Origin of the sequence: Streptomyces sp. NPDC044984 (assembly GCF_040646935.1) — a bacterium.
Taxonomy (GTDB): domain Bacteria; phylum Actinomycetota; class Actinomycetes; order Streptomycetales; family Streptomycetaceae; genus Streptomyces.
Genome location: NZ_JBEZBE010000016.1, coordinates 109498 through 164961, shown reverse-complemented (window position 1 = coordinate 164961; position 55464 = coordinate 109498). Strand labels below are relative to the sequence as shown.

54 protein-coding genes and 1 pseudogene (1 of these 55 only partly in view) are annotated in these 55464 nt (G+C 73.3%); 30 read left to right on the top strand and 25 right to left on the bottom strand.

Annotated features, from left to right (window positions below; translation table 11 throughout):
- Positions 1-360 carry the 3' end of an acyl-CoA thioesterase II gene (locus AB0A94_RS19565; RefSeq protein ID WP_361745851.1) on the top strand. 507 nt of this gene lie to the left of the window's left edge, so the window shows 360 of its 867 coding nt (coding positions 508-867); its start codon lies beyond the left edge, outside the window; its stop codon occupies positions 358-360.
- Position 361: 1 nt separating this feature from the next.
- Here the strand turns inward: AB0A94_RS19565 and AB0A94_RS19560 are convergent, their stop codons facing one another.
- The 3 genes and pseudogenes from AB0A94_RS19560 to AB0A94_RS19550 all read right to left on the bottom strand — a co-directional run.
- The gene (locus AB0A94_RS19560; protein ID WP_361745849.1) at positions 362-1282 is read right to left on the bottom strand and encodes a DUF6397 family protein; all 921 of its coding nucleotides are present in this window, start codon (positions 1280-1282) and stop codon (positions 362-364) included.
- Positions 1283-1409: 127 nt separating this feature from the next.
- The gene (locus AB0A94_RS19555; protein ID WP_361745847.1) at positions 1410-1817 is read right to left on the bottom strand and encodes a roadblock/LC7 domain-containing protein; all 408 of its coding nucleotides are present in this window, start codon (positions 1815-1817) and stop codon (positions 1410-1412) included.
- A gap of 172 nt (positions 1818-1989) precedes the next feature.
- Positions 1990-2570 (bottom strand): annotated as a pseudogene (locus AB0A94_RS19550) (ATP/GTP-binding protein); the annotation flags it as partial.
- A 62-nt stretch (positions 2571-2632) separates the two neighbouring features.
- Here AB0A94_RS19550 and AB0A94_RS19545 point away from each other — a divergent pair.
- A complete protein-coding gene (locus tag AB0A94_RS19545; RefSeq protein ID WP_361745845.1) occupies positions 2633-3232 on the top strand; it encodes a class I SAM-dependent methyltransferase in 600 nt (199 codons plus the stop codon).
- Between the two features lie 24 nt (positions 3233-3256).
- On the opposite strand, the gene AB0A94_RS19540 is transcribed toward AB0A94_RS19545, so the two are convergent.
- Positions 3257-4138 carry an oxygenase MpaB family protein gene (locus tag AB0A94_RS19540; RefSeq protein WP_361745843.1) on the bottom strand — a complete coding sequence of 294 codons (882 nt, stop codon included), beginning with the start codon at positions 4136-4138 and terminating at the stop codon, positions 3257-3259.
- A 100-nt stretch (positions 4139-4238) separates the two neighbouring features.
- Between AB0A94_RS19540 and AB0A94_RS19535 the strand changes: the two genes are divergently transcribed.
- The 3 genes from AB0A94_RS19535 (at position 4239) to AB0A94_RS19525 (ending at position 7113) form a co-directional block, all read left to right on the top strand.
- The gene (locus tag AB0A94_RS19535; RefSeq protein WP_361745841.1) at positions 4239-4535 is read left to right on the top strand and encodes a hypothetical protein; all 297 of its coding nucleotides are present in this window, start codon (positions 4239-4241) and stop codon (positions 4533-4535) included.
- 138 nt (positions 4536-4673) lie between these two features.
- Positions 4674-5546 (top strand): hypothetical protein, encoded by an 873-nt coding sequence (locus AB0A94_RS19530; protein ID WP_361745839.1) that lies wholly within the window; start codon positions 4674-4676, stop codon positions 5544-5546.
- A 181-nt stretch (positions 5547-5727) separates the two neighbouring features.
- The gene (locus AB0A94_RS19525) at positions 5728-7113 is read left to right on the top strand and encodes a tannase/feruloyl esterase family alpha/beta hydrolase (protein WP_361745837.1); all 1386 of its coding nucleotides are present in this window, start codon (positions 5728-5730) and stop codon (positions 7111-7113) included.
- Positions 7114-7117: 4 nt separating this feature from the next.
- Here AB0A94_RS19525 and AB0A94_RS19520 read toward each other — a convergent pair whose 3' ends face one another.
- Entirely contained in the window at positions 7118-7300 is a 183-nt protein-coding gene (locus AB0A94_RS19520; RefSeq protein ID WP_361745835.1) for a hypothetical protein, read from the bottom strand.
- A 332-nt stretch (positions 7301-7632) separates the two neighbouring features.
- On the opposite strand from AB0A94_RS19520, the gene AB0A94_RS19515 reads away from it, so the two are divergent.
- Positions 7633-10449 (top strand): SNF2-related protein, encoded by a 2817-nt coding sequence (locus tag AB0A94_RS19515; RefSeq protein ID WP_361745889.1) that lies wholly within the window; start codon positions 7633-7635, stop codon positions 10447-10449.
- Entirely contained in the window at positions 10446-11717 is a 1272-nt protein-coding gene (locus AB0A94_RS19510) for an SWF or SNF family helicase (RefSeq protein ID WP_361745833.1), read from the top strand. The genes AB0A94_RS19515 and AB0A94_RS19510 overlap by 4 nt, the downstream gene beginning before the upstream one ends.
- A gap of 144 nt (positions 11718-11861) precedes the next feature.
- On the opposite strand, the gene AB0A94_RS19505 is transcribed toward AB0A94_RS19510, so the two are convergent.
- Both AB0A94_RS19505 and xylA read right to left on the bottom strand, forming a co-directional pair.
- The gene (locus AB0A94_RS19505) at positions 11862-12266 is read right to left on the bottom strand and encodes a hypothetical protein (protein WP_361745831.1); all 405 of its coding nucleotides are present in this window, start codon (positions 12264-12266) and stop codon (positions 11862-11864) included.
- Between the two features lie 339 nt (positions 12267-12605).
- Entirely contained in the window at positions 12606-13772 is a 1167-nt protein-coding gene (xylA, locus tag AB0A94_RS19500) for a xylose isomerase (RefSeq protein WP_361745829.1), read from the bottom strand.
- 128 nt (positions 13773-13900) lie between these two features.
- Here xylA and xylB point away from each other — a divergent pair, with 128 nt between their 5' ends.
- Positions 13901-15346 carry a xylulokinase gene (gene xylB / locus AB0A94_RS19495; RefSeq protein ID WP_361745828.1) on the top strand — a complete coding sequence of 482 codons (1446 nt, stop codon included), beginning with the start codon at positions 13901-13903 and terminating at the stop codon, positions 15344-15346.
- Between the two features lie 155 nt (positions 15347-15501).
- The gene (locus AB0A94_RS19490) at positions 15502-16710 is read left to right on the top strand and encodes an ROK family transcriptional regulator (protein WP_361745826.1); all 1209 of its coding nucleotides are present in this window, start codon (positions 15502-15504) and stop codon (positions 16708-16710) included.
- 21 nt (positions 16711-16731) lie between these two features.
- On the opposite strand, the gene AB0A94_RS19485 is transcribed toward AB0A94_RS19490, so the two are convergent.
- The gene (locus tag AB0A94_RS19485; RefSeq protein WP_361745824.1) at positions 16732-17103 is read right to left on the bottom strand and encodes a DUF4180 domain-containing protein; all 372 of its coding nucleotides are present in this window, start codon (positions 17101-17103) and stop codon (positions 16732-16734) included.
- Between the two features lie 115 nt (positions 17104-17218).
- On the opposite strand from AB0A94_RS19485, the gene AB0A94_RS19480 reads away from it, so the two are divergent.
- On the top strand, positions 17219-17614 hold the full coding sequence (locus tag AB0A94_RS19480) for a luciferase family protein (protein WP_217135341.1): 396 nt from the start codon (positions 17219-17221) through the stop codon (positions 17612-17614).
- A gap of 21 nt (positions 17615-17635) precedes the next feature.
- Here AB0A94_RS19480 and AB0A94_RS19475 read toward each other — a convergent pair whose 3' ends face one another.
- The 6 genes from AB0A94_RS19475 to AB0A94_RS19450 form a co-directional block, all read right to left on the bottom strand.
- Complete coding sequence (locus tag AB0A94_RS19475) at positions 17636-17830, bottom strand: hypothetical protein (RefSeq protein ID WP_073934709.1); 195 nt, start codon at positions 17828-17830, stop codon at positions 17636-17638.
- Positions 17831-17932: 102 nt separating this feature from the next.
- Complete coding sequence (locus AB0A94_RS19470) at positions 17933-18796, bottom strand: phosphatidylinositol-specific phospholipase C/glycerophosphodiester phosphodiesterase family protein (RefSeq protein WP_361745821.1); 864 nt, start codon at positions 18794-18796, stop codon at positions 17933-17935.
- Positions 18797-18973: 177 nt separating this feature from the next.
- Positions 18974-20056, bottom strand: a complete 1083-nt coding sequence (locus AB0A94_RS19465; RefSeq protein WP_361745819.1) for an acyl-CoA dehydrogenase family protein — start codon at positions 20054-20056, stop codon at positions 18974-18976.
- Positions 20053-21234 carry an acyl-CoA dehydrogenase family protein gene (locus tag AB0A94_RS19460; RefSeq protein WP_361745817.1) on the bottom strand — a complete coding sequence of 394 codons (1182 nt, stop codon included), beginning with the start codon at positions 21232-21234 and terminating at the stop codon, positions 20053-20055. The genes AB0A94_RS19465 and AB0A94_RS19460 overlap by 4 nt, the downstream gene beginning before the upstream one ends.
- A complete protein-coding gene (locus tag AB0A94_RS19455; protein WP_361745815.1) occupies positions 21231-22208 on the bottom strand; it encodes an NADPH:quinone oxidoreductase family protein in 978 nt (325 codons plus the stop codon). Before AB0A94_RS19455 ends, AB0A94_RS19460 begins: the two co-directional genes overlap by 4 nt.
- Before the next feature lie 137 nt (positions 22209-22345).
- A complete protein-coding gene (locus AB0A94_RS19450; protein WP_361745813.1) occupies positions 22346-22921 on the bottom strand; it encodes an XRE family transcriptional regulator in 576 nt (191 codons plus the stop codon).
- A gap of 77 nt (positions 22922-22998) precedes the next feature.
- On the opposite strand from AB0A94_RS19450, the gene AB0A94_RS19445 reads away from it, so the two are divergent.
- The 5 genes from AB0A94_RS19445 (at position 22999) to AB0A94_RS19425 (ending at position 27718) form a co-directional block, all read left to right on the top strand.
- Entirely contained in the window at positions 22999-23943 is a 945-nt protein-coding gene (locus AB0A94_RS19445; protein ID WP_361745811.1) for an NAD(P)/FAD-dependent oxidoreductase, read from the top strand.
- A 51-nt stretch (positions 23944-23994) separates the two neighbouring features.
- Positions 23995-25533: an ATP-dependent DNA ligase gene (locus AB0A94_RS19440; protein WP_361745809.1), complete on the top strand. Its 1539-nt coding sequence runs from the start codon at positions 23995-23997 to the stop codon at positions 25531-25533.
- Entirely contained in the window at positions 25530-25994 is a 465-nt protein-coding gene (locus AB0A94_RS19435; RefSeq protein WP_361745807.1) for an NUDIX domain-containing protein, read from the top strand. Before AB0A94_RS19440 ends, AB0A94_RS19435 begins: the two co-directional genes overlap by 4 nt.
- A gap of 76 nt (positions 25995-26070) precedes the next feature.
- The gene (locus AB0A94_RS19430) at positions 26071-27456 is read left to right on the top strand and encodes an NADP-dependent succinic semialdehyde dehydrogenase (protein ID WP_361745805.1); all 1386 of its coding nucleotides are present in this window, start codon (positions 26071-26073) and stop codon (positions 27454-27456) included.
- Between the two features lie 25 nt (positions 27457-27481).
- Positions 27482-27718 carry a DUF6213 family protein gene (locus tag AB0A94_RS19425; RefSeq protein ID WP_004991175.1) on the top strand — a complete coding sequence of 79 codons (237 nt, stop codon included), beginning with the start codon at positions 27482-27484 and terminating at the stop codon, positions 27716-27718.
- 10 nt (positions 27719-27728) lie between these two features.
- On the opposite strand, the gene AB0A94_RS19420 is transcribed toward AB0A94_RS19425, so the two are convergent.
- On the bottom strand, positions 27729-28436 hold the full coding sequence (locus AB0A94_RS19420) for a transcriptional regulator (RefSeq protein ID WP_361745887.1): 708 nt from the start codon (positions 28434-28436) through the stop codon (positions 27729-27731).
- A 102-nt stretch (positions 28437-28538) separates the two neighbouring features.
- Positions 28539-29765, bottom strand: a complete 1227-nt coding sequence (locus AB0A94_RS19415) for an acyl-CoA dehydrogenase family protein (protein WP_361745803.1) — start codon at positions 29763-29765, stop codon at positions 28539-28541.
- A gap of 170 nt (positions 29766-29935) precedes the next feature.
- Between AB0A94_RS19415 and AB0A94_RS19410 the strand changes: the two genes are divergently transcribed.
- Entirely contained in the window at positions 29936-30577 is a 642-nt protein-coding gene (locus tag AB0A94_RS19410; protein ID WP_217135360.1) for a TetR family transcriptional regulator, read from the top strand.
- 89 nt (positions 30578-30666) lie between these two features.
- Here AB0A94_RS19410 and def read toward each other — a convergent pair whose 3' ends face one another.
- Positions 30667-31212: a peptide deformylase gene (gene def / locus AB0A94_RS19405; RefSeq protein WP_361745801.1), complete on the bottom strand. Its 546-nt coding sequence runs from the start codon at positions 31210-31212 to the stop codon at positions 30667-30669.
- Between the two features lie 146 nt (positions 31213-31358).
- On the opposite strand from def, the gene AB0A94_RS19400 reads away from it, so the two are divergent.
- From AB0A94_RS19400 to AB0A94_RS19370, 7 genes are all read left to right on the top strand, one after another.
- Entirely contained in the window at positions 31359-32597 is a 1239-nt protein-coding gene (locus AB0A94_RS19400; protein WP_217135364.1) for a MurT ligase domain-containing protein, read from the top strand.
- A gap of 25 nt (positions 32598-32622) precedes the next feature.
- Positions 32623-33351 (top strand): glutamine amidotransferase, encoded by a 729-nt coding sequence (locus AB0A94_RS19395; protein WP_217135366.1) that lies wholly within the window; start codon positions 32623-32625, stop codon positions 33349-33351.
- A gap of 199 nt (positions 33352-33550) precedes the next feature.
- Positions 33551-34576, top strand: coding sequence for a 6-phosphofructokinase (locus tag AB0A94_RS19390; RefSeq protein ID WP_361745799.1), 1026 nt, complete (start codon positions 33551-33553; stop codon positions 34574-34576).
- Positions 34577-34789: 213 nt separating this feature from the next.
- Positions 34790-35740: a cytochrome c oxidase assembly protein gene (locus tag AB0A94_RS19385; RefSeq protein WP_361745797.1), complete on the top strand. Its 951-nt coding sequence runs from the start codon at positions 34790-34792 to the stop codon at positions 35738-35740.
- Between the two features lie 203 nt (positions 35741-35943).
- On the top strand, positions 35944-37305 hold the full coding sequence (locus AB0A94_RS19380; protein ID WP_361745886.1) for a PASTA domain-containing protein: 1362 nt from the start codon (positions 35944-35946) through the stop codon (positions 37303-37305).
- A 4-nt stretch (positions 37306-37309) separates the two neighbouring features.
- Positions 37310-39115: a protein kinase gene (locus tag AB0A94_RS19375; protein WP_361745795.1), complete on the top strand. Its 1806-nt coding sequence runs from the start codon at positions 37310-37312 to the stop codon at positions 39113-39115.
- Positions 39116-39128: 13 nt separating this feature from the next.
- Positions 39129-39305, top strand: a complete 177-nt coding sequence (locus AB0A94_RS19370) for a membrane protein (protein WP_030865508.1) — start codon at positions 39129-39131, stop codon at positions 39303-39305.
- Between the two features lie 21 nt (positions 39306-39326).
- On the opposite strand, the gene AB0A94_RS19365 is transcribed toward AB0A94_RS19370, so the two are convergent.
- Genes AB0A94_RS19365 through AB0A94_RS19350 form a run of 4 tightly spaced genes read right to left on the bottom strand, consistent with a single transcriptional unit; the run spans position 39327 to position 43409 of the window.
- Positions 39327-40532, bottom strand: a complete 1206-nt coding sequence (locus AB0A94_RS19365; RefSeq protein WP_361745793.1) for a histidine kinase — start codon at positions 40530-40532, stop codon at positions 39327-39329.
- Positions 40529-42241 carry a cation acetate symporter gene (locus AB0A94_RS19360; protein WP_361745791.1) on the bottom strand — a complete coding sequence of 571 codons (1713 nt, stop codon included), beginning with the start codon at positions 42239-42241 and terminating at the stop codon, positions 40529-40531. The genes AB0A94_RS19365 and AB0A94_RS19360 overlap by 4 nt, the downstream gene beginning before the upstream one ends.
- Before the next feature lie 19 nt (positions 42242-42260).
- Entirely contained in the window at positions 42261-42620 is a 360-nt protein-coding gene (locus AB0A94_RS19355) for a hypothetical protein (RefSeq protein ID WP_361745789.1), read from the bottom strand.
- A gap of 15 nt (positions 42621-42635) precedes the next feature.
- Positions 42636-43409: a LytTR family DNA-binding domain-containing protein gene (locus tag AB0A94_RS19350; RefSeq protein ID WP_361745787.1), complete on the bottom strand. Its 774-nt coding sequence runs from the start codon at positions 43407-43409 to the stop codon at positions 42636-42638.
- Positions 43410-43486: 77 nt separating this feature from the next.
- On the opposite strand from AB0A94_RS19350, the gene AB0A94_RS19345 reads away from it, so the two are divergent.
- From AB0A94_RS19345 to AB0A94_RS19325, 5 genes are all read left to right on the top strand, one after another.
- Positions 43487-43990 (top strand): Lrp/AsnC family transcriptional regulator, encoded by a 504-nt coding sequence (locus AB0A94_RS19345; RefSeq protein ID WP_361745785.1) that lies wholly within the window; start codon positions 43487-43489, stop codon positions 43988-43990.
- 124 nt (positions 43991-44114) lie between these two features.
- A complete protein-coding gene (gene ddaH / locus AB0A94_RS19340) occupies positions 44115-44927 on the top strand; it encodes a dimethylargininase (RefSeq protein ID WP_361745783.1) in 813 nt (270 codons plus the stop codon).
- Positions 44924-46150 carry an ornithine--oxo-acid transaminase gene (gene rocD / locus AB0A94_RS19335; protein ID WP_361745781.1) on the top strand — a complete coding sequence of 409 codons (1227 nt, stop codon included), beginning with the start codon at positions 44924-44926 and terminating at the stop codon, positions 46148-46150. The genes ddaH and rocD overlap by 4 nt, the downstream gene beginning before the upstream one ends.
- 137 nt (positions 46151-46287) lie before the next feature.
- Positions 46288-48738 carry a SpoIIE family protein phosphatase gene (locus AB0A94_RS19330; RefSeq protein WP_361745779.1) on the top strand — a complete coding sequence of 817 codons (2451 nt, stop codon included), beginning with the start codon at positions 46288-46290 and terminating at the stop codon, positions 48736-48738.
- Between the two features lie 11 nt (positions 48739-48749).
- Positions 48750-49979, top strand: coding sequence for a SpoIIE family protein phosphatase (locus AB0A94_RS19325; protein ID WP_361745777.1), 1230 nt, complete (start codon positions 48750-48752; stop codon positions 49977-49979).
- An 8-nt stretch (positions 49980-49987) separates the two neighbouring features.
- Here the strand turns inward: AB0A94_RS19325 and AB0A94_RS19320 are convergent, their stop codons facing one another.
- On the bottom strand, positions 49988-50443 hold the full coding sequence (locus AB0A94_RS19320; RefSeq protein WP_361745775.1) for an RpiB/LacA/LacB family sugar-phosphate isomerase: 456 nt from the start codon (positions 50441-50443) through the stop codon (positions 49988-49990).
- A gap of 187 nt (positions 50444-50630) precedes the next feature.
- Between AB0A94_RS19320 and AB0A94_RS19315 the strand changes: the two genes are divergently transcribed.
- Positions 50631-51356, top strand: coding sequence for a lysophospholipid acyltransferase family protein (locus AB0A94_RS19315; protein ID WP_361745774.1), 726 nt, complete (start codon positions 50631-50633; stop codon positions 51354-51356).
- A gap of 70 nt (positions 51357-51426) precedes the next feature.
- Here AB0A94_RS19315 and AB0A94_RS19310 read toward each other — a convergent pair whose 3' ends face one another.
- Together AB0A94_RS19310 and AB0A94_RS19305 are read right to left on the bottom strand one after the other, a co-directional pair.
- The gene (locus AB0A94_RS19310; protein WP_361745772.1) at positions 51427-53028 is read right to left on the bottom strand and encodes an alpha/beta hydrolase; all 1602 of its coding nucleotides are present in this window, start codon (positions 53026-53028) and stop codon (positions 51427-51429) included.
- A gap of 261 nt (positions 53029-53289) precedes the next feature.
- Positions 53290-53919 (bottom strand): TetR/AcrR family transcriptional regulator, encoded by a 630-nt coding sequence (locus tag AB0A94_RS19305; protein WP_361745770.1) that lies wholly within the window; start codon positions 53917-53919, stop codon positions 53290-53292.
- Between the two features lie 107 nt (positions 53920-54026).
- Between AB0A94_RS19305 and AB0A94_RS19300 the strand changes: the two genes are divergently transcribed.
- Entirely contained in the window at positions 54027-55028 is a 1002-nt protein-coding gene (locus AB0A94_RS19300; RefSeq protein ID WP_361745768.1) for an ABC transporter permease, read from the top strand.
- 90 nt (positions 55029-55118) lie between these two features.
- Here AB0A94_RS19300 and AB0A94_RS19295 read toward each other — a convergent pair whose 3' ends face one another.
- A complete protein-coding gene (locus AB0A94_RS19295) occupies positions 55119-55406 on the bottom strand; it encodes a type II toxin-antitoxin system Phd/YefM family antitoxin (RefSeq protein ID WP_361745766.1) in 288 nt (95 codons plus the stop codon).
- Positions 55407-55464 lie beyond the last annotated feature (58 nt).

The window sequence follows — 55464 nt, the reverse complement described above, 5'->3', positions numbered from 1 at the left end:
GACGCCGGCGACATCAAGGACGCCGAGCCGCGCAGCGCGGTGTGGATGCGCGCGGTCGGCCCGCTCGGCGACGATCCGCTGGTGCACACCTGTGCCCTGACGTACGCCAGTGACATGACCCTCCTGGACGCCGTGCGGATCCCGGTGGAGCCGCTGTGGGGGCCGCGCGGCTTCGACATGGCGTCGCTGGACCACGCCATGTGGTTCCACCGTCCGTTCCGCGCCGACGAGTGGTTCCTGTACGACCAGGAGTCGCCGATCGCCACGGGCGGGCGGGGTCTGGCCCGCGGCCGGATCTACGATCTGGAGGGCCGGATGCTGGTGTCCGTCGTCCAGGAGGGGCTGTTCCGGGCCCTGTAGGTCACCGGTTTCCGCGCCACCACCGGCCCAGCAGGCCGCGGGACGTTCCGCGTACCGGCTTCACGGCTTCCCGCGTCCGCCGAGCCGGTCCGGGGCGGTGGGGAGCGGGACGGGGCGCCGGCCGGTGTGCCCGCGCCTCCTCCGTCAGCCGGGTCAGGTCGGTCTGCAGCCAGGCGATCTCGTCCGGGTCCCGGGCGGTCATGAGCTCTTCCGCCGGCTCCGCGGCCGGTGAGCCGGGCGCGCCGTGGAACGGTGGCCGCCGGCGGAACCGGTCGAGGTAGGAGCGGTCGTGGGCGTCCGGGACGGCCTCCGACACGTGCAGCGGGTCGAGCAGCGACGCCACGGCCCCGGCGCGCGCCCAGGGGTCGTCGGCCCGGCGGAGCATGAAGCCCAGCTGCCGGGCGCGCCAGTTCCGCGGGCGCAGGTCGATGCCGGTGTCGAGCAGGCTTCTGAGGCTCTCGGGCGTGCGCCCCGCCAGCAGGGGTGTGTTCCTGTCGTCGGCCGCGAACAGGCTTAGTTCCTCGGCCAGATAGAGCCAGACCACGGCGCGGTAGCGGTTCAGGTAGAACTTCACGGGCACCAGCAGTCCCAGCCTCGCGAGGCGGGTGAAACGGGTCTTCGTCACGTCGATGAGGGCGGCGCCCTCCGCGGTTCCCACGGCCTGCACGCTCCGGCGCAGGGCCTCCGGGAACCCGGGCCCGGCGCGGAGCCGCTCGATCTCGGCCCGGTCGACCCGCAGGCCCCCTCCGCCGTCGTCGGGGGTCGCACGGATCCGCCCGAGCTGCACGGCGAGGTCGAACTCGGTGCCCTTGAGACCGAGTTCGCGTGCCGCGCGGCCCGGTCCGACCCGGACCTCCCGTGCCGCCGTGGTCCGCTCGGCGGTGGCGGTGGTGTCATGCGCGACGGTGTGCTGTCCGGACATGTTCGTCCTCCCCCGTGGAGTGTGGGCGGCCGGCGCCGGGTGCGCCCGCCCGGAAAAACCGTAGCCGCTTTGTCACTCTCCGTGGTAAGCCTGTGGATAACTCCGCAGCGGAGGACGAACGCGCAGGTCAGACGTCTGTGCCGGGTTCCGGCTGGCGGGCGTCCACGTCCAGGTGCTCGCCGACCCGGTTGACCAGCAAGGTCATCTCGTACGCGATCTGGCCGATGTCGGCCTCCGCTCCGCTGAGTACGCACAGACAGCTGCCGGTGCCCGCCGCGGTGACGAAGAGCACCGCGTCGTCGAACTCGATCATCGTCTGGCGTACCCCGCCCGCGCCGAAGTGCCGTCCCGAACCCTTGGCGAGGCTGTGCAGTCCGGACGAGACGGCGGCGAGGTGCTCCGCGTCCTCGCGTCGCAGCCCCGTGCTCGCGCCCGTCACCAGCCCGTCGTTGGACAGGACCAGCGCGTGCCGTACGTGTTCGACGCGTTGGGTCAGGTCGTCCAGCAGCCAGCCGAGTCCCTGGTTCTGCGCCATGTCGTGTGTCTCCCCCTGGTCTTCCCCGTGGTCTTCCCCGTGTGCTGTTCCCTCCTGGCGGGAGGGCCCTCGCGCCAGCCTTCCCCACGACCGGGCGCCGGGCAAGGAGGACGGGGGCCGAGGGGCGGAAGATGACCGAGGAACAGTGGCGCGAGCCCGGATCCCGAGGTCGTCCCACCGGGTCGAGCGGCCGGGCGGTGTGCACGCGTCCGGCGTACTCGACGAGCCGGACCAGCACCTCCTTCCCCGAGTCGCGCTCGCGTGCGCCGCACAGCACGACGGGTGTTCCGCCGTCCGGGGCGAGCGCGCGGCAGACGGCCCCCGTGCCGGGGCGCCGGGCTCCCGCGAAGCAGTGACCGCGACGGCGAACGGGATCCGCCGGTGCTCGAAGTGGTCCACGGCGGGGAAGCAGTCCTCCAGGCGCCGGGTGTCCGCGAGGACCACCGCGCCCATGGCGCCCTGCACCGGCTCGTCCCACAGGAACCGGAAACGGTCCTGTCCCGGGGTGCCGAAGAGATACGGGGAGAGTCCCGAGCGGAAGGTGACGCTCCCGAAGTCCATGGCGACGGCCGCGGTGACCTTCTGGTCCACGGCGCAGGCCGTGGTGCCCTTCTGGTCCACGCCGTCGGTGTCGTCCACCGACCGACCGGCCTCGCCGGGCGGTTCCTCGGTGCGCGGCGGCCGGATCCCGCCGACCGCGCCCACCGGGGTGGTCCTGCCCACGCCGAATCCGCCTGCGCCCGGTGTCTTCAGCGCCGGCGCTGCCGTCTCGTGGCCGGGGGCGTCTCCCTTTCCGGTGGGGGATCATGCGGAGCATGAGCGACGACCACACACACGTCCAGGAGTTCTTCACCGCGCGTGCCGCCGACTGGGACCGCCGCTTCCCCGACGACGGTCCGGCCTACGCCGCCGCGGTCGCCGGGCTCGGGCTGCGCGAGGGGGACCGGGTGCTCGACGCGGGCTGCGGCACCGGGCGCGCCCTGCCTCCGCTGCGTGCGGCCGTGGGGCCCTCGGGCGTGGTCCTCGGCGCGGACCTGACGCCGGCCATGCTGCGGGAGGCGGCACGGGCCGGACGGGACCGCGACGGGGCACTGCTGCTGACCGACGTCGCCGCGCTGCCGCTGCGTCCGTCCGCGCTGGACGCCGTGTTCGCGGCGGGTCTGATCGCCCACCTGCCCGATCCGGCCGGCAACCTCCGGGAGATCGCGCGGGTGGTGCGGCCGGGCGGCGTGCTCGCGCTGTTCCACCCGATCGGCCGGGCGGCGCTCGCCGCCCGGCAGGGCCGCACGCTCACCCCGGACGACCTCCGCGCGGAGCCGAATCTCCGCGTGCTGCTGTCCCGTTCGGGGTGGCGCATGACGTCGTACGCCGACGAGGACACGCGCTTCCTGGCGTTGGCCGTCCGTGCGGACTGAGCGCTCGGCCACGCGGCCGGGCGCTCAGTCCGGGTGCCGCACCGGGCAGCCCCGCAGTCCCGGCACGGGGCTGGTGCCCAGGTCGGCCAACCGGTAGCCGTTCGGGTAGCTCTTGATCTCCCGGTTCTGCCGGGCGAAGTGCGGGGCGCACCGCGGCGGCAGCAGCCGGACGGCGCGGCCCCGCAGCCGTACCGCGCGGCGCACCCACGCACGGGTGGCCGCGCTCGGCGGGGTGTAGCGGAAGGCGTGCAGAAGGGGTTCGTCGAGCAGCGCGAGCGTGGCGGTACGCAGTACGGGGGCGAGCGGGCGCGGATACCAGGAGGTCATGAGGTCGAGCGTGGCGTCCGAGACCCGCCGCGCGCCCTCGTCCCAGTCGAAGTGGGCCTCTTCGTAGGCGTCCAGGCAGCTTTCGAACTCCTCGTAGGACCCGGGGATCTCCTTGATGCCCATGTACCGTCCCAGCGTCCGGTAGTGGACGGCACTGGCGACGGTCTCGTGCCGCGACAGCCTGCGCCATCCGTAGGAGTCGATCCACCGCTTGGGCATCACCACGAACGTGCACAGGACGTACCGCATGTCGTCGTCGGGGATGTCGTAGGCGTGGTGCATCCGGTTGATGCGGCGGATCGCGGTCCTGCCCCGGGCACTGCCGAATCCGTGCTCGACAACGGCGTCCAGGAGGAGAGAGGTGTCGTCGTAGCGCTTCTGGGACCGGTCGGTGAGCTCCGCGGTCTCGGCGAGCAGGCGGCCGATCCGGGGAACGGCGTAGGTGCGGTAGAGGGCCAGTTCCAGGGCCCGGGTGAAGTCCCAGGGGAACTCGTACGCCGCGCTGAGCCGGTAGATTTCCGTGGCCTCCCGGTAGGGGTCCATCCGCCGGATCCGTTCCAGCCGTTCGAAGCGTCGCACCGTACTGCCCCCTTCTCCCGTCGAGACCGCAACCCTACGTTGAGTGGCAGGAGATGGACGGTCGGCGACGGCAACCGCACCAGGGGAAGGGGTGGACCGCATGTGGGGACGGGTTCGGGAGATCGGGAGCAGGATGACCGGCGTCCGGCGCGCGGAGGAGCGGGCCGGACGGGAGGAGCGTCCGCGCAATCTGTTCGAGGCCGCCGCGGCGTACGTCTCGGCCTGCGCGGAGGACGATCAGGACCGGATCGACGAGGCGGCCGGCTGGGTGTCGCCGGAGGCGCTGTCGTTCGGGGTGAACGAGCTGGCGTGCCGGGCCGTGACCGCGCTCGCGCGGGAGCGGGGAGAGTCCCCGGGGACGGTCGCGCGGGCGCTGCTGGGGCTTCCGGCCGCCTGAACCGCCCGCCGGAGCGTGGTCGTTTCGTCCCGTCCGGCCGGAAACCTGCAGCTCCGGGCATGGCCGCGGGGGTCGTGACAAGCGGCTCGGCGTCGGCATAGGGTGCGCGCCGGTGGACGAACCGATGGGGAGGCTGGGATGGCCGGGACGGACGAGGAAGCCGTCGCCGCCGCGGACGACGCGCTCTATGTGCTCACGGCGGCGCTGCTGACGCCGGCGAAGTTCCCGAGCGTACTGGGCGACGACTATCCGGAGGCGTGCGCGGCGCTCGGCCTTCCGCCACTCGCCGACGGGTACGGGCTGGTGCTCGGTCAGGACGGCGAGGGTGCCCGGTGGACCGTCGTCGTGGACGACGTCTCGCTGGTCGCCGTCGCGATCGCGTCCTGGGACTGCGGGATGGAGCACGATCTGTCGCCGGACGAGCGCACGGTCGTCGCCGCGCTGCCCGGCTGGCCCCTCGCGGTGGCCGTCGCGGCGCCGCACGTGCCCGCGCCGCACGATCCCGGTCCGGACGCCGGGGCCGGGCCCCCGCTGACCCCGCCGGACACCGAGGCCTGGGGACCGGCCCAGCGCCGGCTGGGTGCCGACGAGATCGCGCTGCAGTGGGCGGTCTGGCGGGAGCGGGTCGACGACGCGGCGTTCCCGGCACCGGGCGGCTCGGCCCGGGCTGCCGACGGCGCGGAGGGGCCCGCGGAGGAGGGCCGGACGGAGGAAGCGAACGACCGGACGGACGGGCGGCCGGGGCACAGCGGGATCCGGCGGGTGCTGGCGGAGGCACGCGCGTACGTCGACTCGCCGCCGCCGCTCGGCCGGGTCCGCTCGTCCTTCGCCCCGGGCGGCGCGCGCACCCTGCGTGCCGACGGCCCCGGCTGGTCGCTGGTGGCCCGGACGGACGACATCGCGTTCGTCCTGCTCGACGACGAACCCGGCGAGGTCCTGCCGGTGGGCCGGGGCCCGGAGCTGCCGGGCCTGCTCGAAGCGCTCGACCGGATGGCCGTACGGCCGCTCTGAGTGCACGCGGCTTCGAAAAGGCCGGAGTGAAGGACGTTAGCGTGTGTTGAAACCCCACGTGTGGGCGCCGTTCCATAGGGCGCCAACCCATCGATGACGGCGAGGGCGGGCCTCCACCATGGGGCAGTTCCGCGATCGACCCCATGTCTCCCTTCCGCTGTCCGTCCTTTCGGAGGCCGTCATGCGCCCCTTCCGTGGCGTTCCGTTGCTCGCCGCCGTCCTCGCCGCGGCCGCCCTCACCGCTCCGTCCCCGGCCGGCGCGGCCGGGGACGGTCACTGCGCGCGCCAGGAACGCGTGCGCGTGCCGGGCGCGGCCCATCAGCGCAGTGCCTGCCTCGCCGATCTGACCACGGCGGGGCTGGCCGGTACGCCGTACACCGACATGGCCGACCAGGCGGGGCTGACCGCCGCGGCCACCCGGTCGCCGTCCGGCGTGCCCGGGGTGCAGATCGACGGCTACTTCCCGGACTCGTCCCGCTTCAACAACACCCACGGCTGGCGGCACGACGCCCAGTTCGTGATCCGGCTGCCCGACCGCTGGAACGGCGGACTGGTCGTCACCGGCGCACCCGGCAACCGCAAGCAGTACGCGACCGACAAGGCGATCTCCGACCAGGTGCTGGCGCGGGGCTACGCCTATGCGGCGACCGACAAGGGCAACAGCGGTGTCGACTTCCACCGCGACGGGAAGCGGCCCGGTGACGCCGTCGCCGAGTGGAACGCGCGCACCACACAGCTCACCCGCGCCGTCCGGCGCGCGGTGGCCCAGCGCTACGGGCACGCCCCGCGCCGTACGTACATGACCGGCGTCTCCAACGGCGGCTACCTCACCCGCTGGCAGTTGGAGAACCGCCCGGAGCTGTACGACGGCGGGGTGGACTGGGAGGGCACCCTGTGGGCCGCCGAGGGGCGCCACCCGCTGCTCTCCCTTCCGGTGGCGGTGGCCCGGACGTACGGCAGGGCGACCGACGAGGACATGTACGCGGCGGGCTTCGCACGCGGCTCCGAGTTCCTGTGGCCGTACCACGAGAAGGCCTACTGGGGGCTCACGCAGAAGATCTACCGCGCCGAGTTCGACCCGGACCACGACCCGGGCTGCCCCGGTCCCTCCGCCGGGTCGACGACGGAGCAGATCCTCGCGCCGTGCCCGTCCGACGCCGCCTACGACTACGCCTCGCGCCCCGCGTCCGTGCACCGTGCCGTGGAGCGTGTGGCGCTCACCGGGCGGATCGGGCGGCCGATGATCACCCTGCACGGCGATCTGGACGCGCTGCTGCCCAAGTCCGTCGACTCCGATGTGTACGCCGGCATGGTCGAGGCGAGCGGGCGCGGGCGGATGCACCGCTACTACACGGTGCAGGACGGCACGCACGTCGACGGGCTGTACGACACCCATCCGGACCGGCTGCGGCCGATCCTGCCCTGCTACCGCTCGGCGTTCGACGCCCTGGTCGCATGGGTGGAGCGCGGAGTCGCGCCGCCCGCGGACCGGACGGTCGGCAGGCCCGCGGACGGCGATGTGGTCGACTCCTGCGCGCTGGACTCCGGTGAGGCGGTGACGCCGTAGCGCCTCAGCGGCCCAGCTCCTTGCGCGAGACGCGGCGCAGCCTGCGCCGCTGTGCGGGGTCCAGGGCGAGGTACGCGGCGGCCGGAACTCCCAGGACTATCAGAAGCGCGGCCCACCAGGGCAGCCAGAAGAGCAGGACCAGTCCGGCCGCCACACCCCCCGCGGCGATCTTGGCGTTCTTCGACATGAGTGTCGCCTCCTTCGCGGCCACTGCCGCTCTCTCTGCCGTGAAAACGGGCCCGCGCCCGCGGCAGTTCCGGACCGCGACCCTGAGACGTCCCTGAGGTGCGCCCCTAAGGTCTTCGAGAGCCCGTCGTGGGCCTCCCGCCCGGGAAGGCCCACGACGGGCTTCCATGGTGACTCGACTCACAGCTCGGGCATACCCGGTCGGCACCGCTCGTGCTGTACCCTCGGCGACTCCGGCTTCACTAGTCAAGTTTGAGGACTCCTGTCATCGTTGCGCAGACGACTCCCCCGGCACCCTCCTCCGCACACTCCGCGCACCCTGCACACTCCGCACTGACCGGCTGTCCGGCCGTATTCGTACCGGGTGACCCCGCCCGCACCGGCCGGGTCGCGTTCTGGCGGCCCGACGGCTCGCCTCCCCCGGCCGTGGACGCGGCGTCGGCCGGGGACCTGACCGTCGTGGTGCCCGGCGACGACGGGATCGAGGCGGTGCGTGTGCCCGCCACCGTGCTGCCGGTGCGCGACGCGCTCCCGTTCCTCACGCGTGCGCGTGCCGGTGGCGCCGGGCACCGGGCCACCCGCTTCTGGGGAGCCGCCACCGTGCACGCCCTGCACCTGGTGGCGCGCGGTCTGCTGCTGCCCGGCCTCTCCCCCGCCGACCACGACGCCTGGCGCGTCGGCCCGCTGGACGCGCAGGACGTCGAGGCGATCCGCCGGCTCGCCGCCGCGATGCCGCCGGAGGCACACGCGACACCGCTGGACGGCACCGGGCCGCCTCGGCTGCCCGACCCCGAACGGCTGCTGCGCGCCTTCCTCGACGCGGTCGCCGACACCCTCCCCCGCTCCCCCGCCGCCCGCCTCGCGACCGGCACCGCCGCCTTCTCGGTACCGGAACCGCAACGGCTGCCCGGGCTGCGGGCCTGGGCCGCCGGCATCGCCGCCGGCCACGACGCCGGCGTACGGCTGTCGCTGCGGATCGAGGTGCGCGGGCTCACGGACGCGGCCGGCACCCCGGACGTGTCGTTCCGGGCCGTCCTCCAGATGCACGGCGTGAACGACCCCGCACTCGTCGCGGACGCCGGCGAGGTGTGGACCGGGGCGCGTGACGCGGCCTTCGACTCCCGCGCGCGCATGGACGCCCTGCTCGCGCTCCGCCGCGCGGCGCGGGCCTGGGCGCCGCTCACCCCCTTGCTGTCGGCGGCCGTGCCGGACGCGGTGGACCTCGCGGAGGAGGAGATCGCCGAACTCCTCGGCGACGGCGGCCGGGCACTCGCCGGTGCGGGCGTCGACGTGCACTGGCCCAAGAAGCTGGTCCGCGAACTCACCACCCGCGCGGAGGTCGGTCCCGGAGACGACGGACCGGGTCCCGGAAGGGCCGGGTCCGCGGACGGACCGTCGTTCCTGTCCGCCGACGCGCTGCTCGCCTTCGACTGGTGGTTCGCCCTGGGCGACCGGAGGCTCACGCGTGAGGAACTGGACCGGCTGGCCGAGGCGAACCGTCCCCTCGTGCGGCTGCGCGACCAGTGGGTCCTGATCGACCCGCGGGAACTGGCCCGAGCCCGTGCGCGCCAGGACCGCAAGATCACGCCGGTCGACGCGCTCGGTGCGGCCCTGACGGGCTCCGTGGAGGTCGACGGCGGCCGCGTCGAGGTCCGGCCCACCGGGTGGCTGGCGGCCCTGCGGGACCGGCTCGCGGACCCCGAGGCGCAGGAGCCCGTCGAGCAGCCCGCCGCGCTCGCCGCGACGCTGCGGGACTACCAGCGGCGCGGCCTGAACTGGCTGGCCCGGACGACCTCCCTGGGCCTGGGCTGCTGTCTCGCCGACGACATGGGGCTCGGCAAGACCGTCACCCTGATCGCCCTGCACCTGCACCGCCAGACCGATCCGGATTCCGCGGGCCCCACTCTCGTGGTCTGCCCGACCTCCCTGATGGGCAACTGGCAGCGGGAGATCGAGCGGTTCGCGCCCGGCACCCCGGTGCGCCGCTTCCACGGCGCGCGGCGGGCGCTGGACGACCTGGCCGACGGCGAGGTGGTGCTCACCACGTACGGCACCATGCGGCTGGACGCCTCCCGGCTCGCCGGGGTCCCCTGGGGCATGGTCGTCGCCGACGAGGCCCAGCACGTGAAGAACCCGTACTCCTCGACGGCCCGCCGGCTGCGTTCCATCGGCGCACGCGCGCGCGTGGCGCTCACCGGCACGCCGGTGGAGAACAACCTGTCGGAACTGTGGGCGATCCTCGACTGGACGACTCCCGGCCTGCTGGGCCGGCTCGGCACCTTCCGGCGGCGGTACGCGGACGCCGTCGAGGGCGGGCGGGATCCCGCCGCGGCGGAGAGGCTGGCCCGTCTGGTACGGCCGTTCCTGCTGCGCCGCCGCAAGTCGGACCCCGGGATCGCACCCGAGCTGCCGCCCAAGACGGAGACCGATCACGCCGTGTCGCTCACCCAGGAGCAGACGGCGCTGTACGAGGCCGTGGTGCGCGAGGCGATGGCCGAGATCGCCGGCGCCGGCAGCATGGCGCGGCGCGGACTGATCGTGAAGCTGCTGACCGGCCTGAAGCAGATCTGCAACCACCCGGCGCAGTTCCTCAAGGAGGAACGGCCGGTGCTCGCGGGGCGGTCGGGGAAACTGGAGCTGCTGGACGAACTCCTCGACACGGTCCTCGCCGAGCGGGCCGGTGTCCTGGTGTTCACGCAGTACGTGCGGATGGCCCGGCTGCTGGAACGGCACCTGGCCGCGCGGGGCGTGCCGACGCAGTTCCTGCACGGCGGCACGCCGGTCGCCGAGCGCGAGGCGATGGTGCGCCGCTTCCAGGACGGCGAGGTACCGGTCTTCCTGCTGTCGCTGAAGGCGGCGGGCACGGGGCTGAACCTCACCCGCGCGGAGCACGTCGTGCACTACGACCGCTGGTGGAACCCCGCCGTCGAGGCGCAGGCGACGGACCGCGCGTACCGCATCGGCCAGACCCGGCCGGTGCAGGTGCACCGCATCATCGCCGAGGGGACCGTCGAGGACCGCATCGCCGGGCTGCTGGAGCGCAAGCGCGAGCTGGCCGACGCGGTGCTCGGCTCCGGCGAGGCGGCGCTCACCGAACTGACCGACGCCGAGCTGGCGGAGCTGGTCGAACTGCGAGGGGGACTGCGATGACCCGGTACGACGGTGACGAGGCCGGCGTGGAGCGCGTCTTCGCCGCGCTGCCGCCCGCGCGGGGGCGTGGTTTCGCGGGGACCTGGTGGGGCCGGGCCTGGCTGACGGCGCTGGAGGGTACGGCGCTGGACTCCCGGCAGCTCAAGGCGGGCCGCGGGCTCGCCCGCGCGGGCGCGGTCGGCGCGGTGTCCGTACGGCCGGGGCGCATCACCGCGGTCGTACAGGACCGGGACCGTACGGCCCACCGCGCGGACGTGCTGCTGCAGGAGCTGTCCGAGGAGCAGTGGGACCGTTTCCTGGCCATGACCGTGGAGCGGGCCGGGCATGTCGCGGCGCTGCTCGACCGCGAGATGCCCACGCACCTGGTCGAGGACGCGGAGCTGGCCGGCGTCGAACTGCTGCCGGGCCCGGGCGATCTGGAACCGGAGTGCGACTGCGGGGCCTGGGACCACTGCGGTCACACGGCGGCGCTGTGCTACCAGGTGGCCCGGCTGCTGGACCAGGACCCGTTCGTCCTGCTGCTGATGCGGGGACGGGGCGAACGCGCCCTGCTGGACGCGCTCCGGACGCGCGGTGACGCGTCCGCCGGGCGGCCCGCGCGGGATGCGGAGGGCGTGGACGCGGCCGAGGCGTACGCGGCCGGGGACATCCTGCCGTCGCTTCCCGACGCCCCGGTCCTCCTCGCGGAGCCGGGTGTTCCGCCGTCGCTGGACACGGAGGCGGAGCCCGCGGCCGGGATCGATCCGCCCGCGCTGGAGTTCCTGGCCGCCCGGACCGCCGTACGGGCCCACCGGCTGCTGGCGGAAGCGCTCCGGGACGGGCACGAACGGCAGCCCGTGGAACCGGAACCGGCCGTCGCGCGGGACGCGGTGCGGTTGGCCGCCGGGGAGCCCGGCCGCACCGTGACGGAGCGGCTCGCCGAGGGGTCCGGGCGCGGCCGGGAAGGGCTGGCCGTGGCCGTACGGGCCTGGCGGCACGGCGGTACGGCGGCCCTGGCCGTGCTCGACGAGGAGTGGACCGTGGACGGCGAACGGCTGGCACGCGCGCGTGCCGCCCTCGACTCGGCGTGGGACGAGGACGAACGGCCGGTGCTCCGGGCCCGGGCCAACCGGTGGACGGTGGCCGGCGCACCCGTCCAGCTGCGCCTGGACCGGGAGGGGCGCTGGTGGCCGTACCGCAAGGAACGCGGCCGGTGGACCCCGGCAGGGGATTCCGCCCACGACCCGGCGACGGCACTGGCCTCGGCGGAGCGCGCACCCGAAAGGTAGCCGCGGCGGGACCGTCGCCGCGCCAAGGCCCCGCCCTGCCCCGGTGGCCGTACCGCGAGGAACACGGCCGCCCGGTCCCGGCAGGGGTTCCCGCAGGGACCGGCGACGGCCCGGCGGAGAGTGACCGCGCCTCGCGCGGTGCCGTCAGGGCAGCTCCACGTCCCCCAGGGACGGCAGGAGCGACTCCAGACCGCTCGGGAACCCGGACGGCAGCTCTGTGGGAAAACCGGACGGCAGCCGGCTCGGGAGACCGCTGGGCAGCCCGGAGGGGATGCCGAACGACGGATCGGACGAGCCGCCGGTGCCCGTGCCGCTCTCGGTGGGCTCCTTGTCCGGCGAGTCGTCGTCCCCCCTGGTCATCAGCACGACGAGGGACACGGCCGTGATGGCGACGACGACGGCGAGCAGGAGGAGCACGGCCCTGCGTCCGCCGGGCGGCCCGGGAGGACGGGGTGGCGGCGCGCCGCCGTTCGCGGGCGGTCCGAAGCTGCCGCCGCCCGGAGGCGGGGTGTCGTCCGGCGGCCTGGGCGGTACGGGTGGCATGGCCATACACACCAGGGTCGCCGCGAACCCGGGGCCCGCGCGAGGGGGCCGCGCGGAAGTTGATACGGACTCAGGGCACGGGCGCCATGATGACGACGTACCCCACGCGGAGCGCACGTCCTGAACAGCACCGTCCCCGCGGCGGGCCCGACCCGCACCACGCGCGTGCGCCACACGGTCATACGGCGCGGGGGCGCATCCGCGCGGGGGCGCGTACCGAGCCGGCCCGGACGCGCGACGGCCGGGTGCGCGCCACGCGTGGAGGCGCGGTCGTCCCGGACGCGTGTGCGAGGGCGTGGCCGTCCCGTGGCAGGGACGGGACGGCCACGCCCTCGCGGTCGGGGCTCAGCCCCGGGCGCCCAGCAGGTGGTCCATCGCCAGCTGGTCGAGGCGCTCGAAGGCCATGCCCCGCGCGGCGGCCTCGTCGACGTCGAAGTCCTCGAAGGCGGACCGGTCGTCGAGCAGGGCCTGGAGGCCGTCGGCCGCCGTGGGCTGGGCCAGCTGGTCCAGCCGGGCCGCGCTGAGCGCCTCCTGCACCTCCGGGTCGGCGCGGAACGCGGCCGCGCGCTCCTTGAGGATCAGGTAGTTGCGCATGCAGCCGGCCGCCGACGCCCACACGCCGTCGAAGTCCTCGGTCCGCGGCGGCTTGAAGTCGAAGTGCCGCGGACCCTCGTACCCGGCCGACTCCAGCAGGTCCACCAGCCAGAACGCCGCGCGCAGGTCACCCGCGCCGAAGCGGAGGTCCTGGTCGTACTTGATGCCGTTCTGGCCGTTGAGGTCGATGTGGAAGAGCTTGCCCGCCCACAGCGCCTGCGCGATGCCGTGCGGGAAGTTCAGCCCGGCCATCTGCTCGTGGCCGACCTCCGGGTTGACGCCGTACAGCTCCGGGCGCTCCAGGCGCTCGATGAACGCCAGGGCGTGGCCGACGGTGGGGAGCAGGATGTCGCCGCGCGGCTCGTTCGGCTTGGGCTCGATGGCGAAGCGGATGTCGTAGCCCTGGGCGGTGACGTACTCGCCGAGCAGGTCGAAGGCCTCCTTCATGCGGTCGAGGGCGTCCCGCACGTCCTTGGCGCCGCCGGACTCGGCGCCCTCACGGCCGCCCCAGGCCACGTACGTCTCGGCGCCGAGCTCGACCGCGAGGTCGATGTTGCGGATGGTCTTGCGCAGGGCGTAGCGGCGCACGTCGCGGTCGTTGGCGGTGAAGCCGCCGTCCTTGAACACCGGGTGGGTGAACAGGTTGGTGGTGGCCATCGGCACCTTCATGCCGGTGTCGTCCAGCGCCTGACGGAACCGCTTGATGTGCTCCTCGCGCTCGCTGTCGCTCGAGCCGAAGGGGATCAGGTCGTCGTCGTGGAACGTGACGCCGTGGGCGCCCAGCTCGGACAGGCGCCGCACCGTCTCGACCGGGTCGAGGGCGCGCCGCGTGGCGTCGCCGAAGGGGTCCCGTCCCTGCCAGCCGACGGTCCACAGTCCGAAGGTGAACTTGTCCTCGGGGGTGGGCTGGTAGTTCATGCCGCGGCTCCTTGCTCGCTGAGACTATTTCGTCATGGCGGTTTACAAATTAGTATGCAGGAACATTTCTGGGAAGAGACACACCCCGCCGAGTCGCGGAAGGTGGGTCGCAGAAGAGGGAGAGACCGATGTCAGCAGCCGAGGGTCCGCTCGTCGTCGGCGTGGACACATCCACCCAGTCCACCAAGGCGCTGGTCGTCGACGTGGCCACCGGCCGGGTCGTCGCGAGCGGCCAGGCACCGCACACGGTGACCTCGGGGGCGGGCCGGGAGAGCGACCCGCGCCAGTGGTGGGACGCCCTGTCCGAGGCGCTGCGCCAGTGCGGCGAGGCGGCGCACGAGGCCGCCGCGGTGTCGATCGGCGGACAGCAGCACGGCCTGGTCACCCTGGACGGGCGCGGGGAGCCGGTCCGCCCGGCGCTGCTGTGGAACGACGTGCGTTCCGCGCCGCAGGGCCGCCGGCTGATCGAGGAGCTGGGCGGCGCGAAGTTCTGGGCCGAGCGCACCGGAAGCGTGCCGGCCGCCTCCTTCACGGTCACCAAGTGGGCCTGGCTGGCGGAGCACGAGCCGGACGCGGTGCGCGCCACCAAGGCGGTCCGTCTCCCCCACGACTACCTCACCGAGCGGCTCACCGGGCAGGGCACCACCGACCGCGGCGACGCCTCCGGCACCGGCTGGTGGGCGTCGGGGACGGAGGCGTACGACGAGGAGATCCTCGCGCACGTGGGGCTCGACCCGGCGCTGCTGCCCCGCGTGGTGCGTCCCGGTGAGGTCGCCGGGACCGTGCGCGACGGCCACGACCTGCCGTTCTCCAAGGGCACCCTGGTGGCGTGCGGCACCGGTGACAACGCCGCCGCCGCACTGGGCCTCGGGGTGCGTCCCGGCACGCCGGTGATGAGCCTCGGCACCTCGGGCACCGTGTACGCGGTGACGCGGCGCAGGCCGGCCGACCCGACCGGCACGGTGGCGGGGTTCGCCGACGCGCGCGGCGACTGGCTGCCGCTGGCCTGCACACTCAACTGCACGCTGGCCGTGGACCGGGTCGCGGCGCTGCTGAACCTGGACCGCGAGGCCGTCGAACCCGGGCGCGGCGTCACGCTGCTGCCCTTCCTGGACGGTGAGCGCACCCCGAACCTCCCCCACTCCTCCGGCCTGCTGCACGGGCTGCGCCACGACACCACCGGCGGTCAGCTGCTCCAGGCCGCCTACGACGGTGCCGTGTACTCCCTGCTGGCCGCGCTGGACCTGGTCCTCGACGAGGACGCCGACCCGTCGGCGCCCCTGCTGCTGATCGGCGGCGGCGCCCGGGGCACGGCCTGGCAGCAGACCGTACGGCGGCTGTCGGGGCGGTCCGTCCAGGTGCCCCGGGCCAAGGAGCTGGTCGCGCTCGGTGCGGCGGCGCAGGCGGCCGGACTGCTCACCGGGGAGGACCCGGCGGCGGTCGCCCGGCGCTGGGACACGGCGGCGGGCCCGGTGCTGGAGGCCGTGGAGCGGGACGAGGAGACGCTGGCCAGGCTGGCCGGGGTACTCTCCGACGCGGCCCCGCTGCTGGACCGCGGCACGGCCACCGGCTGACGGCGCCCGCCGGTGGGCACCGACCGCCGGCGCCCACCGGCACGGCACCGGCCGTCCGCGCCTGCCGCCCCGGCACCGGCCGGCAGGCACAGGCCGGCAGGCCGGAGCGACCGTCCGTACACCGACGACCGCAGAGACCGAGGAACGACGGAGGAATGAGCGCACCGCCGCACAAGACCCGCCCGGCCGGTCCGGGGCGCGCGTTGCCCGACACCCAGCAGGGCATGCGCCGCCGCAACCTGTCCCGTGTGATGCACACCGTGAGCGCCGAGGGGCCGCTGTCCCGGGCCGCCGTCGCCTCCCGCATCGGCCTGACCCGCGCGGCGGTGTCCACGCTGGTCGACGAGCTCATCCGCTCGGGCCTGCTGGAGGAACTGGGCCCCGAGCGGCCCGGACGCGTGGGCCGTCCCGGCTCGGCGCTGGCCGTCAGCGGACGCGGCCCCGCGGGCATCGGAGCCGAGATCGGCGTCGACCATCTCGCGGTCTGCGCGGTCGACCTGCGCGGACGGGTCCGGTCACGGGCGGTGCGGCACGTCCCGAACCGGGACCGCTCCCCCGGGCCGGTGCTCGGGGAACTCACCGGGCTGATAGAGCGGGTCGCCGCCGAGGCGGAGGGCGAGGGCCTGTGGCCGGCGGGGCTCGCCGTGGCCGTGCCGGGCCTGGTCGCCCGCGACGCCCGGACCGTCGTACGCGCCCCGAACCTCGGCTGGCTCGACACCGACCTCGGCGACCTGCTCCCGGCGGACCTGCCGCTCACCGTGGCCAACGAGGCCAACTTCGGCGCGCTGGCCGAACTGTGGCTCGGCGAGGACACCCCGCGCGACTTCCTCCATGTGTCCGCCGAGATCGGCATCGGTGCCGCGGTCGTCGTGGACGGACGGCTGCTGCACGGTAACCGCGGCTTCGCGGGCGAGCTGGGCCACGTACCGGTACGGCCCGACGGACCGGAGTGCGCCTGCGGCGGGAGGGGCTGCCTGGAGCAGTACGCCGGCGAGGAGGCGGTGCTGCGCGCGGCCGGACTGGAGCCGGGCGAGGACCGCGTCGGCCTCCTCGCGGGCCGCGCCGCGCAGGGCGACGCGGACGTACGACGCGCCCTGGAGGACGCGGGAACGGCGCTCGGGATCGCCCTGACCGGGGCGGTCAATCTGCTGGACCCCGAGAGCGTGGTGCTGGGCGGGGCCCTGTCCGGGCTCGCGCCCTGGCTGCTGCCGTCGCTCCGCTCCGAGCTGGCCCGCCGTACCGCGGGGCCGGCCTGTCCCGTCTCCGTGTCCCCGCTGGGGCCCGAGGGCCCGCTGCTGGGCGCGGCGCACTCGGTGGTGCGGGGAGTCCTGGACGACCCGGCGGTGGTGGCCGAACGGTCCTGACGCGCCCCCGGGACACGCGGGCTACCCGCGCGCGAGCCTCCGCTCGAGTTCCGCGCGGTCGGCGACGAACCACATCTGGGTGCCGCGGTTCGCCTCCCGCACGAAGTCGCGCAGGGCGTCGCTTTCCGCCACGTGGGAGGCGATGTCGCCGACGATCACCAGGCGGACCCGGTAGGTGACGAACTTCTGCACCACGTCCCCGGCGACGCCCGAGCGCAGGGCGAAGAACTCGTCGGCCACCCGGTCGACGGGGACGGCCACCACCTCCGCCTGACAGCCCATGGCATCGCCGATCAGATCGAGGGCGGTGTCACCGCCGCTCAGCTTCCGGCCGTCCCGGTCGCACACGAGGACGGGAACACCGTGCCAGGTCATGAGCTCGTCAGCTGCCATGACATGATCGTATGTCAGTTTCCCACCGGTGTTCCGGCGGCCTCGCAACCTCACCGCTCGATTACGAATCGCCCAACTTCTGGTGTCCGGACGTTGAGCAGGCAACGATGAGGGCATGACACCGGCGCAGCGAGCCATGGAGCGACTGCTCACCTGGTCCGATCTCACGGCCTGTCCGGCCGGTTGCGGCACGGGGCAGGCGCTCCGCACCGCCCGTGCGGAGATCGTCCACTTCCACTCCGCGCGGGACGTGGACCTCCACCTCACCCGTCGCGCCATCCAGCGCTTCCACTACGACCTGGGCGGGTCGAGCGCGATACAAGTGGTCCCGAATTCGGACTGGGTGACGGTGCATCTGGACTGCGCCACGGATGTGGACCTGCTGCTGAGTCTGGTGAGCGTCGCCCTCAAGGCGCACCAGAACAGATCTCCGTCCGCGCTGCCGGCACCGGCGGGGTGCAACTTCCACCGCGTCACCGTGCTGCCGCGGGACGCGGTCACCGACCGCTGAACCGCGCCCGGCACGGTGGCCTCACGGCCGCAGACCGCCGACGATGTCGGCGGTCGCCGTGAGGCCGCTGTGGATCGTGGGCGCGATGCTCGTGCTGGCCAGGTAGAACCCGAGCAGCAGACAGACCAGCGCGTGGGAGATCTTCAGCCCGCCGTTGCGCAGGAAGATCACCGCAAGGACCGAGAGCAGCAGCACCACAGAGATGGAAATGGCCATCGTCAACCTCCTCCGCCACATCCTTTTCGCGGCGTTCGGCCGCAAGTGTGGCGTAGCGGAGGGTTCATCCGGGCGGCTGACCTATCCTCCGAACGTGTGGTGTCACGCCCTCCGGTGGGCGTCGAGGAAGGATTCCAGGCCCGCGAGGTCGTCCGTGTTGAGGTGGTCGACGTCCGCCGCCACCAGTTCGCCCCAGAGCGCGTCGCGGGCGGGGCCCGGCAGGTCGGGGGTGGCCCAGAACCGCACCCGCTGCCCGCGCGCGTGGGCGGTGCCCACGATGTCGCGCAGTTTCCGGCGCTCGGCGTCGGGGAAGGCGCCGACGCCCCGCCAGGTGAAGTTGAGCGTCCAGTTGTCACTGATCAGCGGGACGAAGGAGGCCGGTGCGGTGCTGCCGAGGTCGGTGAGCCGGCCATCGTAGAAGGCACGGCGGACCCTCTGGGCCTCCATGGGGGCACGGGCCGCGCGGTCGCCGGAGACGACGGCGGTGACCGGTCCGGGCAGCACCCTGCCGTGGGCACAGGTGGTGAACAGGTGCCGGTAGCGGCGCAGATGGCGGTCGAGTTCGAGATAGGTGGAGGCGCCCTCGGTCTTGATGTCGATCAGCAGCTGGAGCGGCCTGCGCTGTCCGCGGTACACCGAGCCGCGGTGGGCGCGGACCCGGGCGGTGAGCGGGTCGAGGTAGAGGGACTCCAGGGTGCGGGACGGGTCGAGGTCCTCGGGGTCGTGAGCGACCAGGAGTTGGCCGCCGACCAGGTAGATGTCGGCCTCGACGCTGCCGAAGCGGTGGTCGAGTGCGTCGAGGAGGGGGCGGGGGTGCTCGTAGTCGTTGTGGGCGTGGGCTCGCCACAACGGGCTCGGGCGGCGCCGCTGTTCACCGGCCAGTGCCTGGGTCGCGGGGAGGGCGACCGAGCCGGCGAGGGCGGCGCCGAGGGTGGTGAGGGCTCTGCGACGGGTGGTGAGGGCCATGCGCTGCCTTCCTGGAGGGACCGTACGGGACCTCAGTGAGTATGAGGTCCGCAGGTGCCCAAGGGGCACGGCCGTGCGGGGAGTTGGCCGATCCGCCGTCGGTCGTTCACTTCACCGGGCCGGGCGCACGGAGAAGCCCGCCCCCAGGGGGACGGGCTTCTCCCGTTGTCCGGCCGGTCAGGGCGCTCTCAGGTCGACCAGTTCCGCCAGTGCCTCGCGGTGGGCGCCCGCCGTGCCGTAGGCGATCGAGTCGGCCTTGGCCCGCTTGAGGTGGAGGTGCACCGGGTGTTCCCAGGTCATGCCGATGCCGCCGTGCAGTTGCAGCGCCTCCTCGGCGGCCCGGACCGCGACGGGCGCGGCATAGGCCTGGGCGACGGTGACCGCCACGTCGGCGTCCTCGCCGGTGGCGAGCGCGTCGGCGGCGTTGCGGGCGGCCGCGCGGAGACTGACGACCTCCAGCCACAGCTGGGCGAGCCGGTGCTTGAGCGCCTGGAAGCCGCCGACGGGGCGGTTGAACTGCGTGCGGTCCTTCAGGTGGCGGACGGTCTCCGTCAACGACCAGTCAGCGGAGCCGAGTTGTTCGGAGGCGAGCAGTCCGGCACCGGCCCGCAGGGCGCGGCGTACCGCGGGCTCCGCGTCGCCCAGCCGGCGCCCCGGGGCGCCGTCGAGGACGACCGTCGCCACCGGCCGGGTCAGGTCCAGGGAGACCTGGGGGACGACCGTGACGGCGGCGGCGTCGACCGCGTACAGACCGCCGTCGTCGGCGGGCACCAGCAGCACATCGGCGACGGCGGCGTCCGCGATGCCGGTCAGCTCGCCGTGCAGGCCGCCGTTCTCGAGCCGTACGGCCTTGTGGGCGCCGCCGGCCGGGACGTTCAGGGCGACGGCGAGCGCCCCGATCACCGTGGCGGACGCCAGCTGGGACAGCAGGTCGTCGGCCCCGCACTCCAGCACGGCCTCGGTGGCGACGACCGCGCTGGTCAGATACGGGACGGGCGCGACCGCCCGTCCCAGCTCCTCCAGCACGACGGCGGCTTCCCGATGCGTGGCGCCCTGCCCGTCCAGCTCCTCCGGGATCAGCAGGCCCGCGAGACCCATTCCGCCGGCGAGCGCCTTCCACAGCGCGATGTCGTGCGGGGCGTCCGACTCGGTACGGGCGATCACGCCCGCCGCGTCGCAGTGGTCGGTGAGCAGGTCCCGGACGGCGGCGCGCAGCGCCTCTTCCTCCTCCGAGTACAGCAGGTCGGGCTGTGTGCTCATCGGGCCAGGTCCTTCCACGCGACGTCCTTGTCGGTGCGCGGCTCGGCCGGCAGGCCCAGCACGCGCTCGGCGACGATGTTCAGCAGGACCTCGCTGGTCCCGCCCTCGATGCTGTTGCCCTTGGAGCGGAGGTACCGGTAGCCGGCGTCGCGCCCGGTGAAGTCGACCAGTTCGGGCCGGCGCATGGTCCAGTCGTCGTACAACAGGCCCTCTTCGCCGCGCAGTTCCACTTCCAGGCCGCTGATCTCCTGGTTGAGGCGGGCGAAGGCGAGCTTCATGCCGGCGCCCTCGGGGCCCGGTTGCCCGGCGACGAGCTGCTGGCGCAGGCGTTCGCCGGTGAGCCGGGCGACCTCCGCGTCGACCCAGAGCTTCAGCAGCCGCTGGTGCAGGTCGTGGGTGCGCAGTTCGGGCCGGTCGCGCCAGGTCTTCGAGACCGGCCCGATCATGCCGCCTTCACGGGGCAGCCGCATGCCGCCGATGGCGACGCGTTCGTTGTTCAGGGTGGTCTGCGCGACCCGCCAGCCGTCGCCGACCTCGCCGAGGCGGTGGGCGTCGGGGATGCGGACGCCGGTGAGGAAGACCTCGTTGAACTCGGCCTCGCCGGTGATCTGGCGCAGTGGCCGCACCTCGACACCGGGGTCGGTCATGTCGCACACGAAGTACGTGATGCCCCGGTGCTTGGGCACGTCCGGGTCGGTGCGGGCGATGAGGATGGCCCAGCGGGCGAGGTGGGCGCTGGACGTCCACACCTTCTGCCCGTCGACCACCCAGTCCTCGCCCTCACGGACGGCGCGCGTACCGAGGGCGGCCAGGTCCGATCCGGCGCCCGGCTCGCTGAAGAGCTGGCACCAGACCTCCTCGCCGGTCCACAGGGGCCTCAGGAAGCGCCGCTTCTGTTCCTCGGTGCCGTACTGCAGGATCGTCGGCGCGGCCATGCCCAGGCCGATGCCGATGCGGCGCGGGTCGTTGTCGGGCGCCCCGGCGGCCTCCAGTTCGGCGTCCACGACGGCCTGGAGCGAGCGCGGGAGACCGAGTCCGCCGAGCCCCTCGGGGAAGTGCACCCAGGCGAGCCCGGCGTCGAAGCGGGCGCGCAGGAAGTCCAGGCGCTCCGTGCCGGCGGGGGGATGCGCGGCCAGGAACTCCCGGGTGCGGCGGCGCAGTTCGGCGGCGTCGGTCATGCGGCGGCTCCGTTCTCCGGCGAGGGCAGCACGGCGACGCGCCCGGTGGTGGCACCGTCCGCGACCCGCTGCACGGCGTCGGCGGCCCCGGCGAGCGGCACGCGCTCGCTCACCAGCGGCTTGATCGCGCCCCGCGCGGCGAGTTCGGTGAGCTGTTCGTGGCAGTGCTGGACCAGCTTGGGGTTCTTGGTGTTGTACAGGCCCCAGTGCAGGCCGAGGATCGCGTAGTTCTTGACGAGGGCGTGGTTCAGGGCGGGGCTCGGGATGGTTCCGCTCGCGAAGCCGACGACGACGATCCGGCCCTCGAAGGCGACGGCCTTGGCGGACTGGGCGTAGGCCGGGCCGCCGACGGGGTCGTAGACCACGTCGGCGCCCCGGCCGCCGGTGGCCTCCTTGACCGCGGCGACGACGTCCTGCTCGCGCCGGTCGATCACCACGTCGCAGCCCAGTTCACGGGCGACGGACGCCTTCGCGGCGCCACCGACCACACCGATGACGGTGGCGCCCGCCGCCTTGCCGAGCTGCACGGCCGCGCTGCCGACCCCTCCCGCGGCGGCGTGGACGAGCAGGGTCTCGCCGGCCTCCAGGCGGGCCCTGCGGTGCAGGCCGAACCAGCCGGTCTGGTAGCCGATGTGCAGGGCGGCGGCCTCGGCGTCGTCCAGCGCGTCCGGCGCGGGCAGCAGCGCGGCGGCGTCCGCGACGGCGTACTCGGCGAAGCCGCCGTGGGGCAGCGCGGGGTTGGCGATCACCCGGCGCCCGTCCTCGGTCTCGCCGCAGACCTCCACCCCCGGGGTGAACGGCAGCGGCGGCCTGACCTGGTACTGGCCCCGGCACATCAGCGCGTCCGGGAAGTTGACGTTGGCGGCACGCACCTTCAGCAGGACCTGCCCGTCACCGGGCACCGGCCGCACCACTTCCGCGAGGCGCATCACCTCGCCCGGCTCGCCGAGCTCGTGCACTTGCCATGCCTGCATGCGGGGCCTCCACGGGAGCGTGAACGTCGTGTTCGCCTGACCGGGTCCCTCGCATACTAAGCGGTCGCTTGCCCCCTGGGAAGAGACATGGGGAAGGGGCACCCGAAGGGACACCGGAAAGGGAACGCCCCCGTCCGTCACGCCCGCCTAGGCCGCGCCCGTACGTGCATCCGCTCCCCCTGCGGCCCGAACAGGCTGAGGAACTCCACGGGCCCCTCCCCCGTCGACCCGAACCAGTGCGGCACACGCGTGTCGAACTCGGCCGCCTCCCCCGCCGCCAGCACCACGTCGTGCTCGCCGAGCACCAGCCGCAGCTTCCCGGAGAGCACGTACAGCCACTCGTAGCCTTCGTGGGTGCGCGGTTCGGGTTCGAGCCTCCGCTTCGGCTCCAGCACCTTGTACGCCTGGAGGCCACCGGGCTGGCGGGTGAGCGGCCAGTGGGTGCGGCCGTGGCGCCGGATCGGCTCGGACGCGCGGATGCGCGGATCACCGACCGGCGGCGCGCCGACCAGTTCGTCCAGCGGCACCTGGTGGGCCTGCGCGATCGGCAGCAGCAGCTCCAGACTGGGTTTGCGCAGTCCGGACTCCAGCCGGGAGAGGGTGCTCACGGAGATGCCGGTCGCCTCGGACAGCGCCGCGAGGGTCACCTCCCGCTCCTTCCTGATCCGCCGCAGCCGGGGGCCCACTTCCGCGAGAACGTCGTCCGTAGTCATACGGATATTGCAGGTTCGGCAAAGACGTTTGTCAATGCGGCAGTGCCTGGGCGACTGTCGTGGCGGAGGTGGTCACGATGAACGAGACATTCGGAAGCGGGACGTACGACGTGGTCGTCGTCGGCGGCGGAGCGGCGGGACTGTCCGCCGCGCTGGTGCTCGGCCGGGCCCGGCACCGCACGCTGGTCGTCGACGCGGGCGAGCCGCGCAACGCGCCCTCGTCGCACATGCAGGGCTATCTGTCCCGGGACGGGATGGCACCGGCCGAGTTCCTGGCGCTGGGCCGGGAGGAGATCGCGCGCTACGGCGTGGAGCTCGTCCGGGACCGGGTCACGGACGTCACCAGGGACGGGGACTTCACCGTCGCCCTCGACGCCGGACCGGCCGTACGGGCCCGGCGGCTGGTCGTCGCCACCGGGCTGAAGGACGAGATGCCGGCGGTCCCCGGGGTCGCCGAGCGGTTCGGGCGGGACGTGCTGCACTGCCCGTTCTGCCACGGCTGGGAGGTGCGCGACGAGCCGTTCGGGGTGCTCGCGTCGAGCGCGATGAGCGTGCACCAGGCGCTGATGGTGTCCCAGTGGTCGAAGGACGTCACCTTCTTCCTCCACGAGGTCGCCGAGGAGGAACTGTCCGACCAGGACCTGCGCCGGCTGGCCGCCGCCGGGGTCGACGTGGTGCCCGGTGAGGTCGCGGAGCTGGTGGTCGAGGACGACCGGCTCACCGGGGTGCGGCTGGCCGACGGCACCACGCACGCCCGTTCCGTGCTGTTCGTCGGGCCGCGTCCGGTGCCGCGGACGGGCCTGCTGGAGCGGCTGGGCGCCGAGATGAACGAGACCCCCTTCGGCGCGTACCCGGTGGTCGACCCGACCGGCCTGACCACGGTGCCCGGGGTCTGGGCGGCGGGCAACGCGATCGGCTTCGCCGAGCAGGTGGTGCACGCGGCGAGCGGCGGTTACCGCGCGGCGGCCGCGATCGTCGGGGACCTGCTGATGACCGGCCTGGACGCCGCGGTGAACGGGTAGGTGCCGGACGGCGGGGGTGTGGAGCACCCGTCTCCGGAGCACTATGACTGCATGCTGCTGTCCCGGCTGGCCCGTGTGTCCCAGGAGGTCGCCGCCGCCCCGGCGCGGTCCCGGAAGATCGCCCTGCTCGCCGGGCTGTTCCGGGAGGCGGAGGCGGACGACGTGCCGGTCGTCATCCCGTATCTGGCCGGGCGGCTGCCGCAGGGCCGCATCGGGGTCGGCTGGAAGGTGCTGAGCCGTCCGGTCGCCCCCGCCGCCGAGCCGTCCCTGACGGTGCGCGAGGTCGACGCGCTGCTCACCGCGCTCGGCGAGGTGTCCGGTCCGGGCTCCCGGGCGGAGCGGGCCCGGCTGGTCGGCGAGCTGCTGGGCGCGGCCACCGAGGAGGAGCAGCGGTTCCTGTCCGGGCTGCTCACCGGCGAGGTCCGGCAGGGCGCCCTGGACGCGGTCGCGGTGGAGGGGCTGGCGCAGGCGACGGGGGCGCCGCCGGCCGATGTGCGGCGGGCGGTGATGCTGGCCGGCTCGCTCCAGGCGGTGGCCGGGGCGCTGCTGGCGGACGGTCCCGGGGCGCTGGAGCGGTTCCGGCTCACCGTGGGCCGTCCGGTGCTGCCGATGCTGGCGCACAGCGCCTCCTCGGTGGCCGAGGCGGTGGAGAAACTGGGGGCCTGCGCGGTCGAGGAGAAGCTGGACGGCATCCGCGTCCAGGTCCACCGCGACGGGGACACCGTGCGCGTGCACACCCGCACCCTCGACGACATCACCGACCGGCTGCCGGAAGTGACGGCGGCGGCCCGGGAGTTGCGGGGCGAGCGGTTCATCCTGGACGGGGAGGTCATCTCCTTCGGCGGGGACGGCAGGCCCCGTTCCTTCCAGGAGACCGCCGGACGGGTCGGCTCCCGGGCGGACGTGGCCACGGCCGCCCGGGAGGTCCCCGTCTCCCCCGTCTTCTTCGACGCCCTCTCCGTCGACGGCCGCGACCTGCTGGACCTGCCGTTCACCGAGCGCCACGCGGAACTGGCCCGGCTGGTCCCGGAGCCCATGCGGGTGCGCCGCACCCTGGTGTCGGGTCCCGGGGACCTGGGCGCGGCCGAGGAGTTCCTCGCCGAGACGCTGGAGCGCGGCCACGAGGGCGTCGTGGCCAAGGGGCTGGACGCCCCCTACAGCGCCGGCCGGCGCGGGGCGTCCTGGCTGAAGGTCAAGCCCGTCCACACGCTCGACCTGGTGGTGCTGGCCGCCGAGTGGGGCCACGGCCGCCGCACCGGGAAGCTCTCCAACCTGCACCTGGGCGCCCGCACCGCCGACGGCGGCTTCGCCATGCTCGGCAAGACCTTCAAGGGCCTGACCGACGCGATGCTGGCCTGGCAGACCGAACGGCTGCGGGAGCTGGCGGTCGACGAGAGCGGCTACGTCGTGACGGTGCGCCCCGAACTCGTCGTGGAGATCGCCTACGACGGCCTCCAGCGCTCCCCCCGCTACCCGGCCGGCGTCACCCTGCGCTTCGCCCGCGTGATCCGCTACCGCGAGGACAAGCGCCCCGAGGAGGCGGACACGGTGGAGACCCTGCTCGCCGCGCACCCCGAGGTGCGGCCGTGAAGGGCGCCCGGAGCGCCGGACTGCTGTTGTTCCGACACACAGGTCAGGGCCTCGAGGTGTTGCTCGGTCATATGGGTGGCCCGTTCTTCGCCCGGCGGGAGAGCGGGGCGTGGACCGTGCCGAAGGGCGAGTACGACCCCGGTGAGCCCGCCTGGGAGGCGGCGCGCCGCGAGTTCCGGGAGGAGCTGGGGCTGCCGCCGCCGGACGGGGAGGCGCTGCCGCTCGGGGAGGTCCGGCAGTCCGGCGGGAAGACCGTCACCGCATGGGCGGTGGAGGCGGACCTCGATCCGGCGGCGGTCGTCCCCGGCACCTTCGCGATGGAGTGGCCGCCGAGGTCGGGGCGGGTCCGGGAGTTCCCGGAGCTGGACCGGGTGGCGTGGTTCCCCCTGGAGCGGGCCCGCGAGGTGATCGTCGGCGCGCAGGCCGCGTTTCTCGACCGCCTGGCGGAGCACTCGCCCTGAGGAGACCTCCCGCGTTGCGCCGCCCACCACCGCGCGGGAAGGTCGGAAAGCACAGCCCGCCCCAGGGAGGTCAGCGATGCACATCGCCACGGTGAACCCGGCGAACGGCGAGACGGTCAAGACGTACCACCCCATGGACGAGGAGGAGATCGGGCACCGGATCCAGCTCGCGGAGGCCACGTTCCGTACGTACCGGACGACGACCTTCGCCGAGCGTGCCCGTCTGATGCACCGGGCCGCCGAGATCCTCGACGAGGACCGGGAGACCATCGGCCGGGTGATCACCATGGAAATGGGCAAGCCGGTCAAGCAGGCCCGCGCGGAGGCCGCGAAGTGCGCCAAGGCGATGCACTGGTACGCCGATCACGCGGCGGAGCTCCTCGCCGACGAGGAACCCGACGCCTCCGACGTGAAGGACTCCGGCGCCTCCCGCGTCCTGGTGCGCTACCGGCCGCTGGGTCCGGTGCTCGCCGTGATGCCGTGGAACTTCCCGCTGTGGCAGGTGGTGCGGTTCGCCGCACCCGCGCTGATGGCGGGCAACGTGGGACTGCTCAAGCACGCCTCGAACGTGCCGCAGACCGCCCTGTACCTGGAGGACCTCTTCCACCGCGCGGGCTTCACCGAGGGCTGCTTCCAGACGCTGCTCGTCGGCTCCGCCGCGGTCGACGACATCCTGCGGGACGAGCGGGTGAAGGCGGCCACCCTCACCGGGAGCGAGCCCGCGGGCCGCGCGGTCGCCGCCACCTCCGGGGAGATGATCAAGAAGACGGTGCTGGAGCTGGGCGGCAGCGACCCGTACGTGGTGATGCCCTCCGCCGACCTGGACCGGGCCGCCGAGGTGGCGGTCACCGCGCGGACGCAGAACACGGGGCAGTCCTGCATCGCCGCCAAGCGGTTCATCGTGCACACGGACGTCTACGACGCCTTCGCCGAGCGTTTCGTCGCGGGCATGAGGGCGCTGAAGGTCGGTGACCCGATGGACGAGGAGACCGACGTCGGCCCGCTCTCCAGCGAACGGGGCCGGGACGACCTGGAGGAGCTGGTCGACGACGCCGTCCGCGCGGGCGCCACCGTGCTGTGCGGCGGCGAGCGCCCCGACGGGCCCGGCTGGTTCTACCCGCCGACCGTCCTGGCCGGCATCGGCCGGGAGATGCGCATCCACCGTGAGGAGGCCTTCGGCCCGGTCGCCACGCTCTACCGCGCGGCGGACGTCGACGAGGCGGTCCTGATCGCCAACGACACCGACTTCGGGCTGAGCTCCAACGTCTGGACCCGCGACGAGGCCGAGGTCGACCGGTTCGTACGGGACCTGGAGGCGGGAAGCGTGTACGTGAACGGGATGACGGCGTCCCATCCGGCGTTCCCCTTCGGCGGGGTCAAGCGGTCGGGGTACGGGCGTGAGCTGTCCGGGCACGGAATCCGCGAGTTCTGCAACATCACGACGGTTTGGCAGGGTGCGTGATGTCCGCGCGGCTACGATCCCGACTGTGAACCGCGAAGTGACTCTGCCTCTGATCGTCGACGACCGCGGGACCTTGCAGGTGGCCGCCGCCGATGTCAGCAAGCTGCTGCGTACGGTGGGCGGGCGGTGGGTCCGGCTCGTCGAGGCGGGGGAGGACGGGCTCGACGAGGACACGGTGGCCGCACTGACCATCGAGCTGGCGAAGCTCGCCGATCGGATCGACGTCGCGTGCATCGCCCACAGCAGCGGGGGTGCGCCGTAGCACGCGGGGTTCATTGCCGGGAGCGGGCAGCGGGTGGCTTGTCGCGCAGTTCCCCGCGCCCCTGCCCGTGCTGTCCCAACGTCGACCAGAACATCGCCTCGTACGCCTGGAGCAAGCGGGCATACGCATGTGCGCCGTTCTCGTCGAGGCGCCCCTCGTCCAGGGCGGTCCGGACTGCCTCCGTGGCGGCCTCGTCCAGGGCCGGGGCCGGTTCGGCGAAGAAGTCGAAGAAGGCGCAGGCCTCGTCGGTGAAACCGTAGTGGGTGCGCAGGGACTTCGCGATCGTCGCGCAGTAGCCGCCCCAGGCGGAGAAGTTCGCCGTCAGGGCCAGGACCACGTCCGGCGGTTCGGCGTTCAGGGCCAGCCAGGCGACGTACGCGGGGTAGGCCTGGCAGCCCGGCAGGGGCTCGTACGCGTCCGCCCGCTCCTCGTCCACGCCGCACGCGGCCGTGAACGTCCTCAGGTGTTCCGCCGCCAGTGCCTCGCCCTCGGCCAGGGCGGTGAAGTACGCGGCCGACCGGGGGTCGGACCGCTCCGCCAGGTGCAGGAAGGCTCGGCGGTCCGCCGGGATCACCCAGCGCTGTTCCAGGGCCAGCGTGGCCAGGACGGCCCGGTCGGCCTCGCCCCGGGCGATCAGGGGGACCAGGGGGTTGGCCCCCGGATCGGGGGCGAGTTCCCTGGTGGCCGTCTCCAGCAGTTCCCGGGCCGTGCGTGTCATCGCGTCCTCCGTCGCGTCGGTCACGCACGAGCCTTCCCCGGGATCGGGGCAGGGACAACCCGGCGGTGCCGTCCGCACCGCCGGGTCGTCCGGGTGGCCGTCTCAGCGGATGGGCATGCCCGACAGGGTCCGGGCGATCACCAGGCGCTGGATCTCGCTCGTGCCCTCGAAGATGGTGTAGATCGCTGCGTCGCGGTGCATGCGCTCCACCGGGTACTCGCGGGTGTAGCCGTTGCCGCCGAGGATCTGGATCGCCTGGGCGGTGACCTTCTTGGCCGTCTCGCTGGCGAACAGCTTGGACATCGAGCCCTCGGCCGCCGTGAACGGCTTGCCGTTGATCGCCATCCAGGAGGCGCGCCACACCAGGAGGCGGGCGGCGTCGATCTGCGTGCGCATGTCGGCGAGCTGGAAGGCGACGCCCTGGTTGTCGATGATCGGGCGGCCGAACTGCTCACGCGTGGTCGCGTAGTCGAGGGCGACCTCGTACGCCGCGCGGGCGGTGCCCACCGCCATGGCGCCGACGGCGGGGCGGGACGCCTCGAAGGTGGCCATCGCGGCGTTCTTCACCCGCTCACCGCCCTGCTTCGCCTTCTCGCGGGCGCGGGCGAGGCGCTCGTCCAGCTTCTCCTTGCCGCCGAGCAGGCAGGAGCCGGGGACGCGCACGTCGTCCAGGATGACCTCGGCGGTGTGCGAGGCGCGGATGCCGTGCTTCTTGAACTTCTGGCCCTGGGAGCAGCCGGGGGTGCCCGGCGGGATGATGAAGGAGGCGTGGCCCTTGGAGCCGAGGTCCGGGTCGACGACCGCGACCACGACGTGGACGTTGGCGATGCCGCCGTTGGTCGCCCAGGTCTTGGTGCCGTTGATCACCCACTCGTCCTTGGCCTCGTCGTACACCGCGCGGGTGCGCATCGAGGCCACGTCGGAGCCGGCGTCGGGCTCGGAGGAGCAGAACGCGGCGACCTTGACGTCGTTGGTGTCGCCGTACATCTGGGGGATCCAGGTGCCGATCTGCTCCTCGGTGCCGTTGGCGAGGACGCCGACCGCGGCCAGCCCGGTGCCGACGATCGACAGGGCGATGCCGGCGTCGCCCCAGAAGAGCTCCTCCATGGCCATCGGGATGCCGAGGCCGGTTGCGTCGAAGTACTGCTGGGCGTAGAAGTCCAGGGAGTAGATGCCGACCTTGGCGGCCTCCTGGATGACCGGCCAGGGAGTCTCCTCACGCTCGTCCCATTCGGCGGCCGCGGGGCGGATCACATCGGCGGCGAAGCCGTGCAGCCAGTCCCGGACCTCCTTCTGTTCGTCGTTGAGCTCCATGGTGAACTCGGCCATGTCCCCTCCAGCGGCACACATGCATGTTACTTGCGGTAACACCGAGTCTGTTACCGGTGGGTAGGAAAAGTCAACTCCCCAGGACCGGTCGGTATCCCGTTCGATGGCCGAGGCGCCGTCAGTGTTAGTTTGCGCAGGCGTCACCGAATCAGCACGGGTGGGGAGAGCTCATGAACACCACACAGCGGACCGATCAGCAGCGGTCCGCCGACCGACGCCGGCGCGAGCTGCTGGAGGCCGCCGACCGGGTGGTGCTGCGCGACGGCCCGGGGGCCTCGATGAACGCGATCGCCGCCGAGGCCGGCATCACCAAGCCGATCCTCTACCGGCACTTCGGTGACAAGGGAGGACTCTACGCCGCCCTGGCCAAGCGGCACACCGACGCCCTGCTGGACTCGCTGCGGGCCGCGCTGGACGCCCCGGCGGACCGGCGCGAACGGGTCGAGGCCACCCTGGACACCTATCTCTCGGCGATCGAGGCGCGGCCCCAGGTGTACCGGTTCCTGATGCACCCGGCGGAGGAGTCGCAGAGCGACCAGGGCTTCGACGTCGGCAAGCACTCGGCGCCGCTGCTGCGCCGGATGGGCGAGGAACTGGCCCAGGTCATCGGGGACCGGCTGGACCTCGGACCGGACGGCCGGCAGCTGGCCCGGGTGTGGGGCCACGGCATCGTCGGCATGATGCACGCGGCGGGCGACTGGTGGCTCGGCGAACGGCCCTGCTCGCGGGCGGAGCTGGTGCGGAGCCTGGCCGATCTGCTGTGGGGGCGGCTGGCGGCCGCGGGCGACAAGGTGGGAGGCCCGGGGTTCTGACCGTCGCGGACCGGGTGCGGGCGCGTCCGCGGCCGGGCGCGCGCGAGCGGCAACGCCGCACATCGACGCGGCCCCCCGCTCCTGGGGGTTCAGTCCCCCCGGCGCCAAGGGGCCCGGGCCACCTGCCGCATCAGTTTCCGGTGCCGCCACCCCGTCAGACGGTCGGCGTAGACCCGGCCCTCCAGGTGGTCGCACTCGTGCTGCAGGCACCGGGCGAAGAATCCGGTGCCGTGGACGGTGACCGGTTCGCCGGTCACCGTGAAGCCCTCGACGACCGCGTGGTCGTACCGCTCGGTGCCCGCCTCCAGGCCGGGCAGGGACAGACAGCCCTCGGGGCCGCGCACCACCACCCCGTCCGTCTCGACCAGCCTCGGGTTCACCACGTGGCCCAGGTGGCGGACGTCCTCGTCGTCCGGGCAGTCGTAGACGAACACCCTGAGCGGCTCGCCGATCTGGTTGGCGGCCAGGCCCACGCCCTGCGCCGCGTACATCGTGGCGAACAGATCGTCCACCAGACGGGCGAGTTCCGGGCCGAAGTCCGTGACCTCCCGGCAGGGCGCGTGCAGCACCGGGTCGCCGAGCAGGGTGAGGGGCCGCACACGTCCGTGGACGCCGGGGATGGAGCCTTGTCGCATGCCTGTCAGAGTACGGTCCTTCCAGCAGCGCCCGTCTCACGATGGTGCCGCGGTTCTGGAGTGCGAATGGATCTCGATAGGCTGAGGTCTCACCACGTGGCCGTCAGGCACAGACGCGGCGCGTACGCAAGGAGGATCGAGAACTGATGGCAGGCAACTCGGACCCGCTCACGCCGCGGGCCAAGCTGGCCGTGACCGCGGGCAAGGCGGTCGCGGCGGCATCCCGCGCCGCCGGGCGCGGCAGCGGTTCGGTGATCGGCGGCCGGGTGGCACTCAAGCTCGACCCCGATCTCCTCGCCCGGCTCGCGCAGAACCTGGACTGCGTCCTGGTCTCGGCGACCAACGGCAAGACCACCACCACCCGGCTCATCGCCGAGGCGCTGCGGGCCGCGGGGCCCGTCGTCTCCAACGCGCTCGGCGCCAACATGCCGGCCGGCATCACCTCGGCGCTGGCCGGCGGCTCGGACGCCAAGTTCGGCGTCATCGAGGTCGACGAGAAGTACCTCGCGGGCGTCGCCCGGGACACCGATCCCAAGTGCATCGCACTGCTCAACCTCTCCCGCGACCAGCTGGACCGCGCCGCCGAGACCCGCATGCTCGCGGAGAACTGGCGCGAGGGCCTGGCCGGCTCCAAGGCCGTGATCGTCGCCAACGCCGACGACCCGCTGGTGGTGTGGGCCGCGTCCTCCTCCCCCAACGTGATCTGGGTCGCCGCCGGCCAGATGTGGAAGGACGACGCCTGGTCCTGCCCGTCCTGCGGCGGTGTGATGCAGCGCCCGGGCGACGACTGGTTCTGCGGCGAGTGCGGCTTCCGGCGGCCCACCCCGAGCTGGGCGCTCTCCGGCGACCACGTACTCGACCCGCACGGCTCCGCCTGGCCGATCCACCTCCAGCTGCCGGGCCGCGCCAACAAGGCCAACGCCGCGAGCTCCGCGGCCGTCGCCGCCGTCTTCGGGGTGCCGCCGCAGGTCGCCCTGGAGCGCATGTACCAGGTGCAGGCCGTGGCCGGCCGCTACGACGTCGTGCAGTTCGAGGGCCGTGATCTGCGCCTGCTGCTCGCCAAGAACCCCGCGGGCTGGCTGGAGACGTTCTCGCTGATCGACCCGCCGCCCACGCCGGTGATCCTCTCGGTGAACGCGCGCTCCGCCGACGGCACCGACACCTCCTGGCTGTGGGACGTCGACTACACCCGGCTGACCGGCCACCCGATCTGCGTCGTCGGCGACCGGAAGCTGGACCTCGCGGTGCGCCTGGAGGTCGCGAACCAGCAGTTCCAGGTCTGTGACAACCTCGACCAGGCGGTGCAGCTGTGCCCGCCGGGCCGGATCGAGGTCATCGCCAACTACACCGCGTTCCAGGACCTGCGCCGCCGCGTCGGCAACTGACCAACGACACCCCAGGGGACTTGAAGTGAGCGACAACCAGCTGCGGGTCGTGTGGATCTACCCGGACCTGCTCAGCACCTACGGCGACCAGGGCAACGTCCTCGTCGTGGAGCGCCGGGCGCGGCAGCGCGGCCTGGACGTGGCGCGGCTCGACGTGCGCAGCGACCAGCCGATCCCGACCTCCGGCGACATCTACCTGATCGGCGGCGGCGAGGACCGTCCGCAGCGGCTGGCCGCCGAGCGGCTGCGCCGGGACGGCGGTCTGCACCGGGCGGTGGGCAACGGCGCGATCGTCTTCTCGGTCTGCGCCGGCTACCAGATCCTCGGCCACGAGTTCATCAACGACCTCGGCCAGCGCGAGCCCGGTCTCGGCCTGCTCGACGTGGTCTCGGTACGCGGCGAGGGCGCCCGGTGCGTGGGCGACGTGCTGGGGGACGTCAACCCGCAGCTGGGGCTGCCCCCGCTGACCGGGTTCGAGAACCACCAGGGCGTCACCCACCTGGGCCCCACGGCCCGCCCGCTCGCCCAGGTGCGCTTCGGCAACGGCAACGGCACCGGGGACGGCACGGAGGGCGCGTTCAACGAGACCGTCTTCGGCACGTACATGCACGGTCCGGTGCTGGCCCGCAATCCGCAGATCGCGGACCTGCTGCTGAAGCTGGCGCTCGACGTCAACGCGCTGCCGCCGACCGACGACCGGTGGTACGAGGCGCTGCGCAACGAGCGCATCTCGGCGGCGCAGCAGCCCGCCTGAGAAGGTCCGCGGACCGCGGCACCCGGGCGCCGGACGGGCGTGAACGGCCCGTCTGACGGCTGGTCCGCACAGGTGAGCGGGGTCGTCCAGCAGGCGGACGGCAGGTGCGGCCCCGCCCCCCGAAACCGCTAGGGTGACAGGGATCGAGCCGGACAACGCGGTCCGGTCCCGGCCCACATCGAGAAGGTTGTTTCGGGCTATGCGCATTGGTGTCCTCACGTCCGGCGGCGACTGCCCCGGCCTGAACGCCGTCATCCGGTCCGTCGTGCACCGTGCCGTCGTCGACCACGGCGACGAGGTCATCGGCTTCCGGGACGGCTGGAAGGGCCTCCTGGAGTGCGACTACCTCAAGCTCGACCTCGACGCGGTGAGCGGCATCCTCGCTCTCGGCGGCACCGTCCTCGGCTCCTCCCGGGTGCGCCCCGAGCATCTGCGGGACGGCGTGGAGCGGGCCAAGGGGCACGTCCGGGAACTCGGCCTCGACGCGATCATCCCGATCGGCGGCGAGGGCACGCTGAAGGCGGCCCGGCTGCTGTCGGACAACGGGCTGCCGATAGTGGGCGTGCCGAAGACCATCGACAACGACATCGCCGTCACCGACGTCACCTTCGGCTTCGACACGGCCGTCGGCGTGGCGACCGAGGCCCTGGACCGGCTGAAGACCACCGCCGAGTCGCACCAGCGGGTGCTGATCGTCGAGGTCATGGGCCGGCACACGGGCTGGATCGCGCTGCACTCCGGCATGGCGGCCGGCGCGCACGCCGTCGTCGTACCCGAACGGCCCTTCGACATCGACGAGCTGACCGCGAAGGTCGGCGAGCGGTTCGCGGCCGGCAAGCGGTTCGCGATCGTGGTCGCCGCGGAGGGGGCCAAGCCGAAGGCCGGGACCATGGACTTCGACGAGGGCGGCAAGGACGTCTACGGCCACGAGCGGTTCGCCGGGATCGCCCGGCAGCTCTCCCTGGAGCTGGAGTCTCGGCTCGGCAAGGAGGCGCGGCCGGTGATCCTCGGGCACGTGCAGCGGGGCGGGACGCCCACGGCGTACGACCGGGTGCTGGCCACGCGGTTCGGGTGGCACGCGGTGGAGGCGGTGCACCGCGGGGAGTTCGGGCGGATGACCGCGCTGCGGGGGACGGACATCGTGATGGTTTCGCTCGCTGAGGCGGTCGAGACGCTGAAGACCGTGCCGGAATCGCGGTACGAGGAGGCGGAGTGCGTGCTGTGAGTCTGCGGCGCCGGTAAGAGCTCGGTCTGCTGCGGTTCGTTACGGACTGCGGGCCGTCCGCGGTTTCTCGCGCCCACGCGGCGGAGCCGCATGTCGATACAGCCCCGCGCCCCTTCAGGGCGCTTGCCGCCCCCGGTGACGATGATCGCCGGGGGCGGTTCTACCCTGGTGCGGACGGATTGCGTACAACCTGCACGAAACAGGAGCCGGTGGATGGATCACAGCGGGCACGGCATGACCATGGATCTGCCGCCGTTCACGCTGGGGCGAGGGCTCGCCTGGTCGGCGGATTCCTTCTTCCTCGTCGCCTGTCTGCTGGGGCTGGCGCTGTACGGCTGGGGCGTGGTCCGTCTGGTGCGGCGCGGTGACAAGTGGCCGGTGGGACGGACCGTCGGGTTCGTCACCGGTGTGCTGAGCATCGGGCTCATGATGTGCACCAGGCTGAACGACTACGGCATGGTCATGTTCAGCGTGCACATGGTGCAGCACATGGTGATCAGCATGGTGTCGCCGATCCTGATCCTGCTCGGCGCTCCGATCACCCTCGCCCTGCGCGCGCTGCCGCCGGCCGGGCGGGGCCGCAAGGGGCCGCGCGAGCTGCTGCTGATGCTGCTGCACAGCCGCTACATGCGGGTCGTCACCCACCCGGTGTTCACCATCCCCCTGTTCATCGCCAGCCTGTACGGCCTGTACTTCACCCCGCTGTTCGACTTCCTGATGGGCTCCAGGGTGGGGCACATCGCGATGATGGTGCACTTCCTCGCCGTCGGCCTGGTCTTCTTCTGGCCGATCATGGGTGTGGACCCGGGTCCGCACCGGCCGGGGTACCTGATGCGGATGCTGGAGCTGTTCGCGGGCATGCCGTTCCACGCGTTCTTCGGCATCGCGTTGATGATGGCGTCGTCCCCGATGGTCACGACGTTCGAGAATCCGCCCGGCTCGCTCGGCATCGACGCCCTGTCCGACCAGAACGCGGCCGGCGGCATCGCGTGGGCGTTCAGCGAAGTCCCCTCCGTGCTGGTACTGCTCGCGCTGCTGTTCCAGTGGTACGCCTCGGACCAGCGGCAGGCCAGGCGCAAGGACCGCGCCGCCGACCGGGACGGGGACAAGGAGCTCGAGGCGTACAACGCCTATCTGGCCTCACTGAGCGCACGCGGAAACTGAATTCACCGTCTCCCCGATCCCCTTGAACGGGGAATTTCCACCGGTAGCATGAATGCGTCAGGGGGGAACCGCCGGGGGGAGCGGTGATGGTACTTCGCACGTTCGTGCACAGGGCGGGAAAAACGGCGATTCGGAAGATCGCCGTCCTGTCGTTATTACTTCTTGTCGCCAGCGGGTGCGATTCGGCCACACCTTTGTTCGACGTGAAGGCGGTGGCCGCGGGGGCCGCCTCCCTCGCGCCGTTCTTCGACGAGCGCGGCGGACTCGGACGGGACGCCGACGTGCGGTCGCGGCCCGTCCACGGCGGTCTGCAGCAAGGGGACACGCCCGGCCTGTACGGGGGCACCGGCGAGGCGGCGATCTGCGACGTCGAGCGGTTGAAGCGGTATCTCGCCGAGCCGCGCAACGACCGCAAGGCACGGGCCTGGGCCGGGGTGCTGGATCTCCGTACGGATGAGATACCGGAGTATCTCGACCGGCTCACTCCTGTTCTCCTGCGTCACGACACTCTGGTGAAGAACCACGACTACGAAAAGGGAAAGGCTGTTCCCTTCAACGCGCTGCTCCAGGCGGGAATCGCGATTCTGGTCGACGAGCAGGGGCTGCCGGCGGTGAAGTGCTCGTGCGGAAATCCACTGCGGCCCTTCGAGGGGGACAAGAGCAGGATTTCCGTCTCCTTCGACGACGGAAACGAGAAGTGGAAGGGGTACGACCGTTCCGAGGTCGTGGTCGTACGGCCCGCTTCCCACAGGCTGGAGCGGATCGCCCTCGTCGATGTGGAGGATCCCGACCGGGGCATCGAGCGGCCCGTGGGGACGACGGGCGAGGAGGACACCGCCTTCGACACGAGGAAGCGGCAGGCGGTGCCGTCCCTCATCGGCACCACGTTCGGTGAGGCGAGCCGACGGCTGGCCGGGCGGGGGCTGGCGGTCGCGTACGACGGGGGGAAGGTGCCGCCGGACGGCGCGCGGGTCACGGCGTCCGATCCGGCCGCGGGGGCCGAGCTGCGGTTCGGGGCGCACGTCACGCTGAGCGTGACGGAGGACACGGGTGCGTCCGGTGGCGGGACCACTCCCCCGGGTCCGGAATCGTCGCGGGAGACGAAGGACCCCGGACCGCCGCCGCCGTCGCGGGAGTCGGAGGACCCCGGACCACCGCCGCCGTCATCGCCGTCCGCGCCGCCGTCGTCATCGCCGTCCTCCGGGCCGGCGGAATCCGAGCGGCCGGGGTCGCCGAGCGGGACGCCGGGGGACACGTCCACACCGGCCGGCTCCACTCCGCCGCCCCCGCCGAGCACCGGGGCCACCCCGCCCTCCACCCGCTCCACGCCCCCTCCGCCGTCCCCGGAGACTCCCGGGACCGGCTCCCCGCCTCCCGGCTCGACCGGATCGTCGCCGAGGACCACCGCCTCCTCGCCCCCGGCCGGCGACCCCGTCACGAGCGGCGCGCCCCCACCGCCGGCCGGCCGGCCCTCGAGCGGCGCTCCGGCCACGAGCGTGTCCGCCGCTCCCGAAGCACCCACCACGAGCGCCCCCGCTGAGCGCCCGCGTCGAACCCGGGAGTGACCGGATGCCCTCATCACCGACGTCGGGAGTGGGCCGGGTCATCGCCGGCCGCTATCTGCTGCTGCACCGGCTGGGCAGCGGCGGCATGGGGCACGTCTGGCTCGCCCACGACCAGAGACTCGCGTGCGAGGTCGCACTGAAGGAGGTCGTGTTCGGCGACCCGGCCGAGCCCGGCCAGGAGCGGGAGGCCCGGGTCGCCCGGGCCCGCGCGGAGGCCCGGCACGCCGCGGGTCTGCGCGGCCACCCCCACGTGGTGACCGTGCACGACGTGCTGGAACACGAAGGACTGCCGTGGATCGTCATGGAGTACGTGGCGGGCGCCGTCGACCTGCGGGAGCTGCTCGCCCGGGGCGGTCCGCTCGCCCCGGCCGAGTGCGCCCGGATCGGACTGGCCGTGCTGGACGCGCTGACCGCCGGGCACGAGCGGGGCGTGATGCACCGGGACGTGAAACCGGCGAACATCCTGCTGGCCCCGGACCGCACCGGATCGCCGTACGGGCGGGTGCTGCTCACCGACTACGGCATCTCCGTGCAGCCGGACACCGGGGAGACGCGGTACACGATGGCGTCCGCGCTGGTCGGCACGGCGGGCTATCTGGCGCCGGAGCGGGCCACCGGCGGTCCGCCCACCCCCGCGGCCGACCTGTTCTCGCTGGGCTGCACGCTCTACCACGCGGTGGAGGGGCACGGCCCCTTCGCGCGGGAGTCCCCGCTGGCGTCGGTCACCGCGGCGGTGCTGGAGGACCCGCACGCGCCGGTGCGGGCGGGCGCGCTGGAGCCGGTGCTGCGGGGGCTGCTCGCCAAGGACCCGGACCTGCGGGCGACGACGCGGGAGGTGGAGGCCGAGCTGGCGCGGATCGTGACGCCCCAGACGGAGACGTACGCGCGGACACAGACGGACCTCGGCTCCCAGCCGCCCTGGACCGCCTCCGCCCACCCGGCGCCCGGAGCGGCCGGCCGTGACCCGGTCGCCGGCGGGACCCGTCGGCGCTCCCGCCCGCACGCGCTGCGCGCGGCCCTCGCCGGAGGACTGGGCCTGGCGCTGGCGCTGGGCGGTGCCTGGTACGCGCTGGCCGACCGGGAGAACGGCGGCGGGACGGCGGTTCCGTACGGGGAGGCCGTCGGACTGGTCGAGCCGCTGAAGGCGGGCGACTGCGTGCTGACCGACTGGCCCGGCGGCGCCCGGTTCAGCGGAACGCCCCGGCTGACCCTCGACCCGACCTGTGCGGACCAGGCACCCGACGGGCAGGTCGTGGCCTTCGTCGAGGCCGCCTCGGACGAGGAGGCACGGGAGCGGGGCCCGGCCCTGTGCGAGGAGCGGACGCGGGAACTGCGCGGCCGGCTGGCCGACGTCCGCGGCCTGGCCGTCGTGCCGACGGCGGACGGGTTCGAGGCGGCCGGGGGGCGTACCGCCTGTCTGGTGCTGGGGGCGCACGGGCCGGTGTACGGGCCGCTCGGGGACCGGCGCCGCCCGGGGACGGCGTTCGCCGACACGGCGACGATGCAGCGGCGGGACTGCCTGGACGTGCGGTCCCGCCGGGAGGCGCGGCTGGTGTCGTGCGACGGGACGTACGACGAACAGGTGCTGGGGTTCACCCGGCTGGGCGAGGACGTCACGCTCGCCGAGGCGCGCACCGAGTCGGACGCGGCGTGCGCGCGCGAGGTGCCTCCGCGTGACTACGGCTTCGACCCGTCGGTGCACGAGGCCGGGTCGTGGACCAGTGAGGGGCCCTGGAAATCGGGCACACATGTCGTCGTGTGCACCGTGAGGAGGCAGAACGGGGGCACCATGGAGGGAGCCGAACCATGAGGAGGGTGTTGCGATGCCCGGTTCCACGAACGGTTCCACGTCGACGAAGACCATGGGAGTGCTCACCGTCGGCGGTCTGGTCGCCGTCACGGCGTACACGGTGGCGCTCGGCAGCAACGGCTGGCTGTGGTTCGGCTGGGTCGTCCTGGGACTGATCACCTTGGGAATGGTCGCCACCCGCAGCACCTGAGGGGTGCCGGGGCGGCCGGTCTCACTTCGGGGCGAGCCGCCCCGTCAGGTGCACGCCCGGCTGGTACTTCGGCAGCCGGACGGTGATCTTCATGCCCGCGCCGACGGCGGTCTCGATGACGAGGCCGTGGTCGTCGCCGTAGACCTGACGGAGCCGCTCGTCGACGTTGGAAAGGCCGATGCCGCCGGTGGGGCTGACCTCGCGGGCGAGGATGCGGCGCAGCAGGCCGGGGTCCATTCCGGCGCCGTCGTCCTCGATGACGACGAGGGCCTCGGCGCCGGCGTCCTGCGCGGTGATCTGGATGCGGCACGTGTCGGCCTTGCCCTCCAGACCGTGCTTGACGGCGTTCTCCACCAGCGGCTGGAGGCAGAGGAAGGGCAGCGCCACCGGCAGTACCTCGGGGGCGATCTGCAGGGTGACGGAGAGGCGGTCGCCGAAGCGCGCCCGCACCAGCGCCAGATAGTGGTCGATGGCGTGGAGTTCGTCGGCGAGGGTGGTGAAGTCGCCGTGCCGGCGGAACGAGTAGCGGGTGAAGTCGGCGAACTCCAGCAGCAGTTCGCGGGCCCGCTCGGGGTCGGTGCGCACGAACGAGGCGATCACGGCGAGCGAGTTGAAGATGAAGTGCGGGGAGATCTGCGCGCGCAGGGCCCTGATCTCGGCCTCGATGAGGCGGGTGCGGGACTGGTCGAGGTCGGCGAGTTCGAGCTGGACGGAGACCCAGCGGGCGACCTCTCCGGCGGCCCGGGCCAGGACCGCGGACTCGTGGGGGGCGCAGGCGACGAGCGCGCCGTGCACCCGGTCGTCCACGGTGAGCGGGGCCACCACGGCCCAGCGCACCTGACAGTCGGGGGTGTCGCAGGTGAGCGGGAAGGCCTCGCCGCGGCCGGTGTCGAGGGGGCCGGTGAGGCGTTCCATGATCTCGGCGCGGTGGTGGGCGCCGGTGCCGTCCCAGACGAGTACCTGGTCGCGGTCGGTGAGGCAGAGGGCGTCCGTGCCGAGCAGGGAGCGCAGTTTGCGGGCGGACTTGCCGGCGGTCTCCTCCGTCAGGCCGGCCCGCAGCGGGGGCGTGGCCAGGGAGGCGGTGTGCAGGGTCTCGAAGGTGGCGTGCTCGACGGGGGTGCCGAGGCCGGCGAGACCGGCGGGGCGGGCGGTGCGCCGGCCGATCCAGAACCCGGCGGCCAGCAGGGGCAGGACGGCGACGAGGAGACCGGCGAGGAAACCGCTCATGCGGACACCTCCGTACGGAGTTCCTCCGGCAGGTGGAAGCGGGCCAGCACCGCCGCCGTGCCGGGCGGCACCCGGCCGGGGGTGGCCAGGGACACCAGGATCATGGTGAGGAAGCCCAGCGGCACCGACCACAGCGCGGGCCAGGCGAGCAGGGCGTGCAGGGGGCCGTCGCCCGGGTAGCCGGCCATGGTCGCGGCGACGGCGGCGAACGCGGAGCCGCCGCCCACCAGCATCCCGGCCGCCGCGCCGGGCGGGGTCAGCCGGCGCCACCAGATGCCGAGGACGAGCAGCGGGCAGAACGACGAGGCGGAGACGGCGAAGGCGAGTCCCACGGCGTCGGCCACCGGCAGCCCGCCGACCAGGAGGCTCGCCCCGAGGGGGACGGCCATCGCGAGGACGGTGCCGAGCCGGAAGTGCCGTACGCCGCGTGCGGGGAGCACGTCCTGGGTGAGCACGCCGGCCACGGCCATGGTGAGCCCGGAGGCCGTCGACAGGAACGCGGCGAAGGCGCCCCCGGCGACCAGCGCCCCGAGGAGGTCGCCGCCCGTCCCGCCGATCATCCGGCCGGGCAGGAGCAGGACGGCGGCGTCCGCGTCGCCGGTGAGGGTGAGTTCGGGCGCGTAGAGACGGCCGAGGGCCCCGTAGACCGGGGGGAGGAGGTAGAAGGCGCCGACCAGGCCGAGGACCGCGACGGTGGCGCGGCGGGCGGCCACGCCGTGCGGGCTGGTGTAGAAGCGGACCACGACGTGGGGCAGACCCATGGTGCCGAAGAAGGTGGCGAGGATCAGCCCGTACGTGGCGTACAGCGGGCGTTCCTCGCGGGACTCGGCGCGGGAGGGCGACAGGGCGTCGTCGGCGCCGCGCCCGGCGGCGGGGACCTCGGCGCCCTCGGCGAAGGTGAGCCGGGTGCCGCCGTCGATGCGGTGGGTGCCGGCGGGCAGGCTCACTTCGGTGCCGTCGAGGTCGCGGCCGTCGACGGTGCCGTCCACCGTGACGGTGAGCGGCCGGTCGAGCCGGAGGTCGAGGGTGTCGTCGACGCGGACCACCCGCTGTTCGCGGAAGGCGGCCGGCTCGTCGAAGGCGTGGCTGGGGGCGCCGTCGCTCTGCCAGGCGGCGATCAGGAAGAGGGCGGGGACGAGCAGGGCGGTGAGTTTCAGCCAGTACTGGAAGGCCTGCACGAAGGTGATGCTGCGCATGCCTCCCGCGCCGACGATGACGGTCACCACCACGGCGACGATCACCCCGCCGAGCCAGTCGGGCGCTCCGGTGAGGACGGTCAGGGTGAGTCCCGCGCCCTGCAGCTGCGGCAGCAGGTACAGCCAGCCGACGCCGACGACGAAGGCGCCCGCGAGCCGTCGCACCGTCTGGGAGGCGAGCCGGGCCTCGGCGAAGTCGGGCAGGGTGTAGGCGCCGGAGCGGCGCAGCGGGGCGGCGACGAACAGCAGCAGCACCAGATAGCCGGCGGTGTAGCCGACCGGGTACCAGAGCATGTCCGGGCCCTGGACGAGGACGAGTCCGGCGATGCCCAGGAAGGAGGCGGCGGAGAGGTACTCGCCGCTGATGGCGGCCGCGTTGAGGCGGGGGCCGACGGTGCGGGAGGCGACGTAGAAGTCGGAGGTGGTGCGGGAGACGCGCAGGCCGAAGGCGCCGACGAGGACGGTCGCGAGGACGACGAGGGCGACGGCGGGCACGGCGTAGGTGGAGTTCACGGCGTGGGACGTCCCGGTCTCAGCGGTCCTCGACGAGCCGCACGAAGTCGCGTTCGTTGCGTTCGGCGCGGCGCACGTACCAGCGGGCGAGCAGGACCAGCGGGGGGTACAGCCCGAAGCCGAGCACCGCCCACTCCAGGCGGCGGGCGTCGGGGGCGGTGGCGAAGACCAGCGGGAGCGGGCCGATGAGCAGGGCGAGGACGGCGAACACGACGAGTCCGGTGCGCAGCTGGATGCGCATCAGGGAGCGGACGTAGGTGTGGCCGAGGGTGGTCTGCTCGTCGATCTCGGTGCGCGGGCGGTGGTGACCGGAGGAGCGGCGGGCGCGGCGGGGCGGGCCGGTGACGACCACGCGGCGTTCGGTCGGGTCCTGGGGCATGTGCGCTCCCCCTGCCTAGCTCGTGGTCCGGCGCATCAGCAGGTCCCGCAGCTCGCGGGCGTGCCGCCGGCTGACCTGGAGTTCCTCGGAGCCGATCAGGACGCTCACGGTGCCCGCGTCGAGCCGGAGTTCGCCGATGTGGCGCAGGGCGACCAGATGGCGGCGGTGGATGCGGACGAAGCCGCGGGAGCGCCAGCGCTCCTCCAGGGTGGAGATCGGGATCCGTACGAGGTGGCTGCCCCGGTCGGTGTGCAGGCGGGCGTAGTCGCCCTGGGCCTCGACGTGGGTGATGTCGTCGACGGCGACGAAGCGGGTCACGCCGCCGAGCTCGACGGGTATGTGGTCGGGGTCGGGTTCGTGCACGGGGATGCGCGGGGCGGTGGTGCCGCGCCGTGCGGCGGCGCGCAGTTCGACGACGCGGCGGACCGCCTCGGCCAGCCGTTCCTTGCGGACGGGTTTGAGGACGTAGTCGGCGGCCTTGAGGTCGAAGGCCTGGACGGCGAAGTCCTCGTGGGCGGTGACGAACACGACGAGCGGCGGCCGGGCGAACCCGGTGAGCAGCCGGGCGAGGTCGAGGCCGTCGAGGCCGGGCATCTGGATGTCGAGGAAGACGACGTCGATGGCCTCGGGTCCGTCGGGTCCCGACTCCAGGGCGCGGTTGATGCGGCGCAGCGCCTCGGTGGCGTCGCCGGCGCCCTCGGCGCTGCCGATGCGGGGGTCGGCGTTGAGCAGGTAGAGCAGTTCCTCCAGTGAGGGGCGTTCGTCGTCGACGGCCAGTGCGCGCAGCATGAAGGTGGAGTGTAGGGGGGTTTTCCACGTCTGGACATGCCCCGGACGTGGGCGTTCGCGCTGGATACAGTGCCCGCATGAACAGCAGGCCCGCCTCCTTCGACGAGCTCGACCGGAAGATCGTCACCGCGCTGATGGCGAACGCCAGGACGTCCTTCGCCGAGATCGGCGCGGCCGTCGGGCTGTCGTCGACGGCGGTCAAGCGCCGGGTGGACCGGCTGCGCGAGACCGGGGTGATCACCGGCTTCACGGCGACGGTGCGGCCGTCCGCGCTGGGCTGGCGCACCGAGGCGTACGTGGAGGTGTACTGCGAGGGGGCGGCGCCGCCCCGGCGGCTGGCGGAGGTGGTGCGCAACCATCCGGAGATCGCCGCGGCGATGACGGTGACCGGCGGCGCGGACGCGCTGCTGCACGTGCGGGCGCGGGACGTGCAGCACTTCGAGGAGGTGCTGGAGCGGATCCGCCAGGAGCCGTTCATCCGGAAGACGATCAGTGTGATGGTGCTGTCGCACCTGCTGCCGGACAGTCCTGAGGCAGGAGTGAGCCAGCCCGCCCCGGAGGGCGCATCAGACGTGCGCTGAACGGTGGAACCGCGCAGCGTTCCTGCGTGAACACGCAGCTCTTGTTCCTTGTCGTCCGTATCGCTCGCTTCCTACCGTGGTCTCACCCCCTGTCGAGACCGCGTGGAAGCGGAGGAACCCCTCTGTGGCCGACTCCCGTGTGGCGTCCCGGCGGCGATACCTCGTCTGCGAACCCAGACACTTCGCCGTGCGGTACGCGATCAACCCCTGGATGCATCCCGACCGTCCCGTCGACGTCTCCCTGGCGCAGCGCCAGTGGCGGACGCTGGTCGACGCCTACCGCGACCACGGTCATACCGTGGAGACCGTGAATCCGGAGCCCGCACTGCCCGACATGGTGTTCGCCGCGAACGCGGCGGTCGTCGTGGAGGGCCGCGTCTTCGGCTCCCTGTTCCTGGCGCCCGAGCGGCGCCCGGAGTCCGTGCCGTACGAGGCCTGGTTCAAGGCCGAGGGGTACGAGGTGCACCACCCCGAGTCGGTGTGCGAGGGCGAGGGCGATCTGGTGCCCGCCGGGCGCTGGATCCTCGCCGGCACCGGGTTCCGCACCACCCGCGAGGCGCACCGCGAGGTGCAGGAGTTCTTCGGGGTGCCGGTGATCGGCCTGACGCTGGTGGATCCGTACTTCTACCACCTGGACACGGCGCTGTTCGTGCTGGACGAGGAGAACGTCGCGTACTACCCGGAGGCGTTCTCGCCGGGCAGCCGCGAGGTGCTGGCCCGGCTGTACCCGGACGCGGTGCTCGCGACGCGTGAGGACGCGATGGCGTTCGGGCTGAACTCCGTCTCCGACGGACGCCATGTGTTCGTCTCTCCCGGGGCCACCGCCCTCGCCGCCCGGCTCGCCGACCGCGGCTACGTTCCCGTCCCCGTCGACCTGTCCGAGTTCCACAAGGCGGGCGGGGGCATCAAGTGCTGCACACAGGAGATCCGCCCATGACCTCTGTCGTCCCCGCGCGTACGTCCGCCGAGCTGATCGACGCGGAGCAGCCGGTCCTCGCGCACAACTACCACCCGCTGCCCGTGGTCGTCGCCCGCGCGGAGGGCGCGTGGGTGGAGGACGTGGAGGGCCGGCGGTACCTCGACATGCTGGCCGGCTACTCGGCGCTCAACTTCGGCCACCGGCATCCGGCGCTGGTCGAGGCGGCGCACCGCCAGCTGGACCGGCTCACGCTGACCTCGCGCGCGTTCCACAACGACCGGCTCGCGGAGTTCGCGGAGCGGCTGGCCGCGCTGACCGGTCTGGACATGGTGCTGCCCATGAACACCGGCGCGGAGGCGGTGGAGAGCGGGATCAAGGTGGCCCGCAAGTGGGCCTACGACGTGAAGGGCGTCCCGGCGGACCGGGCGACGATCGTGGTGGCGGCGGACAACTTCCACGGCCGTACGACGACGATCGTGAGCTTCTCCACGGACGAGGTGGCGCGGGCCGGGTTCGGGCCGTTCACCCCGGGCTTCCGGGTGGTGCCGTACAACGACCTGGCGGCGCTGGAGGCGGCGGTCGACGAGACGACGGCGGCGGTGCTGATCGAACCGGTCCAGGGCGAGGCGGGCGTGATCGTCCCGGACGACGGCTACCTCACCGGGGTGCGGGAGCTGACGCGCCGCGCGGGGTGCCTGTTCGTCGCGGACGAGATCCAGTCGGGCCTGGGCCGCACCGGCCGTACGCTCGCCGTGGAGCACGAGTCGGTCGTCCCGGACGTGGTGCTGCTCGGCAAGGCGCTGGGCGGCGGCATCGTCCCGGTGTCGGCGGTGGTGGCCCGGCGGGAGGTGCTCGAGGTGCTCCATCCGGGTGAGCACGGGTCGACCTTCGGCGGCAATCCGCTGGCCGCGGCGGTCGGTACGGCCGTGGTGGAGCTGCTGGAGACGGGCGAGTTCCAGCGCCGGGCGGCGGAACTGGGCGGCATCCTGCGCGAGGGCCTGGAGTCGCTCGTCGGCAAGGGCGTGGTCGGGTTCCGCTCCCGCGGTCTGTGGGCGGGCGTGGACGTCGACCCGGCGCTCGGCACCGGCCGCGAGGTCAGTGAGCGCCTGATGCGGGAGGGCGTCCTGGTCAAGGACACCCACGGCTCCACCATCCGCCTGGCCCCGCCGCTGACCGTCACCGCGGAGGAACTCCAGGGCGCCCTGCACACCCTGGAGAAGGTCCTGGCCCGGCAGGTCTGAGCCGCTGCCGTCCCCTCGCCCGGCCCCGGCGGGGGGACGGCGGGGGACGGCCTATCCCAGAGAGCCCTCACCCCTCCCCAAGGGTGAATATGGGGACAAGAGGGGGTAGACCACTCTCAGCGACAGAGAGGTCGGCCGTGGGCGGACACAAGGAGCAGGACGTTGCCCGGCAGGGGTTCGATGTGGCCGACGCCGTTCCCCTGTTGCTCGATCCGCACGGCCTGGTGTCGAGCTGGACCGCCGGGGCCGAGCGGCTGCTGGGGTACCGCGCCGCCGAGGCCGTGGGCCGCAAGTTCGCCGAGCTGCTGCCCCCCGAGGACGCCGAGCGGGTGCCGGACCTGATCGAGCGGTGCCGCTCGGACGGCGACTGGGCGGGGCTGATGACCGCCCGGCACCGGGACGGGCGGCCGGTCGCGGTGATGGTGCGGATCACACCGACGGTGGAGCCGCGGGGCCGTTCGTCGCTGCTGGTGCTGCTGTCGGAACTGGCCGGCGCGGCCGGCTGGGACATGAGCCGTGCCGTGCTGGAGCAGATGGTCACCGGTACGTCGATCGGCATCGCGATCGTGAACACGGAGCTGCGCTTCGTGTGGTCCAACGCCGCGCTCGAACAGTTCGGCGGCGGACCGGCCGAGCAGCGCCTGGGCCTGCGGGTCGCGGACGTCCAGCCGGGAATGAACGCCGAGGCCATCGAGGCGCAGATGCGGCACGTACTGGACACCGGGGAACAGGTGGTCGGCTACGAGCTCGTCGGCCGCGCCCGCTCGGCGCCGCTGCGCGAGACCGCGCACATGCTGTCGTTCACCCGCCTCGACGACGCCCGGGGCCGTCCGATGGGCGTGTACTACACCGTCGTGGACGTCACCGAGCGGCACCGCGCCCGCCAGCGCCTCGCCCTGCTCGACCGGGCCGGCGAGCACATCGGCCGCACCCTGGACATCCTGCGCACCGCGCAGGAGCTGGCAGACGTGACCGTGCCGGAGCTCGCGGACTTCGTCATCGTGGACCTGCTGGAGACGGTGCTGCGCGGCGCCGAGCTCCCGCCCGGCCCGCTCACCGGTTCCGGCCGGGTGCCGCTGCTCCGCGCGGGCCACCGGTCGGTGTACGAGGACCTGCCGCGGACGGTCGTGGAGACCGGAGCGGTCGTGTCGTACCCGGCGGGTTCCCCGCCGGTGCGCTGTCTGACCACGGGCCGGTCCTGGCGTCAGGAGCAGCTCGACCCGCTCGCCCCGGAGTGGGCCGCGACGCCGGGCGGCCGGGAGTCCACCTTCCTGGAGCTCGGCCTGCAGAGCGCGATGGTCGTCCCGGTCCGGGCCCGGGGCGTCACCCTGGGCGTCACCACGTTCTTCCGCCGCCGCTGGCAGAACCCCTTCGACGAGGACGACCTCCATCTGGCCGAGGACCTCGTCTCCCGTGCCGCCGTCTGTGTGGACAACGCCCGGCGCTACACCCGCGAGCGGGACGCCGCGCTGGTCCTGCAGCGCAGTCTGCTGCCCCGGCGGCTGCCCGAGCAGGACGCCGTGGAGGTGTCCGCCTGCTACCGCCCGGCCGACGAGCTGACCGGTCTGGGCGGTGACTGGTACGACCTGATCCCGCTGTCCGGCGCCCGTGTCGCCCTGGTCGTCGGCGAGGCGCCGGGGCACGGCATCGGCGCCGCCGCGGCCATGGGGCGGCTGCGCACCGCCGTACGGACGCTGGCCGCGATCGACCTGCCGCCCGAGGAGGTGCTCGCCCATCTGGACGACCTGGCGTCCCGGCTGGCGCAGGACGAGGGCGACGGGGAGTCCGGGGACTTCCCCGGCCGGTCCGTCGGGTCCGGCTGCCTGTACGTCGTCTACGACCCGGTGGACGGGCAGTGCACGATGGCGGCCGCCGGCCATCCCGCGCCCGCCGTGGTGGCACCCGACGGCACGGTCACCTTCGTCGACCTCCCGCAGGGACCGGCGCTCGGTGTGGGCGGCCCGCCGTTCGAGGCGGTGCAGCTGAGCCTGGCCGAGGGCAGCACGCTCGCCCTGCACACGGACGGTCTGCTGACCGGCGGGAGGCCCTCGTCCGACGGGACGGGCCGCGAACGGCTGCGGCAGGCGCTGCGGGGCGCCGCGACCGCGCTCGAACCGAGCTGCCGCGCGGTGGTCGACATGCTGGTCCCGGCCCGGCCGTACGACGACGTGGCCCTGCTGATGGCCCGTACCAGGCGTCTGGACCCCGGACGGATCGCGGTCTGGGACCTGCCGGCGGATCCGGCGGTCGTGGCCGAGGCCCGCAGGACCAGCACCCGGCAGCTGGCCCGCTGGGGGCTGGACGACCTGGTCTTCACCACGGAGCTGGTCGTCAGCGAACTGGTCACCAACGCCATACGGCACGCCGGCGGCCCCGTGCGGCTGCGGCTGATCCGCGAGCGGGCGCTGGTGTGCGAGGTGTTCGACGGCGGCGCCACCGCACCCCATCTGCGGCATCCCCGCGCGATGGACGAGGGCGGGCGCGGGCTGCTGCTGGTCTCCCAGTTGGCCCAGCGCTGGGGCACCCGGTTCGTTCCCGACGGGAAGATCATCTGGGCGGAGCAGTCGCTGACCACGCCGCCGGAGTGAGGCGATGGCCCATGGCGGAGGCCTCGATCGACTACGCGGCGGTCTACCAGGCCCTGCCCGGCATGGTGGCGCTGCTGACCCCGGACCTGGTGTACGCGGACGTCAACGAGGCGTTCGTCCGCGGGACCGGGCGCTCCCGCGAGACCGTGGTGGGCCGCTTCCTGTTCGACGTGTTCCCGGAGAACCCGAACGACCCGGAGGCCGTGGGCGCGCACCTCCTGCGCACCTCGCTGCTGCGGGTCCTGTCCACGGGGGAGCGCGACACCATGGCCGTGCAGCGCTACGACGTGGAGACCCCGGAGCACTCCGGTGTGTGGGAGGAGCGCTACTGGAGCCCGGTGAACGCTCCGGTGCTCGGCCCCGACGGACAGGTCGCGCTGATCGTGCACCGGGTCGAGGAGGTCACCGAGCTGATCCGGGTCCAGGGCGGCGCGGGTGACGGCCGAGGGCGGATGCTGGAGACCGAGCTGTACGCACGCGCCCGTGAGCTGCAGGAACTCAACAACCGGCTGCGCCAGGCGCACGCCCGGGAACGCGAGGTGGCCCTGGCGCTGCAGGAGGCGATGCTGCCCGCCCGCCGGCCGGGCGGCCACCACCGGGCCGCGGTGCGCTACCGGCCGGCGGTGGGCGCGCTCAACGTCTGCGGGGACTGGTACGACCTGGTCGACCTGGTGGGCGGGCACCGCATCGGCGTGTCCGTGGGCGACGTGGTCGGGCACGGGCTGGCGGCGGCCGGGGTGATGGGCCAGCTGCGCAGCGCGCTGACCGCCGCCTCCCGGGTGGCGGACGGGCCCGCGCAGGCGCTGAACGTGGTGGGCCGCTACGCCCACGTGGTGGACGGCGCCGAGTCCGCGACCGCGGTGACCGCCTTCATCGACTTCGACCGGCACACCGTCACCTACAGCAGCGCCGGCCATCCGCCGCCCGTGCTGCTCCATCGCGACGGACGCGTGGAGTTCCTCGACCGGGCCACCGATCCGCCGCTCGACGCCCAGCCCGATCCGACGCCGAGGACGGAGGCGACGACCCGGTTCGTACCGGGGGCGACCCTGGTGCTCTACACCGACGGGCTGGTCGAACGGCGCCGGGAGAACATCGACACGGGGCTGCTGCGGCTCGCCGAGGCCCTGCGCCGCCACCGGACGCAGGATCCCGAGACGCTCGCGGACACCGTGCTGCTGGAGCTGCTGCCGCCGGGCGGCGCCACCGACGACACGGCACTGGTCGTCGTACGGCTGTGACCGGCGGGTCAGGAGCCGGTGCGCTCCCGGTCGAGAAGTGCCGTGCGTTCCACGTTGCGCCGGTCCTCCGGGTCGTCGCTGGGCGCGCCGGCGAACCAGGCGTCGAGGATCTCCGTCAGCAGCGGCCCGGACGTCAGCCGCAGGCCGATCGCCAGCACGTTGGCGTCGTTCCAGCGGCGCGCGCCGTCCGCCGTGTAGGCGTCGGTGCACAGGGCGGCCCGGACGCCGGGCACCTTGTTCGCGGCGATCGAGGCACCGGTGCCGGTCCAGCAGCACACCACCGCCTGGTCGGCCGTGCCGACGGCGACCTCACGGGCCGCCGCCTCGGAGCAGACGGCCCACTGCGGGTCGTCCCCGGGGTTCAGGGCACCGTGCACGCGTACCTCGTGGCCGCGTTCGCGGAGCTCGGCGAGGAGGGCGCGGGCCACGGGTTCGTCCATGTCGGAGGAGACGGAGATCCGCATGCGTCCGAGCCTACTCCCCCGCGGTGCGCCCTGACGTGCACTCAACGCCCCGGCACGATGCGTTCCGTCGCGTCGGACGTGGTACCGGGCCACGGTGCCCGGACCTAGACTGGCACCCCACGACGTGCCGGATGGCCTGCCGGGATGCGGCGGCACCGCCCGTCCGCCGGAGTCGAGGAGCGTGTCCTTGTTCTACCACCTGCTCAAGTACGTGCTGCTGGGCCCGCTGCTGCGTCTGCTCTTCCGGCCGCGCATAGAGGGCCTCGAGCACGTGCCGTCGTCCGGCGCCGCCATCGTCGCGGGGAACCACCTGTCGTTCTCGGACCACTTCCTGATGCCGGCCGTGCTCAAGCGGCGCATCACCTTCCTCGCCAAGGCCGAGTACTTCACCGGTCCCGGCCTCAAGGGCCGGCTGACGGCGTTCTTCTTCCACAGCGCGGGTCAGATCCCCGTCGACCGCTCCGGCAAGGAGGCCGGGCAGGCCGCCATCCGGGAGGGCCTCGGCGTGCTGGACAAGGGGGAGCTGCTCGGCATCTACCCGGAGGGCACGCGCTCGCACGACGGCCGTCTCTACAAGGGCAAGGTCGGCGTCGCGGTGATGGCCCTCAAGGCGGGCGTCCCGGTGATTCCCTGTGCGATGATCGGCACCTTCGAGGCCCAGCCGCCCGGGAAGAAGATCCCCCGCATCCACCCGGTGGTGATCCGCTTCGGCAAGCCGCTGGACTTCTCGCGCTACGCGGGGATGGAGAACGAGAAGGCGGTCCTGCGCGCCGCCACCGACGAGATCATGTACGCCATCCTCACCCTCTCGGGGCAGGAGTACGTCGACCAGTACGCGGCCGTCGCCAAGGCGGAGGACGCCGAGCGCGAGGCGGAGACCGGGCGCCGCTTCCCGCGCATGCCGCTGAGCTGATCCCGGTGGGCACACGGGCGAGGGGCGGCCGGAGAGTTCCGGCCGCCCCTCGTGCCGTACGGCGTGGGCGCTACGGCTTCGGTGTGGCGTGGGGTGCGCAGGTCACGTCGGACCGGTCCACCTCGCCGGTGAGCAGGTAGGTGTCCACCCGGTCGTTGACGCAGGGGTTGACCAGGCCGGTGACGCCGTGGGATCCGGCGTTCCTCTCGGTGATGAGGCGGGAACCCTCGAGCCGCCGGTGCAGTTCGACGGCGCCCGCGTACGGGGTGGCCGCGTCACGCTCGGACTGGACGATCAGCACCGGCGGCAGCCCCTTGCCGGACGTGACGTCCACGGGCGTCCGCTGCTTGACCGGCCAGGTGGCGCAGGGGAGGTTCATCCAGGCGTTGGCCCAGGTCATGAACGGGTGGTCCCGGTGCAGCCGGGTGTTGTCGCGGTCCCATGTGCGCCAGTTGGTGGGCCACTTGGCGTCGGTGCACTCCACGGCCGTGTAGACGGCGTTGCCGTTCTCCGCGGCCGCGTTGCCCGCCGTGTCGGAGGGGTCGGGGGCGGCGGCGTCGACGAGCGCCCGGGTGTCGCCGGCGGCGTACCGGCTGAAGACGGCCGCCGTGGGTGCCCACGCGGAGTCGTAGTACGGGGCGCTCTGGAAGAAGGAGATCAGCTCGGCCGGGCCGACGACGCCGCCGAGGGGGTTCTTCTCGGCGGTGGCGCGCAGCTCGAGCCACCGCTCCTGGACCTCGGCGCGGGTGTCTCCGAGGTGGTAGGTCGCGTCGTTCTTCGCGACCCAGTCCTGCCAGTCCTTCCAGCGGCCCTCGAAGGCGACGTCCTGGTCCAGGTTGGCCTGGTACCAGATCTTCTCGCGGGAGGGGTTGACGACGCTGTCGACGACCATGCGGCGGACGTGGCCCGGGAAGAGGGTGGCGTAGACGGCGCCGAGGTAGGTGCCGTAGGAGACGCCGAGGAAGTTGAGCTTCTTCTCGCCGAGGGCGGCGCGGATGACGTCGAGGTCGCGCGCGGTGTTCGGCGTGGTCATGTGCGGCAGCATCTCGCCGCTGCGCTCGTGGCAGCCCTCGGCGTACTCGCGGGCGAGCTCGCGCTGGGCCCGCTTGTCGGCCTCGGAGCGGGGCACCGGGTCCATCTTGGGCGCCTTGACGAACTCCTGCGGGTCGGCGCAGGAGATGGGCGCGGACTTGCCGACGCCGCGCGGGTCGAAGCCCACGAAGTCGTACGCCTTGGCCGCATTGGCCCAGACCGGGTTCTTGGCGGTGACCCGGGCCGGGAAGCGCAGGCCGGAACCGCCGGGACCGCCCGGGTTGTACAGCAGCGCGCCCTGGCGTTCACCCTTGGTGCCGGTGTTGCCGATGCGGTCGACGGCGAGCTTGATCTGCTTGCCGTACGGCTTGGCGTAGTCCATCGGCACCGAGACCCAGCCGCACTGGATCGGCTCGGCCAGGTTCCAGTCGGCGGGGCAGTCCTGCCAGTCGATGCCGGTCTCCGCGGCCCGGGCGGCGGCGATCGCCACGCCCCTGGCCTCGCGGTCCTTGCCGTGGTGGGTGTCCGCCGTCGCGCTCGCCGTGGGTACCGCGACGGCGCCGGCTATGAGCGTCGCCGTGACGAGCACTCCGGCCGAACCGCGCACGGCCGCCCGCCTCTTCGGTCCGCTGTCCCTCAAGTGGGGCCTCCCCGTTCATCGTTGCGATGGGCAGGGGGGATCCTCGCCGCTGTGAGGCAGCTGGGAACAGGGTTCGAGGCCGTTCTTTGCCAATCCGATAACCGGATATTGACACTCCATCAATCGGACACGCTTTTCAGCAGGCCGAGCGCTTCCAGCCCGTCCGGCGTTTGAGGAGGAGGCCGTTCAGGCCGAAGGGGGTCCGGGGGCGCCCCCGTGGGGCGGGGAACGGAAGCGGGCGGCGGGGGCGGCCACCACCCGTCAGGTGTCCGCCCGGGCAGGCCCCACAGCCATCAGCGCCCGCAGCCCCTCCCCCAGCGTCCGCTCGGAAATCCCACCGAACAGCGCCATCTGAGCGGCGAACCCCTGCACCAGCGCGATCATCGCCCGCGCCGCGGCGTCCGTGTCCGCGTCGGCGGACATCAGACCGGCGTCCTGGTACGCCTCGGCAACCCTCCCCCAGGCCCTGCGGACTTTGTCGTACCCCTCACCCAGCACAGCCGCCAGCTCGGGACTGCGCGTGGTCTCCGTCCACACCTGGATCATCAGCCGCGGGAACATCCACTCACCGCCGTCCAGAGTGGCCGGCCGCTGCTCCCTCATCCGGGCCAGGGCCCGCGGGATGAGCACGTCCGGGGTGGGCGGCGGGCTCTCCTGCGCGGCCTGTTCGAGGATGCCGCGCACCGTGTCGAGCACATCGGTCACGATCGCGGTGATCAGCTCGTCCTTCCCCCGGAAGTACCGGTAGACGGCGCCCGCGGAGAGGTCCGCCTCCTTGAGCACGTCCTGCATCGAGGTGGCGTGGAAGCCGTTGCGGGCGAAGCAGGACGCGGCGGCGTCGAGGATCTGGCGGCGGCGGGCGTCGAGGTGTTCCTGGGATACACGGGCCATGACCGCAATCTAAAACGAACATTCCTTCTTGACAAGGAGCGGGCGGAGCGGGACGGTGGCGGTGACCGGAGAACGAACAATCCTTCTTTTTGACCGCCGGAGTCATCATGTCCCCCTCGTCACTGTCGCCGCACCGCCGCATCGTCGCCGTGACGCTGCTGGTCCCCGCCCTGGTGGCGCTGGCGCTCTGGGCCTTCGCCTGGCCCGCGGCCCGTACGGCGCCCCGCGACCTGCCGCTCGGTGTCGCCGGCCCCACCGCGGCGACCGCACCGGTGGAGCAGCGGCTGGAGAGCCGAGAGGGCGCCTTCGACCTCCGCCACTACGCCGACGAGGCCGCCGCCCGGAAAGCGGTCGAGGACCGCGAGGTGTACGGCGCGGTCGTCGTCACCGCACAGGGGCCGAAACTGCTCACCGCGTCCGCCGCGAGCCCGGTCGTGGCCCAGCTGCTGCAGCAGGCGGTGACGCACCAGGCGTCCGCCTCGGGCAGCGAGGTCACCACCGTGGACGTGGCGCCCGCCGCCGAGGGGGATCCGCGCGGCGCGGTCCTGAACACGAGCGTGCTGCCGCTGGCCCTGGCCGGGATCGGGGCCGGCGCCGCGGTGACGCTGCTGGGGCTGCGCGGCGCCCGCGCGGTGGCCGCGCTGGCCGGGTCCGCCGCCCTGGTCGGCGCGGTGGCCGCGGCGCTGGCGCACAGCTGGCTGGACGCCGTTCCGGGGGACTGGTGGACCGTGGCCGGCACGTTCGCGCTGGCCGCCCTGGCCATGGGCGCGGCGGTGGCCGGACTCGCGGCGCTGATCGGACAGGCCGGCATCGCGCTCGGCGGCTTTGTGATCGTGCTGCTCGGCAACCCCTTCTCGGGGGCGTCCTCGGCGCCGGAGATGCTGCCCGAGCCGGCCGGGGCGATCGGCCAGTGGCTGCCGCCGGGGGCGGGCGTGTCGCTGCTGCGCTCGGTGTCCTTCTTCGACGGCGCGGCGGCGGCCGGCCCCGCCCTGACACTGACCTGGTGGGCGGCGCTGGGCCTGGGCGCCGTGCTCCTCGGCGGCGCGCTGAAGGAGCGCGCGGGGAACGCGGAGCCCGCCGCCGAGCCGGGCCCGGCCCCCGCCGGCTGACCGGCCGCACGAGGGCCGGCCGCCGGCCGCACGGAACGACCGCGCATCCCCGCCGTGGCGGACGGGGGTGCGCGGTCCCGTCGTGAAGGCTCAGGAAGTGGCCGTCCCCCGGTGCTCCGCCGCGATGCCGAAGCGCTGCCTTTCGCGAGGAGCGGACGCGACCTCGCGCACGCCGGCCACGGTGCTGACCACCTGCTCCTCGGCGGGTTCCCGGGCCTTCCCGAGTTCTTCGAGTCGTCGCAGGTCATCGGCGGAGACGAGGGCGACGAGGGGCTTTCCGTGCCGGGTCACGACGACGCGCTCACCGCCGTACACCACGCGGTTGATGAGGTCGGCGAGCTCAGCCCTGGCTTGGGTAACCGGAATCTCGTAGGCCATGAACCCATCATAACGTCACGTACGTCCTGTACATTTTTTACAGAGACAACCAGACAGG

Coding starts and splice junctions, on each gene's coding strand:
- AB0A94_RS19560 (WP_361745849.1), bottom strand. CDS start 1,282: ATGTCCGGACAGCACACCGTCGCGCATGACACCACCGCCACCGCCGAG.
- AB0A94_RS19555 (WP_361745847.1), bottom strand. CDS start 1,817: ATGGCGCAGAACCAGGGACTCGGCTGGCTGCTGGACGACCTGACCCAA.
- AB0A94_RS19545 (WP_361745845.1), top strand. CDS start 2,633: ATGAGCGACGACCACACACACGTCCAGGAGTTCTTCACCGCGCGTGCC.
- AB0A94_RS19535 (WP_361745841.1), top strand. CDS start 4,239: ATGTGGGGACGGGTTCGGGAGATCGGGAGCAGGATGACCGGCGTCCGG.
- AB0A94_RS19530 (WP_361745839.1), top strand. CDS start 4,674: ATGGCCGGGACGGACGAGGAAGCCGTCGCCGCCGCGGACGACGCGCTC.
- AB0A94_RS19525 (WP_361745837.1), top strand. CDS start 5,728: ATGCGCCCCTTCCGTGGCGTTCCGTTGCTCGCCGCCGTCCTCGCCGCG.
- AB0A94_RS19520 (WP_361745835.1), bottom strand. CDS start 7,300: ATGTCGAAGAACGCCAAGATCGCCGCGGGGGGTGTGGCGGCCGGACTG.
- AB0A94_RS19510 (WP_361745833.1), top strand. CDS start 10,446: ATGACCCGGTACGACGGTGACGAGGCCGGCGTGGAGCGCGTCTTCGCC.
- AB0A94_RS19505 (WP_361745831.1), bottom strand. CDS start 12,266: ATGGCCATGCCACCCGTACCGCCCAGGCCGCCGGACGACACCCCGCCT.
- xylA (WP_361745829.1), bottom strand. CDS start 13,772: ATGAACTACCAGCCCACCCCCGAGGACAAGTTCACCTTCGGACTGTGG.
- xylB (WP_361745828.1), top strand. CDS start 13,901: ATGTCAGCAGCCGAGGGTCCGCTCGTCGTCGGCGTGGACACATCCACC.
- AB0A94_RS19490 (WP_361745826.1), top strand. CDS start 15,502: ATGAGCGCACCGCCGCACAAGACCCGCCCGGCCGGTCCGGGGCGCGCG.
- AB0A94_RS19485 (WP_361745824.1), bottom strand. CDS start 17,103: ATGGCAGCTGACGAGCTCATGACCTGGCACGGTGTTCCCGTCCTCGTG.
- AB0A94_RS19480 (WP_217135341.1), top strand. CDS start 17,219: ATGACACCGGCGCAGCGAGCCATGGAGCGACTGCTCACCTGGTCCGAT.
- AB0A94_RS19475 (WP_073934709.1), bottom strand. CDS start 17,830: ATGGCCATTTCCATCTCTGTGGTGCTGCTGCTCTCGGTCCTTGCGGTG.
- AB0A94_RS19470 (WP_361745821.1), bottom strand. CDS start 18,796: ATGGCCCTCACCACCCGTCGCAGAGCCCTCACCACCCTCGGCGCCGCC.
- AB0A94_RS19465 (WP_361745819.1), bottom strand. CDS start 20,056: ATGAGCACACAGCCCGACCTGCTGTACTCGGAGGAGGAAGAGGCGCTG.
- AB0A94_RS19460 (WP_361745817.1), bottom strand. CDS start 21,234: ATGACCGACGCCGCCGAACTGCGCCGCCGCACCCGGGAGTTCCTGGCC.
- AB0A94_RS19455 (WP_361745815.1), bottom strand. CDS start 22,208: ATGCAGGCATGGCAAGTGCACGAGCTCGGCGAGCCGGGCGAGGTGATG.
- AB0A94_RS19450 (WP_361745813.1), bottom strand. CDS start 22,921: ATGACTACGGACGACGTTCTCGCGGAAGTGGGCCCCCGGCTGCGGCGG.
- AB0A94_RS19445 (WP_361745811.1), top strand. CDS start 22,999: ATGAACGAGACATTCGGAAGCGGGACGTACGACGTGGTCGTCGTCGGC.
- AB0A94_RS19440 (WP_361745809.1), top strand. CDS start 23,995: ATGCTGCTGTCCCGGCTGGCCCGTGTGTCCCAGGAGGTCGCCGCCGCC.
- AB0A94_RS19430 (WP_361745805.1), top strand. CDS start 26,071: ATGCACATCGCCACGGTGAACCCGGCGAACGGCGAGACGGTCAAGACG.
- AB0A94_RS19420 (WP_361745887.1), bottom strand. CDS start 28,436: ATGACACGCACGGCCCGGGAACTGCTGGAGACGGCCACCAGGGAACTC.
- AB0A94_RS19415 (WP_361745803.1), bottom strand. CDS start 29,765: ATGGCCGAGTTCACCATGGAGCTCAACGACGAACAGAAGGAGGTCCGG.
- AB0A94_RS19410 (WP_217135360.1), top strand. CDS start 29,936: ATGAACACCACACAGCGGACCGATCAGCAGCGGTCCGCCGACCGACGC.
- def (WP_361745801.1), bottom strand. CDS start 31,212: ATGCGACAAGGCTCCATCCCCGGCGTCCACGGACGTGTGCGGCCCCTC.
- AB0A94_RS19400 (WP_217135364.1), top strand. CDS start 31,359: ATGGCAGGCAACTCGGACCCGCTCACGCCGCGGGCCAAGCTGGCCGTG.
- AB0A94_RS19390 (WP_361745799.1), top strand. CDS start 33,551: ATGCGCATTGGTGTCCTCACGTCCGGCGGCGACTGCCCCGGCCTGAAC.
- AB0A94_RS19385 (WP_361745797.1), top strand. CDS start 34,790: ATGGATCACAGCGGGCACGGCATGACCATGGATCTGCCGCCGTTCACG.
- AB0A94_RS19375 (WP_361745795.1), top strand. CDS start 37,310: ATGCCCTCATCACCGACGTCGGGAGTGGGCCGGGTCATCGCCGGCCGC.
- AB0A94_RS19370 (WP_030865508.1), top strand. CDS start 39,129: ATGCCCGGTTCCACGAACGGTTCCACGTCGACGAAGACCATGGGAGTG.
- AB0A94_RS19365 (WP_361745793.1), bottom strand. CDS start 40,532: ATGAGCGGTTTCCTCGCCGGTCTCCTCGTCGCCGTCCTGCCCCTGCTG.
- AB0A94_RS19355 (WP_361745789.1), bottom strand. CDS start 42,620: ATGCCCCAGGACCCGACCGAACGCCGCGTGGTCGTCACCGGCCCGCCC.
- AB0A94_RS19350 (WP_361745787.1), bottom strand. CDS start 43,409: ATGCTGCGCGCACTGGCCGTCGACGACGAACGCCCCTCACTGGAGGAA.
- AB0A94_RS19345 (WP_361745785.1), top strand. CDS start 43,487: ATGAACAGCAGGCCCGCCTCCTTCGACGAGCTCGACCGGAAGATCGTC.
- rocD (WP_361745781.1), top strand. CDS start 44,924: ATGACCTCTGTCGTCCCCGCGCGTACGTCCGCCGAGCTGATCGACGCG.
- AB0A94_RS19325 (WP_361745777.1), top strand. CDS start 48,750: ATGGCGGAGGCCTCGATCGACTACGCGGCGGTCTACCAGGCCCTGCCC.
- AB0A94_RS19320 (WP_361745775.1), bottom strand. CDS start 50,443: ATGCGGATCTCCGTCTCCTCCGACATGGACGAACCCGTGGCCCGCGCC.
- AB0A94_RS19305 (WP_361745770.1), bottom strand. CDS start 53,919: ATGGCCCGTGTATCCCAGGAACACCTCGACGCCCGCCGCCGCCAGATC.
- AB0A94_RS19300 (WP_361745768.1), top strand. CDS start 54,027: ATGTCCCCCTCGTCACTGTCGCCGCACCGCCGCATCGTCGCCGTGACG.
- AB0A94_RS19295 (WP_361745766.1), bottom strand. CDS start 55,406: ATGGCCTACGAGATTCCGGTTACCCAAGCCAGGGCTGAGCTCGCCGAC.